The sequence below is a fragment of the Stenotrophomonas sp. YJH_SMC_122 genome, from assembly GCF_059369535.1.
In genome coordinates this window covers 1-57,322 of the sequence record NZ_JCAFST010000011.1, presented here as the reverse complement: position 1 = coordinate 57,322, position 57,322 = coordinate 1, and the positions used below count along the sequence as shown (strand labels likewise).

General features: G+C 66.8%; 50 protein-coding genes. 28 read left to right on the top strand and 22 right to left on the bottom strand.

All coding sequences use genetic code 11. The annotated features are described in order from the left end of the window. Positions 1 to 82: 82 nt before the first annotated feature. The 5 genes from mtnA to ligA all read right to left on the bottom strand — a co-directional run bounded on the left by mtnA (position 83) and on the right by ligA (position 6,022). Positions 83 to 1,147 carry an S-methyl-5-thioribose-1-phosphate isomerase gene (gene mtnA / locus AC5P66_RS14960; protein ID WP_134709517.1) on the bottom strand — a complete coding sequence of 355 codons (1,065 nt, stop codon included), beginning with the start codon at positions 1,145 to 1,147 and terminating at the stop codon, positions 83 to 85. 47 nt (positions 1,148 to 1,194) lie between these two features. Then, on the bottom strand, positions 1,195 to 1,923 hold the full coding sequence (locus AC5P66_RS14955) for a DUF3011 domain-containing protein (RefSeq protein ID WP_005417382.1): 729 nt from the start codon (positions 1,921 to 1,923) through the stop codon (positions 1,195 to 1,197). Between the two features lie 138 nt (positions 1,924 to 2,061). Beyond that, on the bottom strand, positions 2,062 to 3,018 hold the full coding sequence (epmA, locus tag AC5P66_RS14950) for an EF-P lysine aminoacylase EpmA (RefSeq protein WP_049414869.1): 957 nt from the start codon (positions 3,016 to 3,018) through the stop codon (positions 2,062 to 2,064). Next, complete coding sequence (locus tag AC5P66_RS14945) at positions 3,015 to 3,500, bottom strand: GNAT family N-acetyltransferase (protein WP_495216471.1); 486 nt, start codon at positions 3,498 to 3,500, stop codon at positions 3,015 to 3,017. Before AC5P66_RS14945 ends, epmA begins: the two co-directional genes overlap by 4 nt. Before the next feature lie 50 nt (positions 3,501 to 3,550). Further along, positions 3,551 to 6,022, bottom strand: coding sequence for an NAD-dependent DNA ligase LigA (gene ligA / locus AC5P66_RS14940; protein ID WP_192839731.1), 2,472 nt, complete (start codon positions 6,020 to 6,022; stop codon positions 3,551 to 3,553). 256 nt (positions 6,023 to 6,278) lie between these two features. Here ligA and AC5P66_RS14935 point away from each other — a divergent pair, with 256 nt between their 5' ends. After that, the gene (locus AC5P66_RS14935; RefSeq protein WP_495216470.1) at positions 6,279 to 7,403 is read left to right on the top strand and encodes a pyridoxal phosphate-dependent aminotransferase; all 1,125 of its coding nucleotides are present in this window, start codon (positions 6,279 to 6,281) and stop codon (positions 7,401 to 7,403) included. A gap of 65 nt (positions 7,404 to 7,468) precedes the next feature. Here AC5P66_RS14935 and zipA read toward each other — a convergent pair whose 3' ends face one another. The 6 genes from zipA to AC5P66_RS14905 all read right to left on the bottom strand — a co-directional run bounded on the left by zipA (position 7,469) and on the right by AC5P66_RS14905 (position 13,812). Further along, a complete protein-coding gene (zipA, locus tag AC5P66_RS14930) occupies positions 7,469 to 8,209 on the bottom strand; it encodes a cell division protein ZipA (RefSeq protein WP_049412849.1) in 741 nt (246 codons plus the stop codon). 46 nt (positions 8,210 to 8,255) lie between these two features. Next, positions 8,256 to 11,759 carry a chromosome segregation protein SMC gene (gene smc, locus AC5P66_RS14925; RefSeq protein ID WP_495216469.1) on the bottom strand — a complete coding sequence of 1,168 codons (3,504 nt, stop codon included), beginning with the start codon at positions 11,757 to 11,759 and terminating at the stop codon, positions 8,256 to 8,258. Positions 11,760 to 12,018: 259 nt separating this feature from the next. Then, on the bottom strand, positions 12,019 to 12,468 hold the full coding sequence (gene rplI / locus AC5P66_RS14920; RefSeq protein ID WP_043398478.1) for a 50S ribosomal protein L9: 450 nt from the start codon (positions 12,466 to 12,468) through the stop codon (positions 12,019 to 12,021). A 105-nt stretch (positions 12,469 to 12,573) separates the two neighbouring features. Further along, the gene (gene rpsR, locus AC5P66_RS14915) at positions 12,574 to 12,804 is read right to left on the bottom strand and encodes a 30S ribosomal protein S18 (RefSeq protein WP_002804494.1); all 231 of its coding nucleotides are present in this window, start codon (positions 12,802 to 12,804) and stop codon (positions 12,574 to 12,576) included. 11 nt (positions 12,805 to 12,815) lie between these two features. Then, entirely contained in the window at positions 12,816 to 13,253 is a 438-nt protein-coding gene (gene rpsF, locus AC5P66_RS14910) for a 30S ribosomal protein S6 (RefSeq protein ID WP_006452997.1), read from the bottom strand. Positions 13,254 to 13,473: 220 nt separating this feature from the next. Next, a complete protein-coding gene (locus AC5P66_RS14905) occupies positions 13,474 to 13,812 on the bottom strand; it encodes a HesB/IscA family protein (RefSeq protein WP_134968195.1) in 339 nt (112 codons plus the stop codon). 128 nt (positions 13,813 to 13,940) lie between these two features. On the opposite strand from AC5P66_RS14905, the gene asnS reads away from it, so the two are divergent. From asnS to AC5P66_RS14845, 12 genes are all read left to right on the top strand, one after another. Beyond that, the gene (gene asnS / locus AC5P66_RS14900; protein WP_049415614.1) at positions 13,941 to 15,335 is read left to right on the top strand and encodes an asparagine--tRNA ligase; all 1,395 of its coding nucleotides are present in this window, start codon (positions 13,941 to 13,943) and stop codon (positions 15,333 to 15,335) included. 30 nt (positions 15,336 to 15,365) lie between these two features. Continuing rightward, complete coding sequence (locus AC5P66_RS14895) at positions 15,366 to 15,665, top strand: hypothetical protein (protein ID WP_005417403.1); 300 nt, start codon at positions 15,366 to 15,368, stop codon at positions 15,663 to 15,665. Positions 15,666 to 15,670: 5 nt separating this feature from the next. After that, positions 15,671 to 15,985 carry a hypothetical protein gene (locus AC5P66_RS14890; RefSeq protein ID WP_005417404.1) on the top strand — a complete coding sequence of 105 codons (315 nt, stop codon included), beginning with the start codon at positions 15,671 to 15,673 and terminating at the stop codon, positions 15,983 to 15,985. A gap of 7 nt (positions 15,986 to 15,992) precedes the next feature. Continuing rightward, positions 15,993 to 16,631, top strand: a complete 639-nt coding sequence (locus AC5P66_RS14885) for an FMN-binding negative transcriptional regulator (protein ID WP_049439549.1) — start codon at positions 15,993 to 15,995, stop codon at positions 16,629 to 16,631. 72 nt (positions 16,632 to 16,703) lie between these two features. Further along, on the top strand, positions 16,704 to 17,366 hold the full coding sequence (gene can / locus AC5P66_RS14880; protein WP_005417406.1) for a carbonate dehydratase: 663 nt from the start codon (positions 16,704 to 16,706) through the stop codon (positions 17,364 to 17,366). A gap of 20 nt (positions 17,367 to 17,386) precedes the next feature. Continuing rightward, on the top strand, positions 17,387 to 17,908 hold the full coding sequence (locus AC5P66_RS14875) for a 3-hydroxyanthranilate 3,4-dioxygenase (RefSeq protein WP_032954300.1): 522 nt from the start codon (positions 17,387 to 17,389) through the stop codon (positions 17,906 to 17,908). 158 nt (positions 17,909 to 18,066) lie between these two features. Further along, the gene (kynU, locus tag AC5P66_RS14870) at positions 18,067 to 19,341 is read left to right on the top strand and encodes a kynureninase (protein WP_099495579.1); all 1,275 of its coding nucleotides are present in this window, start codon (positions 18,067 to 18,069) and stop codon (positions 19,339 to 19,341) included. A 31-nt stretch (positions 19,342 to 19,372) separates the two neighbouring features. After that, positions 19,373 to 20,740 carry an FAD-dependent oxidoreductase gene (locus tag AC5P66_RS14865; RefSeq protein ID WP_099495580.1) on the top strand — a complete coding sequence of 456 codons (1,368 nt, stop codon included), beginning with the start codon at positions 19,373 to 19,375 and terminating at the stop codon, positions 20,738 to 20,740. Continuing rightward, positions 20,740 to 22,179 carry an exodeoxyribonuclease I gene (gene sbcB / locus AC5P66_RS14860; RefSeq protein WP_099495581.1) on the top strand — a complete coding sequence of 480 codons (1,440 nt, stop codon included), beginning with the start codon at positions 20,740 to 20,742 and terminating at the stop codon, positions 22,177 to 22,179. The genes AC5P66_RS14865 and sbcB overlap by 1 nt, the downstream gene beginning before the upstream one ends. Next, on the top strand, positions 22,176 to 22,862 hold the full coding sequence (locus tag AC5P66_RS14855) for a DUF2461 domain-containing protein (protein ID WP_070489082.1): 687 nt from the start codon (positions 22,176 to 22,178) through the stop codon (positions 22,860 to 22,862). The genes sbcB and AC5P66_RS14855 overlap by 4 nt, the downstream gene beginning before the upstream one ends. Continuing rightward, on the top strand, positions 22,862 to 23,854 hold the full coding sequence (locus AC5P66_RS14850) for an aldo/keto reductase (RefSeq protein WP_180880921.1): 993 nt from the start codon (positions 22,862 to 22,864) through the stop codon (positions 23,852 to 23,854). Before AC5P66_RS14855 ends, AC5P66_RS14850 begins: the two co-directional genes overlap by 1 nt. Before the next feature lie 42 nt (positions 23,855 to 23,896). Further along, complete coding sequence (locus tag AC5P66_RS14845; RefSeq protein ID WP_049415630.1) at positions 23,897 to 24,448, top strand: DUF2939 domain-containing protein; 552 nt, start codon at positions 23,897 to 23,899, stop codon at positions 24,446 to 24,448. A gap of 61 nt (positions 24,449 to 24,509) precedes the next feature. Here AC5P66_RS14845 and AC5P66_RS14840 read toward each other — a convergent pair whose 3' ends face one another. The 3 genes from AC5P66_RS14840 to AC5P66_RS14830 all read right to left on the bottom strand — a co-directional run bounded on the left by AC5P66_RS14840 (position 24,510) and on the right by AC5P66_RS14830 (position 31,545). Beyond that, positions 24,510 to 25,454 (bottom strand): 5'-nucleotidase, encoded by a 945-nt coding sequence (locus tag AC5P66_RS14840; RefSeq protein ID WP_049415637.1) that lies wholly within the window; start codon positions 25,452 to 25,454, stop codon positions 24,510 to 24,512. A gap of 47 nt (positions 25,455 to 25,501) precedes the next feature. Further along, complete coding sequence (locus AC5P66_RS14835) at positions 25,502 to 26,275, bottom strand: NAD kinase (protein ID WP_049465824.1); 774 nt, start codon at positions 26,273 to 26,275, stop codon at positions 25,502 to 25,504. Positions 26,276 to 26,568: 293 nt separating this feature from the next. Continuing rightward, positions 26,569 to 31,545: an NAD-glutamate dehydrogenase gene (locus AC5P66_RS14830; protein WP_049415644.1), complete on the bottom strand. Its 4,977-nt coding sequence runs from the start codon at positions 31,543 to 31,545 to the stop codon at positions 26,569 to 26,571. A gap of 250 nt (positions 31,546 to 31,795) precedes the next feature. On the opposite strand from AC5P66_RS14830, the gene AC5P66_RS14825 reads away from it, so the two are divergent. Genes AC5P66_RS14825 through AC5P66_RS14815 form a run of 3 tightly spaced genes read left to right on the top strand, consistent with a single transcriptional unit; the run spans position 31,796 to position 36,909 of the window. After that, positions 31,796 to 32,452, top strand: coding sequence for a TetR/AcrR family transcriptional regulator (locus AC5P66_RS14825; RefSeq protein WP_049415647.1), 657 nt, complete (start codon positions 31,796 to 31,798; stop codon positions 32,450 to 32,452). Continuing rightward, on the top strand, positions 32,452 to 33,720 hold the full coding sequence (locus AC5P66_RS14820; RefSeq protein ID WP_099495584.1) for an efflux RND transporter periplasmic adaptor subunit: 1,269 nt from the start codon (positions 32,452 to 32,454) through the stop codon (positions 33,718 to 33,720). The genes AC5P66_RS14825 and AC5P66_RS14820 overlap by 1 nt, the downstream gene beginning before the upstream one ends. 15 nt (positions 33,721 to 33,735) lie before the next feature. Beyond that, entirely contained in the window at positions 33,736 to 36,909 is a 3,174-nt protein-coding gene (locus AC5P66_RS14815; RefSeq protein WP_049415653.1) for a multidrug efflux RND transporter permease subunit, read from the top strand. Between the two features lie 128 nt (positions 36,910 to 37,037). Here the strand turns inward: AC5P66_RS14815 and AC5P66_RS14810 are convergent, their stop codons facing one another. Next, positions 37,038 to 37,301, bottom strand: a complete 264-nt coding sequence (locus tag AC5P66_RS14810; protein ID WP_099495585.1) for a hypothetical protein — start codon at positions 37,299 to 37,301, stop codon at positions 37,038 to 37,040. Between the two features lie 168 nt (positions 37,302 to 37,469). Further along, a complete protein-coding gene (locus AC5P66_RS14805; protein WP_099495586.1) occupies positions 37,470 to 38,618 on the bottom strand; it encodes an acyl-CoA dehydrogenase family protein in 1,149 nt (382 codons plus the stop codon). A 153-nt stretch (positions 38,619 to 38,771) separates the two neighbouring features. Here AC5P66_RS14805 and AC5P66_RS14800 point away from each other — a divergent pair, with 153 nt between their 5' ends. The 4 genes from AC5P66_RS14800 (at position 38,772) to AC5P66_RS14785 (ending at position 44,822) form a co-directional block, all read left to right on the top strand. Continuing rightward, on the top strand, positions 38,772 to 39,701 hold the full coding sequence (locus AC5P66_RS14800; RefSeq protein WP_049412993.1) for an ArsR/SmtB family transcription factor: 930 nt from the start codon (positions 38,772 to 38,774) through the stop codon (positions 39,699 to 39,701). Between the two features lie 13 nt (positions 39,702 to 39,714). After that, the gene (locus AC5P66_RS14795) at positions 39,715 to 40,806 is read left to right on the top strand and encodes a homocysteine S-methyltransferase family protein (RefSeq protein WP_049412991.1); all 1,092 of its coding nucleotides are present in this window, start codon (positions 39,715 to 39,717) and stop codon (positions 40,804 to 40,806) included. Between the two features lie 57 nt (positions 40,807 to 40,863). Then, positions 40,864 to 43,548, top strand: coding sequence for a methionine synthase (metH, locus tag AC5P66_RS14790; protein ID WP_099495587.1), 2,685 nt, complete (start codon positions 40,864 to 40,866; stop codon positions 43,546 to 43,548). A gap of 86 nt (positions 43,549 to 43,634) precedes the next feature. Continuing rightward, positions 43,635 to 44,822 carry an MFS transporter gene (locus AC5P66_RS14785; RefSeq protein WP_099495588.1) on the top strand — a complete coding sequence of 396 codons (1,188 nt, stop codon included), beginning with the start codon at positions 43,635 to 43,637 and terminating at the stop codon, positions 44,820 to 44,822. Positions 44,823 to 44,868: 46 nt separating this feature from the next. Here AC5P66_RS14785 and AC5P66_RS14780 read toward each other — a convergent pair whose 3' ends face one another. The 5 genes from AC5P66_RS14780 to AC5P66_RS14760 form a co-directional block, all read right to left on the bottom strand. Beyond that, positions 44,869 to 45,549: a DUF2058 domain-containing protein gene (locus tag AC5P66_RS14780; RefSeq protein ID WP_049412985.1), complete on the bottom strand. Its 681-nt coding sequence runs from the start codon at positions 45,547 to 45,549 to the stop codon at positions 44,869 to 44,871. 10 nt (positions 45,550 to 45,559) lie between these two features. After that, on the bottom strand, positions 45,560 to 45,802 hold the full coding sequence (locus tag AC5P66_RS14775) for a SlyX family protein (protein ID WP_005410256.1): 243 nt from the start codon (positions 45,800 to 45,802) through the stop codon (positions 45,560 to 45,562). Then, a complete protein-coding gene (locus AC5P66_RS14770) occupies positions 45,795 to 47,144 on the bottom strand; it encodes a UDP-glucose dehydrogenase family protein (protein ID WP_495216468.1) in 1,350 nt (449 codons plus the stop codon). The genes AC5P66_RS14775 and AC5P66_RS14770 overlap by 8 nt, the downstream gene beginning before the upstream one ends. Before the next feature lie 23 nt (positions 47,145 to 47,167). Next, positions 47,168 to 48,145: an FKBP-type peptidyl-prolyl cis-trans isomerase gene (locus AC5P66_RS14765; protein ID WP_495216467.1), complete on the bottom strand. Its 978-nt coding sequence runs from the start codon at positions 48,143 to 48,145 to the stop codon at positions 47,168 to 47,170. Positions 48,146 to 48,241: 96 nt separating this feature from the next. Then, positions 48,242 to 48,829 carry a glutathione peroxidase gene (locus AC5P66_RS14760; protein ID WP_061480095.1) on the bottom strand — a complete coding sequence of 196 codons (588 nt, stop codon included), beginning with the start codon at positions 48,827 to 48,829 and terminating at the stop codon, positions 48,242 to 48,244. 366 nt (positions 48,830 to 49,195) lie between these two features. Here AC5P66_RS14760 and AC5P66_RS14755 point away from each other — a divergent pair, with 366 nt between their 5' ends. The 7 genes from AC5P66_RS14755 to AC5P66_RS14725 all read left to right on the top strand — a co-directional run bounded on the left by AC5P66_RS14755 (position 49,196) and on the right by AC5P66_RS14725 (position 53,775). After that, positions 49,196 to 49,432, top strand: coding sequence for a hypothetical protein (locus tag AC5P66_RS14755; RefSeq protein ID WP_049412978.1), 237 nt, complete (start codon positions 49,196 to 49,198; stop codon positions 49,430 to 49,432). Between the two features lie 2 nt (positions 49,433 to 49,434). Beyond that, positions 49,435 to 49,794, top strand: coding sequence for a GntR family transcriptional regulator (locus tag AC5P66_RS14750; protein WP_005417481.1), 360 nt, complete (start codon positions 49,435 to 49,437; stop codon positions 49,792 to 49,794). Continuing rightward, on the top strand, positions 49,794 to 50,669 hold the full coding sequence (locus AC5P66_RS14745; RefSeq protein WP_495216466.1) for an ABC transporter ATP-binding protein: 876 nt from the start codon (positions 49,794 to 49,796) through the stop codon (positions 50,667 to 50,669). Before AC5P66_RS14750 ends, AC5P66_RS14745 begins: the two co-directional genes overlap by 1 nt. Continuing rightward, positions 50,666 to 51,694: an ABC-2 transporter permease gene (locus tag AC5P66_RS14740; protein ID WP_049412974.1), complete on the top strand. Its 1,029-nt coding sequence runs from the start codon at positions 50,666 to 50,668 to the stop codon at positions 51,692 to 51,694. The genes AC5P66_RS14745 and AC5P66_RS14740 overlap by 4 nt, the downstream gene beginning before the upstream one ends. Positions 51,695 to 51,719: 25 nt before the next feature. Beyond that, the gene (locus AC5P66_RS14735) at positions 51,720 to 52,607 is read left to right on the top strand and encodes a GIN domain-containing protein (RefSeq protein ID WP_049412972.1); all 888 of its coding nucleotides are present in this window, start codon (positions 51,720 to 51,722) and stop codon (positions 52,605 to 52,607) included. Between the two features lie 29 nt (positions 52,608 to 52,636). Further along, positions 52,637 to 53,242, top strand: a complete 606-nt coding sequence (locus tag AC5P66_RS14730; protein ID WP_049412968.1) for a YggN family protein — start codon at positions 52,637 to 52,639, stop codon at positions 53,240 to 53,242. A 107-nt stretch (positions 53,243 to 53,349) separates the two neighbouring features. Then, on the top strand, positions 53,350 to 53,775 hold the full coding sequence (locus tag AC5P66_RS14725; protein ID WP_032953534.1) for a hypothetical protein: 426 nt from the start codon (positions 53,350 to 53,352) through the stop codon (positions 53,773 to 53,775). Between the two features lie 107 nt (positions 53,776 to 53,882). Here AC5P66_RS14725 and AC5P66_RS14720 read toward each other — a convergent pair whose 3' ends face one another. Beyond that, entirely contained in the window at positions 53,883 to 55,310 is a 1,428-nt protein-coding gene (locus tag AC5P66_RS14720) for a class II fumarate hydratase (protein ID WP_099486663.1), read from the bottom strand. 292 nt (positions 55,311 to 55,602) lie between these two features. Here AC5P66_RS14720 and purB point away from each other — a divergent pair, with 292 nt between their 5' ends. Beyond that, positions 55,603 to 56,970, top strand: a complete 1,368-nt coding sequence (gene purB, locus AC5P66_RS14715) for an adenylosuccinate lyase (protein WP_099494543.1) — start codon at positions 55,603 to 55,605, stop codon at positions 56,968 to 56,970. The last annotated feature ends 352 nt before the right edge of the window (positions 56,971 to 57,322 follow it).

The following is a 57,322-nucleotide window of genomic DNA, read 5'->3' as shown; positions in this document are numbered from 1 at the left end:
CGGCACAAATCAGGAACTTAGGGAGTTACCGGCCAGCGGCCGGCACTACCGGGGCGGCGGTCGCGCCGCCCTCCCCTGCGCCTCAGCCGCCGAAGGCGGCGCGCATGTTCTCGGCGGTCGGGTTCAGGATCACCCCGCGCTCGGTCACGATGGCGTCGATCAGCTCGCCCGGGGTGACGTCGAACACCGGGTTCCAGGCGGCGATCCCTTCGGCCACGGTGCGGGTACCGCCCACGCCATACAGCTCACCCGGGTCGCGCTGCTCGATCTCGATCTGGCTGCCGTCCACGGTTTCCATGTCCACGGTCGAGGACGGCGCCACCACCATGAACTTCACGCCGTGGTGGCGCGCGGCAATGGCCAGTTGGTAGGTGCCGATCTTGTTGGCGGTATCACCATTGGCGCAGATGCGGTCTGCGCCCACGATCACCCACTGCACGGCACCGGTCTTCATCAGGTGCGAGGCCGCCGAGTCGGCGATCAGGGTGGCATCGATACCGTCCTGCTGCAGCTCCCACACGGTCAGGCGTGCCCCCTGCAGCCACGGCCGGGTCTCGCCGGCGAACACGCGGGCGATGCGGTGCTGGGCCATGCCGGCGCGAATGACGCCCAGCGCGGTACCGAAGCCGGCGGTGGCCAGCGAGCCGGTATTGCAGTGGGTCAGCACACCGCTGCCGGCCTCGATCAGGCCAGCGCCCAGTGCGCCCATGTGGCGGTTGGCCGCCAGGTCTTCCTCGGCGATGGCCTGCGCTTCGGACTCCAGCAACGCCTTCCAGTCGGCGCCGGCAGCGTTCAGGCAACGGCGCATGCGTGCCAGCGCCCAGGCCAGATTGACCGCAGTGGGGCGCGATGCGTTCAGGCGCTGCAGTGCCGGTTCCAGCTGCTGCAGCGCGTGCGCACCGTCTGCGGCCTGCACCTCTCGCGCGGCCAGCACCACGCCCCAGGCGGCGGCAATGCCGATCGCCGGCGCGCCACGCACAGTCAGCGCGTGGATGGCGCTGGCAACCTCGTCACTGTCATGGCAGACCACGTGCTCGACCACGAACGGCAGCTTGCGCTGGTCCAGCAGTTGCAAGGCATCGCCGGTCCACAGGATCGGGCGGATGTGGTCGTAACGGGCGTAGTCGATGTCGGAGGCAGTGTTCATGGGCCCATTGTAGGGCCACGCCCCGCGTGGTTGGAGCCTGCCCCGGCTCAATTCACCGAGAATTCGGCGCGGCAGCCGCCGTCCACCCAGATCCCGTTGCGGTTCCAACCCCAGGTGCTGCCTTCCTCGCAGGGCGTGCTGGACAGCTGCTCGGAGACCACAGCACCCACCGAGATGCTCGCGCCGCAGAAGCGGCGCTTCTTCGACTTCGATTCGCAGGTCAGGCGGCGCGGCACATCGACGAAGCGGCCGTCCTCGTCGGCCACCTCGAAATCGCCCTGGCAGCCACGGCTGGTCCAGACTTCATTGCGCTTGTAGCCCCATCCCTGGCCTTCCCGGCACGGCAGCACCGACAACTGGCGAAGCAGGCGCACCGGCGCGCCATCCAGGCGTACCGGGCAACTCTGCGGACGGCCATTGGATTCGCAGCGCACCACGCGGCGCACCAGGCGCTTGCCTTCCGTTGCCGCAGGTGCCGCACCCTGCGCACGGCGCGCACGGAACTCGGCGCGGCAGCCCAGGGTGACCCACACGCCGCTGCGGTCGGTGCCCCACTCGCTGCCGCGGATGCAGCTGTTGCTGGACAGCTGGCGCACCAGATCGACGCCGTTGGCCACATCGATATCGCAGTGCACCCAGCCCATGTCGCGGGACTCGCAGGTCACCACTTCATCGTCGTAGCCCACCTGCTGGGCCGACGCCGGCGACGGCAGCCAGGCACCCCAGAGCGCAATGGAGTACATCGGTGCAGCGACAACCGCAAACCACTTGACCAAAGCCTTCCCCAGCAGGAATGGATGAACTGCATGCCAGTGTCCGGCATTGGCCGTGATAAAAGCATCATCCCGCTTACCGACGCAAGCGCGCAGAACCCGCGTTTCGTTCAGCCTGGGATGTTCAGCAACGCGTGATGGTCACGCGTGGGCGAAGTCGTAGGCCAACACATCTGCAATGCGCGGTGTGCGGTTCATCGCCATCAGCAGGCGGTCGACCCCCAGCGCCACGCCGGCACAGGCCGGCAACGCTGGCAACGCCGCCAGCAGCGCTTCATCCAGTGGCGGCTGCACCTGCCCACGTTCGTGGCGGCGCTGCTGGTCGCGCTGGAAGCGGGCACGCTGCTCGTCGGCGTCGTTCAGTTCGTGATAGCCGTTGGCCAGTTCCACTACACCCAGGTACAGCTCGAAACGCTCGGCCAGCGGCGGCGTGCCGGCGCGGATGCGTGCCAGCGCGGCCTGGCTGGCTGGCCAGTCATGCACCACGGTCATGACTGCGTCATCGAAATGCGGCTGGATACGATGGGTCATCAGCAGGTCGAGCCAGTCATCACGGGTCAATCCGACCGGGTCGATGTGCACCTCGCCCAACGCGGCACGCAGCGCGGACTCATCCGCCTCGAACGGATCCACGCCAAGGTGCTGCTGGAACAGCTCGCGGTAACTCAGCACGCGCAGGGTCGCACGGCGTCCCACCAGGGCCAGCGCCTGTCCGATCAGCTCGGCGGTTTCCTGTACCAGCCGATGGTGGTCCCAACCGACCCGATACCATTCCAGCATGGTGAATTCCGGGTTGTGGCGACCACCGGCCTCGCCATTGCGGAACACCCGGCCCAATTCGTAACAGTCGCCCACGCCGGCAGCGAGCAGGCGCTTGAGCGGATACTCCGGCGAGGTGCGCAGCCAGCGGCGGCGTCCGCCGGCATCGACATGCCCGGTGAAGTCGGTATGGAAGCTGTCGATGTTCGGCTCGGTGTTGCCCGCGACCGACAGGATCGGCGTCTCCACCTCGAGCACATCGCGCTCTGCAAAGAAGCGGCGCACCAGCGCATTGAGCGCGGCGCGCTGCTGCAGCGCGCGCAGCAGGGCCTCGCTCACAGGATGCCCTCCGGGCGCGGATGGTCGAGCGGCAGGGTCAGCAGATCGCGCGTATCGTCGATGTAGCCGCTGGCCAGGTACAGGCGGCGTGCCAGTTCGTTGTGGTGGTTCACTTCCAGGCGCAGGCGGCTGACGCCACGACCGCGAGCGCGCTGTTCGCAGATGGCCAGCGCCTGCTTGCCGCGGCCACGACCGCGCGCGCGATGGCTCAGGTACAGCTCGTCCAGCAGCATGAAGTGGCCGCCCTGCTCCAGGCTGAAGCCCATCGCGATCACCGCGTAGCCGACCACCTCGCCCGCCTCGTCCAGCCACAACAGCACTTCGCCATTGCGCGGATCGGCCAGCAGCGCGTCCACGCCGCGACGCACGCGCGCGTCATCGAAGTCGAGCCTGTCTTCGGCGTAGAACTCGCGCATCAGCGCGATCAACAACTCCTCGTCGGCACGGGTGGCCAAGCGGAAATCCAGCGGGGCGGTCTGCATCGGTGTTCCTTTGTGTTTCATGCCGGGCGCGGGGACACCCGGCGGGATCGTCACTCGTGTTCGGCCAGATAAGCCAGCAGGCGGTCTTCGTCCCATACCGGCACGCCCAGCGATTGCGCCTTGTCCAGCTTGGAGCCGGCCTCGGTACCGGCCACCACGAAGCTGGTCTTCTTCGAGACGCTGCCGGAGACCTTGGCACCCAGCGCTTCCAGGCGCTCCTTGGCGGCATCGCGGGTGAGCTGGGCCAGGGTGCCGGTCAGCACCACGGTCTGCCCATCCAGCGGGCCGGCCACGATCTCGGCCAGCGCCGGTGCCTTGGCCAGGATCTGCTGCATCGCCTTCTCGGCTGCCAGCAGCATCGCGCCATGGCCATCGGCATCGAGCCAGTCGGCCAGACCGCGCGCAGTGTCGTCCGGCAGGCCGGCGTTGACGAACTGCCCATGCTCGGCGTCGAGCACCGCCTGGGCACCGGGCAACGCGGCCACCAGTTTTTCCGCGCGCAGGCGGGTGATGCCGGGAATCTCTGATTCGACCAACAGCTGCGCCAGATCCAGCCCCTCGCGCAGCCTGGCGCTGGGCGCGTGCACATCGCTGATGCGGACCTGGCCGACCTGCAGCAGGTCATCGATGGCCTGCTGGTTGCCCTGCTGTTCGAAGAAGTGGCCGAGCGACCGCGCCACTTCGCCACCGATGTCCGGCACGCGCTTGAACAAGGGCCACGGCAGGTGGCGGATCAGTTCCAGGTCACCGAACCACTGCGCCAGTGCCTTGGCCGTGCTCTCGCCCACGTGCTCGATGCCCAGCGCGAACAGCAGCCGTTCCAGCGTGGCGGCACGACTGGCGTCGATGGCCGCGATCAGGTTGTCGGCCCACTTGGTGGCGATCTTCTTCGTGTTCCATTCGAACCGGGCCGGCTGCGCCAGCGCCTGCGCGCGCCAGCCCGGATCGTTGCCGTCCAGCCTGAGCACCGCATTGAGCACCGCGCCACTGCCTTCGGCCGGCAGGTGCAGCTTCAGTGCGGCGGCCAGCGCCGAGGGATCTTCAGCGTCCAGCACCAGCTTCAGGTGCAGCAGCTGGTCACGACTGAGCCGGTACAGGTCGGCCACGCTCTTGACGATGCCGGCGTCGACCAGGGTTTCAATGTACTTGTCGCCCAGGCCGTCGATGTCCATCGCGCGGCGCGAAGCGAAATGGGCAATGGCTTCCTTGCGCTGCGCCGGACAGGACAGCTCACCCGAGCAGCGCCATGCGGCCGCTCCTTCCTCGCGCACGATCTCCGAGCCGCACACCGGGCAGCGCGTCGGCATCTGCCAGGGCGTGGTGCCCTGCGGGCGCCGGTCGAGGATGACGCTGACCACTTCCGGGATCACGTCGCCGGCGCGGCGCACGATCACGCTGTCGCCGATGCGCACGTCGAGACGTGCGATCTGGTCGGCGTTGTGCAGCGTGGCGTTGGACACGATCACGCCGGCCACGGCCACCGGTGCCAGCCGCGCGACCGGTGTGGCCGCACCGGTGCGGCCGATCTGGATCTCGATCGCCTCCACCGTCGTGCTCTGCTCCTGCGCCGGGAACTTGTGCGCGATGGCCCAGCGCGGTGCGCGCGAGACGAAGCCCATCGCCTGCTGGCCGGCACGGTCATCGAGCTTGTAGACCACGCCGTCGATATCGAACGGCAGGCCGTCGCGACGCTCGCCGATATCGCGGTAGTAGCCGAGCAGACCATCCGTGCCTTCCACCACCTTGCACAGCGCACTGACCGGGAAACCCCAGGCGCCGAGCTGGGCCAGCGTGCCCGAATGGGTATCGGGCAGCTCGCCGCCCTGCACTTCACCGGTACCGTAGGCAAAGAAGCTCAACCTGCGCTGCGCACTGATCTTCGGGTCGAGCTGGCGCAGCGAACCGGCCGCCGCGTTGCGCGGATTGGCCAGCACCTTGCCGCCGTGCAGGCGCGCCCGTTCGTTGTAGGCCTCGAAATCGGCGCGGGCCATGTACACCTCGCCGCGCACCTCCAGCACGTCCGGCCAGTCCTTGCCGTGCAGGCGCTTGGGAATGTCGCTGATCTCGCGCAGATTGGCGGTCACGTCCTCGCCGGTGCTGCCATCACCGCGGGTCGCGCCGAGCACGAAATGACCATCCTCGTAACGCAGGCTGATCGCCAGGCCGTCCATCTTCGGCTCGGCCGAGAACTGCAGGCTGCGACGGCCCAGGCGTTCGTCAATGCGGCGCACGAAGTCAGCCACTTCCTCGTCGCTGAACGCATTGGACAGCGACAGCATCGGCACCGCATGGCGCACCTCGGCGAAGCGGCCGGAAGGACGCGCACCGACCTGCTGGGTCGGGCTGTCGGCCCGGGCCAGTTCCGGATGTTCGCGCTCCAGTGCTTCCAGCTCGCGCACCATCCGGTCGTAGTCGACGTCGGCGATCTCCGGCGCGTCCAGCTCGTGGTAGGCGCGGTTGGCCTGGGCGATCTGCCGGCGGAGATCTTCGGCGCGTTCGGCGGGGCTGGGGCTCATCGGAATCCGGTGGTTCTGGGATGGCCGGGGATTCTACCGCGCCCGGCCGTCAGGCCCTGTAACGCCCCGCCTTCGCAGCGCCAAGCCATGCTCGACGGGCGCTCCCCTGCCCTGGTGGATGCAAACCTTCTCCCCGCCCCGGTAGGTGCCAACCTTGGTTGGCACAGCTGTAGTCGAGCATGGCTCGACGCTACAAAAGGCAGCTTGCCGCGCGCCGCCACCAGCGCTAGCGTGCGACGGTCTGCCCTTCGGAATCCTGCCCGTGACCCTGCCCGCTTCCCGTCGACGCTTCCTGCAACTGGCCGGTGCTGGCCTCGCCGTCGCTGGCAGCGGGCTGCCGCAGCTTGGCCATACCCAACCCGCGACGGCCGCCGCTCCTGCCCCCGCCGAAGGTGCGGTGCTGCTGAATTTCAACGAATGCCCCTACGGCCCCTCGCCCGCAGCCCAGCAGGCGGCACGCGACAGCATCGCCGGTTGCGGCCGCTACCGTTTCGCACTGGCCGGACAGGTGCGCGACGCCTTCATCGAACAGGCACGCATTCCGGCTGATCACGTGCGGTTGTATCCGGGTTCCAGCGAACCGCTGAACCGTGCCGCCGTGCTATGGACCGGCCCGCAGGCGGGACTGGTAGTCGCCGACCCGACCTTCGAGACGCTGGGCGAGGTCGCCGCCGCACACGGTGCGCACGTGCAGAAAGTGCCGCTGCGCGACAACGGCGCACATGACCTGCGTGCAATGGTCGCCGCCGCGCACGCGCGCCCGACCGGGCTGCTGTACGTGTGCAATCCGAACAACCCGACCGGCTCGATCAGCCCACCGGATGAGCTCGCCTGGCTGCTGGCCCACAAGCCCGCCTCCACCCGCGTGCTGGTCGACGAGGCCTACCTGCAGTACAGCGAGCAGCCCAGCCTGATCACCCAGGTGACGCAGCGCGATGACCTGATCGTGCTGCGCACGTTTTCCAAACTGTACGGCATGGCCGGCCTGCGCCTGGGCGTGGCAGCCGCACATCCCGACCGCCTGCGCGAACTGGCCAGCCTGGGTGACAACCCCCTGCCCGTGCCGGCACTGGCCGCCGCACTGGCCAGCCTGCACGATACCCAGTTGATCGCGCAGCGCCGCCTGCAGAATGCCAGGGTGCGGCAGGCCACCATCGCGTGGCTGGGCAAGCGTGGTTTCAGCTGCGTGCCGTCGGAAGCGAACTGCTTCGTGGTGGATGTGCAGCGCGACGGTGCCGCCTTTGCCAGGGCGATGGCGGACAACGGCGTGATCATTGGCCGCAGCTGGCCGATCTGGCCACAGCGCGTGCGCGTGACCGTCGGCACCGAAGACGAGATGGCCGCATTCCGCCGTGCGTTCGCCAAGGTGGCCGGCGTACCGGCGTAGACCCGATCCACGCATGGCGTGGATCTACCGGGGTGGGTGCCGACCGTTGGCCGGCACAACAGGCTTTACCAGCGCGGGGTCTTGGTCAGCGGCGGTGCCTGGTGCTGGCGGTCGTAGGCACGCAGCTCGTCGCGGATGTGCGCGATGCGCTGGCGGCCCAGGGCATTGCGGCTGTCATCCAGCACCACGCCATCGAGCAGCTCGGCCATGCGCTGCACGGTCGGCAGCATCTTCTCCCAGGCATCAAGCGCGGTCAGCGGCGCCGGCAGGGTCAGGAAGAAGGCGATGGCCGGGGTTTCCATGGCACGGATGTTGGCCATGTCGAAGCTGCCTGGCTTCATGATGCTGGCCATCGAGAAGATCGGGCCGCGCTCGGGGTGGCCTTCCACCAGGCGGTGGAACACGTTCATGTGGCCGAATACCAGGCCGGTCTTCTCGGCCGCCACCACGATGTCTTCGCCGCGCAGCTGCTCGCCGGCACGGGCGGCCACGAACAGCGAGACGATCTTGTCGAAATCCTGGGTAGTGCGCTTGCCGAGGTCATTGGCCGCGCCCGGATCGGTGTCGGCCAGGCCAAGTTCGGCCTGCTCGCCTTCGCCACGCATGCCCGGTTCGACGCGGCCCTCAGCCACCACGACGCCGTCCTCGCCCAGGACCGGTTCGCGGCGCTCGCCACTGGTCGGTTCCGCGTTCTCCACGCGACGGCCCTGGGGCTTCTTCTTCGGACGGCCAAACAGGAAGATCGCGGCGATCAACAGCAGGCCGGCGGCCAGGATGCCGATGCGCAACAGTGCCGTGTCGGACATTCGATAGGTTCTCCGGCTAATTCATTCAGGTAACTAGGATGGCACGTCAGGCCGCGCCCGCCAATCGCGCCGCTTCTTCCAGGTCCACGCTGACCAGGCGGCTGACGCCCGGCTCACGCATGGTCACGCCCGACAGCTGGTGCGCGGCCTCCATCGTCGCCTTGTTATGGCTGACGAACAGGAACTGCACCTTCTCGCTCATTTCCTTGACCATGTTGGCCAGGCGGCCGACGTTGGCTTCGTCCAGCGGCGCGTCCACCTCGTCCAGCAGGCAGAACGGGGCGGGATTCAACTGGAAGATGGCGAACACCAGCGCCACCGCGGTCATCGCCTTCTCGCCGCCGGACAGCAGCGAGATGCTGGACACGCGCTTGCCCGGCGGGCGCGCCATGATGGTCACACCCGTGTCGAGCAGGTCTTCTCCGGTCAGTTCCAGGTAGGCGTGGCCACCACCGAACAGGCGCGGGTACAGGGACTGGACGCCGGCATTGACGCGGTCGAAGGTGTCCTTGAACCGGCCGCGGGTCTCGCGATCGATCTTGCGGATGGCATCCTCAAGCGTTTCCAGCGCCGTGGTCAGGTCGGCGTGCTGCGAATCCAGGTAGTCCGAACGCTGCGAAGCCTCGCCGTACTCGTGGATGGCGGCCAGGTTGACCGGCTCCAGCCGGCGCATGCGCGCGTCGATCTGGTGCACGGCCTGCTCCCAGTCGCCCAGGCGCGCGTCTTCGGGTAGTGCGTTGAGCACGTCCTGCAGCACGAATCCGGCCTTTTCCACCGCCGCCTGCAGGGTGTCGGCGCTGAGCACCAGGGCCTGCTGGTCGAGCTTGCGCTGCGAAATGCGCTCGCGCTGGGCCAACGCCTGCTCATCGCGCTGGTGGCGGGTCTGCTCGTAGTTGCGCAGCTCGGCGTCGATGCCGTCCAGCAGCGTGCGCGCCTCGGTCAGCACGCGATCGGCCCGCACGCGCTCTTCCAGCGCGTTCTGGTGTTCGGCCTGCAGCGATTCGACCGGCGAATCCCCTTCGTCCAGCTGCGAATGCAGCTCGCCCAGCCGCGCATCCAGCTGCCCGCGCTGGGTGCCCATGCGCTCCAGCGCCTGGCTCAACGAGGCCAGCTGCGCACGCTGCGATTCCAGGGTCAGGGCCAGCGAATGCGCGCGCTCGCGTACCGCACGGGCGGCATCGCGGGCCAGGTCGCGGGCCTCGGTCAACTGCCGACGTTCGCCCTCCAGCCGCTGCCGGGTCGATTCCAGGTCGCCCATGCTGCTGACCGCACTCTCCAGCCGCGAGCGCGCTTCACGCGCCTGCTCGTTGTTGGCTTCCAGCGTTTCCTGCAACTGCTTCAGCTCGCCCTCGATGCGGTCGATGCGGGTGCGTGCCGCTTCCACCTTGCCCTGCTGGCCCTGCAGCTGGCCGGCCAGTTCGGACACCGCGCGATGGGCCTGGTAGAGCGCGCGCTGCGCGTCCTCGCGCTGCTGTTCGGCCGCCTGCAGCTGCTCACGGAAACCGCTCAGCTGCTCTTCCAGCTCGGCCTCGCGGTCCTGCAGCTGCTCGATCTGCTCACGCAGTTCGTTGATCTCACGCTCGCGCAGCAGCGCGCCCTGCTCGGCGGCACCGGAGCGCGACACCCGCACCCAGCCCTGGCCCAGGCGCTCGCCGCCCTGGGTGATGATCGAATCGCCTTCCGGCAGGCTGGCCTGCAGGGCCTTCGCCTCGGACAGGTCCCTGGCACCGTGCAGGTGTGCCAGCAGGCGCCGGATCGCTGCCGGGCCGCGCACGCGTGCCGCCAGCGAGGTCGGCGCCACCTTCAGTTCAGCAGCATCGTCGGCGACCAGCGCAATGTGGCCTTCGCCAAGTTCGCCCAGCGCGCCGACCAGGCTGGCCGGGTCATCGACTAGCACGCCTTCGATCAGCTGGCCGAGCGCACTTTCCACCGCGTTTTCCCAGCCGGCATCCACGTCCAGGCGTTCGCCGACGCGCGCCGCCGAATCCAGGCCGCGCGCCTTCAGCCAGGCCACGGCTGCCCCCTGCTCCTGGCCCAGCGCGGCCTGCTGCAGGGTTTCCAGCGAGGCCAGGCGACCGCGCAGGCCGTTGGCCTGCTTGCGCAGTTCAGCCAGTTCGTTCTGGCCATTGCGCTGCTGTTCCTGCACCGCCGCCACCCCCTGCTTGCGCAGCTCGACGTCTTCACTCAATTCATCCAGCGCGGCCTTCTGCGTGTCGTGCTGCAGGTGCAGCTGCTCGAAGGCTTCTTCCAGCGCGTCCACGTCCAGGCCTGCGCGTTCGGCGGCCAGGGCCTCGCGACGCCGGTCGGCGTCGAGGATCTGCTTGTCCAGGTAGTCCACGCGCGTGCGCTCGACATCGCCGGCGCGCGAGGCTTCCGAACTCTGCGAGGTGTGCTGTTCCCAGCGCTGCTGCCAGCTGGCCAGCCGCTCTTCAGCCTCGCGCAGGCTTTCCTGCTTGATCTCGTTTTCTTCCTGCAGTTCTTCCAGCTGCGGAGTGGCGGCCTCCACCGCCTCGCGCAGCACCCTCAGTTTGGCCTCGTCGCCGCTGATGTGCTGGCCCAGTTCGGCCAGCGCCTGCTGGGTTTCATCGCGCGCCTTGTGCAGGCGCTGCGACAGCTCGCGCTGGTGCTGGATCTGCTGTTCCAGGCGCGCCAGCGTGCTGCCGACCTGGTAGACCGCAGCCTGCGCGGTGTTCAGAGCGTCGGCGGCCTCTTCGCGCCGCGCGCGCGCGGTCTCGATGCGGGCCTCGGCGTCGCGCTGGTCGGCGATCAGCTGCTGCAGCTTGGTCTCTTCCTGCGACAGGCCTTCGCGCAGCTTCGACAGGCGACCGTCCAGCCCGCGGAATTCCAGGGCCTTCCACTCGGCATCCTTGACCCGGCGCTCTTCCTGCAGGGCCTGGTACTGCTCGGCCTGCCTGGCCTGGCGCTTGAGGTGCTCCAGCTGCTTGCTGATCTCATCGCGCAGGTCGCCCAGCCGGTCCAGGTTCTCGCGGGTGTGGCGGATGCGGGTCTCGGTCTCCTTGCGGCGCTCCTTGTACTTGGAGATGCCGGCCGCCTCTTCCAGGTAGACGCGCAGGTCTTCCGGGCGCGCCTCGATGATCTGGCTGATCATGCCCTGCTCGATGATCGAGTAGCTGCGCGGCCCCAGGCCGGTGCCGAGGAACAGGTCGGTGATGTCGCGGCGACGGCACTTGGTGCCGTTGAGGTAGTAGTTGCTGGTGCCGTCGCGGCTGACCGTGCGCTTGACCGAGATTTCGTTGAACGAGGCGTACTCGCCGGAGATCGTGTGGTCGGAGTTGTCGAAGATCAGCTCGACCGTGGCCTGCGAGACCGGCTTGCGGGCATTGGACCCGGAGAAGATCACGTCGGTCAGCGAGTCGCCGCGCAGGCGGCTGGCCGAACTCTCGCCCATGACCCAGCGCACGGCGTCGATGATGTTCGACTTGCCGCAGCCATTGGGCCCCACCACGCCGGTCATGTTGGTCGGCAGGTGCAGGGTGGTCGGATCGACGAACGACTTGAAGCCGGACAGCTTGATCGTGGAAAGACGCATAGGGGTTCCGGACTGGGGCCGGCAAGCGGCCTGCGTTTACCCTCCAAGTCATTGATCCTGTTGGGATCGATGCCCGTGGAACGGGTGTGACGCCCTGAGTATACCGATGTGGCCGTGTTCTACGAATGGGCGTGGAACATTGTCCAGCCCTGCCCCGCCGGCCGGACGTGGCCCGACGCCACGAAACGGAGCCATAAAACAAAACGGGCACCCTTGCGGGCGCCCGTTCTGCGGTGATGCCAGGCCTTGCGGCGTGGGATCAGGCTTCGGCGACGACGACGACCTTGACGGTGGTCTCGACGTCGGCGTGCAGGTGGATCAGCACGTCGTACTCGCCGATGTTGCGGAAGGCGCCTTCGCCCAGGATGACTTCGCTCTTGCTGACCGGCAGGCCGGCAGCGGTGAAGGCATCGGCGATTTCGCGGGCGCCGACCGAGCCGTACAGCTTGCCTTCGGTCGAAGCGTTGGCCGGGATGGTCACGCTCGCACCGTCCAGCTTGGCCTTGCGGGCGTCAGCTTCGGCGTGGATGGCCTGGGCCTTGGCTTCGTATTCGGCGCGCTTGGCTTCGAACTCGGCCTTGTTGCTCTCGGTGGCCGGAACGGCCTTGCCCTGCGGCACGAGGAAGTTACGGCCGTAGCCCGGCTTCACGTCGACCAGGTCGCCCAGGTTGCCGAGGTTGGTGACTTTCTGCAGGAGGATCAGCTGCATGGTATTGCTCCAGATAAGTTATTCGTTAGCGAGGCGATGCCCCGCAACAAAGGCTGTCCGAATAGCTGGCACAGCGGGGGCGGCACCGGGCCGCCCCGCCGGGCATCAGACGTCGTGGTTGTCGGTGTACGGAATCAGGGCCAGGAAGCGGGCGCGCTTGACGGCGGTCGCCAGCTGGCGCTGGTACTTCGACTTGGTACCGGTGACGCGGCTCGGCACGATCTTGCCGTTCTCGGTCAGGTACTGGCGCAGGGTGTTGAGATCCTTGTAGTCGATCTCCTTCACACCTTCAGCCGTGAACTTGCAGAACTTGCGGCGACGGAAGAACTTGGACATGGGAAGGCTCCTTAGGCGGCGGAAGCGGCGTCGTCGCCGGCTTCGTTGTCAGCGGTGGTGGTGGACTCGCCTTCTTCGTCGTCACGACGACGGCGCTCACCGCGCTCCGGCTTGTCACCCTTCTCGTCCTTGCTCTTCATGATCAGCGACTGCTCGGTGTCAGCCTCGTCACGCTTGATGACCAGGTTGCGCAGCACGGCGTCGTTGAAGCGGAAGCTTTCGGTCAGTTCGTTCAGAACGGCCTGGTCGGCTTCGATGTTCATCAGCACGTAGTGGGCCTTCACCAGGTTCTGGATCGGGTACGCCAGCTGGCGGCGGCCCCAGTCTTCCAGACGGTGGATGGTACCGTTGCCGTTCTCGACCAGCGACTTGTAGCGCTCGATCATGGCCGGGACCTGCTCGCTCTGGTCCGGGTGGACCATGAACACGATTTCGTAATGACGACTCATGTTTTTTTCTACCTTTCGGATGTGGCCTTGCGGCCGGACAGCCCCCCGCCGTTGAGACCGCGGTGGGGCAAGGATTCCCGCCGGGGAGGCAGGAAGCCGCGCATTATGGCGCAGATGGGGTGGCCGGGCAACCGGTGGGCCACCTGGCGCCCTGAGCCGGGGCGAGCGCCCAGCCAACCCGGGTTGGGCGCCACCAGAACGATCAGGCCCCGGCCGGCCGTCAGGCCTTGTCGGCGTCGGTGGTGAAGCTCTCGCCGCAGCCGCACTCGGCGGTGGCATTCGGGTTGCTGAACGTGAAGGTCTCGCTCAGGCCGTGCTTGCCGAAGTCGATCACGGTGCCGTCCACCAGCGCCAGGCTCTTGGCATCGACGTAGATCTTCACGCCGTCCTGCTCGAACACGGTATCGCCCTCGCGCTCGTCGCGTGCCAGGTCGGTGATGTGGCCCCAGCCGGAGCAGCCGGTCCTGGTCACGCCGAAACGCAGGCCCAGCGCGCCGGGGGTCTGGGCGACAAAGCGCTGCACGCGCTCGAAGGCAATGGGGGTCAGGCTGACGGCCATGGGGCTACTCCAGAGGTACGGGAACATTATAAGGAGCCGTTGCCGCGAAAAATGCCTCGCAAGCAGAACGCTGCAAACGGTAAACTCCCGTGTTCACAGATCGAGTCGATCAGCAGAGGATTCAAGTCATGACGGTGGTCAGCGTTGAACATGCGCTTGCCGGGAAGATCCCGGAAGGCGGCGAAGTCACGGTACGCGGATGGGTGCGCACGGTGCGCGGTTCAGCGAATCTGGCCTTCGTGAATGTGAGCGACGGCTCCTGCTTCGCCCCGATCCAGGTCGTCGCCAACGACACCCTGGCCAACTTCGACGAGATCAAGCGCCTGACCAGCGGCTGCTCGGTCATCGGCACCGGCACCCTGGTGAAGTCGCAGGGCAAGGGCCAGTCGTTCGAGATCCAGGCCAGCGCCCTGGAAGTGGTCGGCTGGGTCGAAGACCCGCTCACCTACCCGATCCAGCCCAAGCCGATGTCGCCGGAGTTCCTGCGCGAAGTGGCGCACCTGCGCCCACGCACCAACCTGTTCGGCGCAGTCACCCGCATCCGCAACTGCCTGGCCCAGGCCGTGCACCGCTTCTTCCACGAGAACGGCTTCAACTGGATCAGCACCCCGATCATCACCACCTCCGACGCCGAAGGCGCCGGCCAGATGTTCCGCGTGTCCACCCTGGACATGGTGAACCTGCCCCGTGACGAGAAGGGCGCGATCGACTTCAGCCGCGACTTCTTCGGCAAGGAAACCTTCCTGACCGTGTCCGGCCAGCTGAACGTCGAGGCCTACTGCCTGGCGCTGAGCAAGGTCTACACCTTCGGCCCGACCTTCCGCGCCGAGAACAGCCACACCACCCGCCATCTGGCGGAGTTCTGGATGATCGAGCCGGAAATCGCCTTCGCCGACCTGGCCGAAGACGCACGCCTGGCCGAAGAGTTCCTGAAGTACCTGTTCCGCGCCGTGCTGAACGAGCGCAGCGACGACCTGGCCTTCATCGCCGAGCGCGTGGACAAGAACGCGATCACCAAGCTGGAAGACTTCATCAACGCACCGTTCGAGCGCATCGACTACACCGACGCGGTCAGCCTGCTGCAGAAGTCCGGCAGGAAGTTCGACTTCCCGGTGGAATGGGGCCTGGACCTGCAGACCGAGCACGAGCGCTGGCTGACCGAGGAACACGTCGGCCGCCCAGTGGTGGTGACCAACTATCCGGAGCACATCAAGGCCTTCTACATGCGCCTGAACGACGACGGCAAGACCGTTGCCGCGATGGACGTGCTGGCCCCGGGCATCGGCGAGATCATCGGTGGCAGCCAGCGCGAAGAGCGCCTGGACGTGCTGGACGCGCGCATGGCCCAGTTCGGCCTGGATCGCGAGCACTACAGCTGGTACCGCGACTTCCGCCGCTATGGCTCGGTGCCGCACGCCGGCTTCGGCCTGGGCTTCGAACGCCTGGTGGTGTACGTCTGCGGGCTGTCCAACATCCGCGACGCGATCCCCTACCCGCGCGCCCCGGGCAGCGCGGACTTCTAAGCCCCACACGACCACGGAGGTACGACTCCCATGACCCTGTTCTTCGCCCTGTGTTTCGTCGGCGTTGCAGTGGCCGGGTTCAGTGCCTTCGTGATCTTCTGGCCGCTGACCCTGGTGCACGTGCGCGACCGCCATCCGGCGCTCGCCGAGCGCTTCGGCAGCGGCGCCTTCCTCAAGCCCGATGCCCTGGCCTGGCTGCTGCGCCGCGACTATCGCCAGCAGCCGGACCGCTCGCTGTCCGGGTTGGCGACGCCGGCCTGGGTTTCGCTGCTGACCCTGCTGGCCGGACTGGGCATGGCCGCCCTGCTCTGGCTGGCCTCGCTCTGGTAACCCCCATGAATGACATTTCCGCCTCGCGCGACAGCTGGTGGCTGGCCAGCCTCGGCAACACCCTGATCTGGGCGCGCCTGCGCGTTCGCCCGGCCGGCACCGCTGAGGTGCTCGACAGCGATGGCAACACGCTGAGCTATGACAGCGAAGACACCGCCCGTTCGCAGCTGTTCGACGCCGAATTCGTCGAGTATGACGGCCTGGACGAGGAAGACGCGCTGGTGCGCGGCTTCAGCCTGCACGAAGTGCAGCCGCCACAGGCCGACAACGACGAGGGCCTGCGCGGCCGCATGATCCAGTCACTGGGCGCGCGCGCCTGATCCAGGCATGTTCACTCCACGCGCCTTCGCCGAAACCGACCTGCTCTGGCTGGACCGCCTGCTGGCGCGCGATCCATTCGTCACCGTGCTCACCGCCGGCAGCGATGGCCTGCCGGAGCTGACGCGGATGCCGGTGCTGTACCGGCGCGAGGGCGAGCGTATCGAACTGCGCGGCCACTGGGCCCGCGCCAACCCGCAGTCGCGCCACAGCGGTGCGGCCAAGGTGCTGGTCGACGGGCCACACGGTTACGTCTCGGCCAGCTGGTACCCGGACAAGGAGCCTGCGGCACGTGTTCCGACCTGGAACTATGCGGCCGCCGAGCTGCGCGGGCAGCTGCACACGTTCGACGATGCCGATGCGCTGGCCGGGCTGGTCGGTGCGATCAGCGACCACTTCGAAGCCAGCGTTGGCCAGGCCTGGCGGTTCGATGCCACGCGTGCCGAGCATGGCCCGGAACTGCGTGCCATCGTCGGCTTCCGTTTCCAGGTCGAACACGTGCAGCTGAAGCTGAAGCTGAGCCAGAACCATCCCGACGCCAACCAGCGCGCCGTGATTGCCGAACTGGAACAGCTGGGCACCCCTTCCTCCACCGAGTTGGCGCAGTGGATGCGCTGGCACCGCGAACAGGCCGCCCGCAGCGGCTGAACACCCCAGATTCCCGCGACGTCGCAGCCGGATGGCTGCGGTGCGCCCCCACCCGACGCCAGGGACCCGAACATGAAAGACATCCACAAGCTGCTGCAGAACAACCGCGACTGGGCCGACCGCATCGAGAAGGAGGACCCCGACTTCTTCCACCAGCTGGCCAAGCAGCAGCATCCCGAGTACCTGTGGATCGGCTGCTCCGATTCGCGTGTGCCGGCCAACCAGATCATCGGCATGGCGCCGGGCGAAGTGTTCGTGCACCGCAACGTCGCCAACGTGGTCGCCCACACCGACCTCAACTGCCTGAGCGTGGTGCAGTACGCAGTGGACCAGCTGAAGGTCAAGCACATCCTGATCGTCGGCCACTACGGCTGCGGCGGCGTGCATGCCTGCCTGCACAACACCCGCGTCGGCCTGGCCGACAACTGGCTGCGCCATGTCGGTGACGTGGTGCAGAAGCACCAGGGCATCCTCGACGCGATCGAAGACGACGAACTCAAGCACGCCCGGCTGTGCGAGCTGAACGTGATCGAGCAGGTCGCCAACCTCTGCCGCTCGACCATCGTGCTGGATGCCTGGGCCCGCGGCCAGAAGCTGATGGTGCACGGCTGGGTCTACAGCCTGAAGGACGGCCGCGTGCGTGAAATGGGCATCGACGTCGGTTCGCTGGAAGAGCTGCAGCCAGCGTATGAAAAAGCGCTGTCCTTCGTGCCGCGCAAGGGCCGTCGCGACTGATACCCACACGGATGACCACCATGCTCGCTCCGCCGATCAACCTGCACGCCTGGATCGAAGAGAACCGCCACCTGCTGAAGCCGCCGGTGGGCAACAAGATGATCGACAACGGCGATTTCATCGTGATGGTGGTCGGCGGGCCGAACTCGCGTACCGACTACCACTACGACGAAGGCCCCGAGTGGTTCTACCAGCTCGAAGGCGAGATGGTGCTGAAGGTGCAGGAGGACGGCGCGGTACGCGACATCCCGATCCGCGCCGGCGAGATCTTCCTGTTGCCGGGCAAGGTGCCGCACTCGCCGCGCCGCCCGCCCGGGGGCATCGGCCTGGTGGTCGAGCGCAAGCGGCTGCCGCATGAGATGGACGGCGTGATCTGGCACTGCGAGCGCTGCAACCACAAGCTGCACGAAGAGTATTTCCCGCTGCAGAACATCGAAACCGACCTGCCCAAGGTGTTTGCGCGCTACCACGCCAGCCTGGAACTGCGCACCTGCAGCCAGTGCGGGCACGTGGATCCGCTGCCGGTGCCGGCGGCGGGCTGACCACCCGCCCCTAGAGCCGAGCCCATGCTCGGCTGCCGGGCCACGAAGCCGAGCACGGGCTCGGCTCTACAGCTATAGCGGTACGCAGGCATTCCGGGCGTCGGTCCTGCCGTGCCAGGCGCTACACTGGCGGTCCCGTTGCAGCCTGTTGCCCGACCATGTCCGACCTGCTCAGCCGCACCCACGCCATCGCCCTGGACGCCGCCGATCCGCTGCGCCCGCTGCGCACTGAATTCCTGATTCCGCGCCATGGTGGCGGCGAGCAGACCTACTTCGTCGGCAACTCCCTGGGCCTGCAGCCGCGCGGCGCACAGGCCGCCGTGCAGGAAGTGATGAAGCAGTGGGGCGAGCTGGCGGTGGAAGGCCACTTCACCGGCCCGACGCAGTGGCTGTCGTACCACCGCCTGGTGAGCGCGCAGCTGGCCCGTGTGGTTGGCGCACTGCCCAGCGAGGTGGTGGCGATGAACACGCTGAGCGTGAACCTGCACCTGATGATGGTCAGCTTCTACCGGCCAACCACGCAGCGCCCGGTGATCCTGATGGAAGCCGGCGCATTCCCGACCGACCGCCACGCGGTGGAAGCACAGATCCGCTTCCATGGCTTCGACCCGGCCGAGTGCCTGGTGGAAGTGCAGCCGGACGAAGCCAACGGCACGATCTCGCTGACCGCGATCGAACGCGCCATCGCCGAGCACGGACCGCGCCTGGCGCTGGTGCTGTGGCCCGGCGTGCAGTACCGCACCGGCCAGGCCTTCGACCTCGATGCGATCACCCGCGCCGCACGCCTGCAGGGCGCACGCATCGGCTTCGACCTGGCGCACTCGGTCGGCAACTTGCCGCTGCGCCTGCATGACGTGGCGCCCGATTTCGCCGTGTGGTGCCACTACAAATACCTCAACAGCGGCCCGGGCGCGGTGGCCGGCGCGTTCGTGCACGAGCGTCATCACCGCGACACCACCCTGCCGCGCTTTGCCGGCTGGTGGGGCCATGAGGAATCGACCCGCTTCCAGATGGCGCCCCAGTTCACCCCCGCCATCGGTGCCGAGGGCTGGCAGCTCAGCAATCCACCGATCCTTGGCCTGGCACCACTGCGTGCCTCGTTGGACCTGTTCGAGCGTGCCGGCATGGAGGCGCTGCGCAGCAAATCGCTGGCGCTGACCGGCCTGCTCGAAGCACTGGTCCGCGCACGCCTGCCGCAGGTGCTGGACATCATTACCCCGGCCGATCCGCAGCGCCGCGGCTGCCAGTTGTCGCTGCGCGTGATCGGTGGCCGCGAGCGCGGCCGTGCACTGTTCGAGCACCTGCGCGGCATCGGCGTGCTCGGCGACTGGCGCGAGCCTGACGTGATCCGCATCTCGCCCACCCCGCTCTACAACCGCTACCTGGACGTGCACCATTTCGTCGAGGAAGTGGAAGCCTGGGCCGGCCTGTAAGCCAGCCCCTCCCCTGCTGCTGGACAGTTCGTTGATCGCACACGCCTCCCGCTCGTTGAGCATTATCGGTGCCGGCCTTGCCGGGTCTCTGCTCGCCATCCTGCTGTCACGGCAAGGCTGGCGCATCACCCTGTACGAACGCCGTGGCGATCCCCGCATTGCCGACTACGAGAGCGGTCGTTCGATCAACCTGGCGTTGGCCGAGCGCGGGCGCAATGCACTGCGCCAGGCCGGCGTGGAAGACGAGGTGATGGCGCGCGCGGTGATGATGCGCGGACGCATGGTGCATCCACGCGACGGCGAACCGCAGCTGCAGCGCTATGGCCGCGACGACAGCGAGGTGATCTGGTCGATCCACCGCCGTGACCTGAACATCACGCTGCTGGAGCTGGCCGAACGGGCCGGCGCCACCGTGCACTTCCACCGCCGCCTGCACACGGTCGATTTCGATGCCGGCCATGCGCGCTTCATCGATGACCGTGACGACAGCCCGCACGACATCCACTTCGATACCCTGATCGGTGCCGACGGCGCAGGGTCGGCGCTGCGCGCGGCGATGAACCGGCGCGCGCCGCTGGGCGAGGACATCGCCTTCCTCGACCACTCTTACAAGGAGCTGGAGATCCCGCCGGCCGCCGACGGCGGCTTCCGCATCGAGCGCAACGCACTGCATATCTGGCCCCGTGGCCACTACATGTGCATCGCCCTGCCCAACCACGAAGGCACCTTCACCGTCACCCTGTTCCTGCCCAACCAGGGCGATCCCAGCTTCGCGACGGTCAATACCGGTGCGCAGGCCGAGGCGTTGTTCGCGCGCGAATTCACCGATGCGCTGCCGCTGATCCCCAACCTGCGCGCCGACTGGGAGCAACACCCGCCGGGCCTGCTTGGCACGCTCACCCTGGAGCGCTGGCACCAGCAGGGGCGCGCCGTGCTGATCGGCGATGCCGCCCACGCGATGGTGCCGTTCCACGGCCAGGGCATGAACTGCGCATTCGAGGACTGCGTCGCACTGGCTCGCCAGCTGATGGAGGCCGATGACCTGGAGGGTGCGTTCGCCGCGTTCGAAGCCGAGCGCAAACCGAATGCACGTGCCATCCAGCAGATGGCGCTGGAAAACTACCTGGAGATGCGCGACCGCGTGGCCGACCCCGCATTCCTGCTGCAACGCGAACTGGAGCAGGAACTGCAGCGGCGTTGGCCGACCCGCTTCGTGCCGCACTACACGATGGTCACCTTCCTGCACACGCCGTACGCCGAGGCGCTGCGCCGCACCGAACTGCAGCGCGACATGCTGGTGGCCGCCACCACCGGCCATGATTCACTGGACAACATCGACTGGGCCGCGCTGGAAGCGCAGATCCACGCGCAGCTGCCGGTCCTGGAGGGCGCGCACTGATGGCCGACAGCTTCCTGTTCTACGACCTGGAAACCTTCGGCCAGGACCCGCGGCGCACCCGCATCTCGCAGTTCGCCGCGATCCGCACCGATGCCGATCTCAACGAGATCGACACGCCGGTCAGCTTCTTCGTGCGGCCGGCCGATGACCTGCTGCCCTCGCCGATGGCCACCCTGGTTACCGGCATCACCCCGCAGCAGGCGCTGGCCGAGGGCATCAGCGAGGCCGAGGCCTTCGACCGCATCAACGAGCAGCTGTCGCGCCCCGGCACCTGCGCACTGGGCTACAACACGCTGCGCTTCGATGATGAGTTCGTCCGCTACGGGTTGTTCCGCAACTTCCACGATCCCTATGAGCGCGAGTGGCGCAACGGCAATTCGCGCTGGGACCTGCTGGACATGCTGCGCCTGATGCGGGCGATGCGGCCCGAGGGCATCCAGTGGCCGCTGCGCGAGGACGGCGCGACGTCGTTCAAGCTCGAACACCTGGCCGAAGCCAACAAAGTGCGCGAAGGCGATGCGCACGAGGCGCTGTCGGACGTGCGCGCGACCATCGGCATGGCGCGGCTGTTCAAGCAATCGCAGCCGCGGCTGTGGGAGTACGCACTGAAGCTGCGCGACAAGCGCTTCGTCGGCGGCCTGCTGGACGTGGCCGCGATGAAGCCGGTGCTGCATGTTTCCATGCGCTATCCCGCCAGCCGCCTGTGCGCGGCGCCAGTGCTGCCGCTGGCCGTGCACCCGACCATCAACAACCGGGTGATCGTGTTCGACCTGGACGGTGACATCGACGATCTGCTGGCACTGCCGGCCGAGGTGATCGCACAGCGCCTGTACATGCGGGCCAGCGAGCTGCCCGAAGGCGTGGCACGCGTGCCGCTGAAGGAAGTGCACCTGAACAAGGTGCCGGCACTGATCGCATGGAACCACCTGCGCGCCGATGACCACGCGCGCCTCGGCCTGGACGTGGCCGCGATCGAGGCCAAGGTGGAACGGCTGCGCGCGTTTGCGCCGCAACTGGCCGAGAAGGCACGCCAGGTCTACAACCAGCCCCGCGTCGCGACCGTGGCCGATGTCGATGCCTCGCTGTACGACGGATTCCTCGGCAACGGCGACAAGCCGCTGCTCGCGCTGGCACGCACCACCGCGCCGGAGCAGCTGGCCGCGCTGGAAGGGCGCTTCCGCGACCCGCGCCTGCCCGAGCTGCTGTTCCGCTACCGCGCACGCAACCATCCCGGCAGCCTCGCGCCGGCTGAACACCAGCGTTGGCAGGATTACCGCCGCCAGCGCCTGCTCGGCGACGGCGGCCTGGGCGAACTCAACCTGCCCCAGTACCAGCAACAGCTTGATGCACTGGCCGCCGAGGCACCCGGCGACGCGCGGCGCCAGGCCCTGCTGCAATCGCTGCGCGACTGGGGCCAGCACCTGCAGGAGACGCTGTGAGCACCTATTTCTCGGACGCCAGTTTCAGATTCCTGCGCAGCCTGGCGCGGCACAACGACAAGACCTGGTTCAACGACCACCGCCAACAGTATGAAGACCACGTCCGGCAGCCGTTCCTGCGCCTGCTGGGTGACCTGCAGCCGGCATTGGCCGAGGTCAGCGAACACTTCCGCGCCGATACCCGCGGCGTCGGCGGCTCGCTGTTCCGCATCCACCGTGACGCGCGCTTTTCCAACGACAAGTCACCGTACAAGACCTGGCAGGGTGCGCGCCTGTTCCATGAGCGCCGCCGCGAGGTGGCCGCGCCGTCCTTCTATGTGCACCTGCAACCCGGCGAGAGCTTCGTCGGCGCCGGCCTGTGGCATCCGGAGCCGGAAACCCAGCGCCGCGTGCGCCACTTCATCCTCGACAACCCGGGCAGCTGGAAAGCCGCCGCGCATGCGCCGGCCCTGCGCAAGCGCTTCGATTTCGAGGAGAGCGAGAAGCTGGTGCGCCCCCCACGTGGCTTCCCGGCCGACTTCGAGTTCATCGACGACCTCAAGCACCGCAACTGGGTGATGTGGCGCTCGCTGGACGACGCCACCATGACCGGCCCACGCCTGCTGTCCACGCTGGGCAAGGACCTGGCCGCGCTCGGTCCGTTCGTCGATTACCTGTGCGCCGCGCTGGATCTGGAGTTCTGATGTCGCAGGATCTTCCGCTGGCCCGCCAGCGGCGCGTGCTCGGCCGCACCGGCCTGGCCGTTTCACCGATCGGCCTGGGCTGCTCCGGCTTCTGGGGCCATCGCCGCTTCCCGGAGCATGACGCGGCCGCCGTGGTCGAACATGCGCTCGCCCACGGCGTGAATCTGCTCGATACGGGTCACAACTATTCCGGCTTCCATGCCGAGCCGCGCCTAGGCCGCATCCTGCGCCCGTTGCTGAAGCAGTACCCGCGCGACGCGCTGGTGATCTCCAGCAAGGGCGGCACGCTGACCGGCCAGGCCGGCATCAGCGGTGCCGAGCAGCGCAACTTCTCGCCCGCGGCCATCACCGCCAGCTGCGAGGCGTCGCTGCGCAACCTCGGCCTGGATCACCTGGACATCTACCAGCTGCATGGCGCCAGCGAGCACGACATCAACGACGATCTGCTGGCCGCGCTGCAGCGCCTGCGCGAACGCGGATTGATCCGGCACACCGGCATCAACACCCATTCGGCCTCGACCCTGCGCTGGATGATCGCCCATCCGGATGCCTTCGATGTGGTGCTGCTGGACTACAACGCCCTGCAGCAGGACCGCGAACCGCTGATCGACCAGTTGCAGGCGGTGGGCATCGGCGTGCTGGCCGGGACCGTGCTGGCGCAGGGCCACCTGCTGCCCGCGCGCCCGCGCCTGCCACGGCTGGCCGATGGCTGGTACCTGGCGCGCGCCTGGCTGAAGCCCAGCAGCCGCCAGCTGATGCGCAGTGCCCGCCAGATGCGCCGGGCAGTGGCCGCGATCCGCAGCCAACGCCCGGCCCAGACCGCCTTCGCCTATGCGCTGGGCCATCCCGGCGTGGCCAGCGGCATCCTTGGCACCACCCGCATCGGCAGCCTGGACGAGGTGCTGGCAACACGCGTGGAGGCGCTGGGTCCGACCGAGCGCCGACAGCTGGTGGACGCCTTCGGCGACGGACAGGGTTCGCCCAGTCAGTAAGTCTTCACCCGGTACTGCCGCGGTTGCGGCAGTCTGGTCGCCATGAAGAAACTCTCCGCGCTTGTGGTGCTGCTGGTCCTGGCCTTGGTAGCCTGGTGGTTCGGCGGCCCGTACCTGACCGTCAACGGCCTGTCCAAGGCCATCGAACAGCGCGACACCGCGCGCCTGGAGCGTTACGTGGATTTCCCGCGCGTGCGCAGCAGCCTGCGTGCGCAGCTCAATGATTACCTGGTGCGCCAGGCGGGGCCGGACGTGGCGGCCAGCCCGTTCGGTGCCCTCCTCTACGGCCTCGGCGACCAGCTCGGGGGCGCCGCGGTGGAAACCATGGTGACCCCGACCGGGATCGGCGCGATGCTGCAGGGCCACGTGCTGTGGAAGCGTGGCCGTAATGAACTGCAGGGTGGCGACGCCTTCGGCGCGACTGAACCGGCGCGGCCGTTGAAGAATGCCGAACATCATTTCGAGTCATTCGACCGCTTCGTGATCGATGTCGATCGCGGCCCCGGCCAGCCGCCGTTGAAGGTGGTGCTGGAGCCGCAGGGCCTGCGCTGGAAGGTGGTGGACCTGCAGCTGGGAATGTCGGGCAGCCCTTGATCGGACCCGTGGCCTGACGGCAGCGCCAACCAACGGTTGGCACCTACCGGTCGAATCCGCCCTATCCCTCGTTGGCGACGCCGTGCGGTACGTGGCCGGCAGCCACGTGCGCGCGGGCGCTGTCGATGTTGTGCTGCGAATCATCGAAGAAGATGTCGGCACCGAAGGCCTGCAGGAACGGCCCCTTGTGGCGGCCGCCGAGGAACAGCGCTTCGTCCAGGCGCACGCCCCACTCCCGCAGGGTGCGGATCACCCGCTCGTGCGCCGGGGCCGAACGCGCGGTCACCAGTGCGGTACGGATCGGCGCGCTGTCGCCCGCCGGGAACACTTCCTGCAGCGTGTGCAGGGCCGACAGGAAGCCGCGGAAGGGGCCGCCACTGAGCGGCTCGCGGGCGCGTTCGCGTTCATGGCGGCCAAAGGCTTCCACGCCCTGCTCGCGCGAAATGCGCTCACTCTCGTCACCGAAGATCACTGCGTCACCGTCGAAGGCAATGCGCAACTGGCCGGCCGGGCGGCCGGTATCGATCTGGTCGGCCGCTGCCGCAGCGGTCTCACCCGGTGGCTTGGGCAGGATGGTCGCCGCCGCGATGCCATGGCGCAGCGCGCTGCGCACCGATTCCGGGTTGGCCGACAGGAACAGGTCGGTGCCGAACGGCTTCACATACGGCCAGGTCGGTTCGCCAGCGGTGAACGTCGCACGGATGATGCCCAGGCCGTAATGCTGGATCGAGTTGAAGATGCGCAGGCCGGTATCGGCCGAGTTGCGCGACAGCAGGATCACCTCGACCCGCGGGTTCTCCGGGCTGGCGCCCTGGTTCAGTGCCAGCAGCTTGCGCACCACGGGAAAGGCCACGCCGGGGCCGAGGATGTCGTCCTCATGCTGGCGCTGGAACTCGGCATAGGCCGCCACGCCATCGCTCTCGAACAGCGCATGGCTTTCCTCAAGGTCGAACAGCGCGCGCGAGGTCACCGCGACGGTCAGCAAACGGGGGGAGTTGTCGCCCATCGGTGGGGGTCCTTCAAGCGGTCGGCGGGGCCGGCCGCCCATTGTCCTCAAAAAACGAACTGTTCGCTCAGGATCCGGTCTTCCAGATTGTGCTCCGGGTCGAACAGCAGGGTCACACGACGGTCCCTCGACTCGCGGATGGTCACCTCGACCACATCGCGGGTCTCGTGCGAGTCAGCGGTGACGCTGACCGGACGCTTGTAGGGATCGAGCACGCGGAAGCGCACTTCCGTGTCGGCCTTGAGGATCGCCCCGCGCCAGCGTCGCGGCCGATACGGGGCCAGCGGCGTCAGCGCGATGGTATGCGACCCCAGCGGCAACACCGGGCCGTGCGCGGAATAATTGTAGGCGGTACTGCCGGCCGGGGTGGCCACCAGCACGCCGTCACCGATCAGCTCGGCCACCCGCTCCTGGCCGTTGAGGTCGATGCCGATATGGGCCGCCTGCCGGGTCTGCCGAAGCAGCGAGACATCGTTGTAGGCCAGCGACCCGGTGCTGGTGCCGGACTCGGTCAGCGCCACCATTTCCAGCGGGCGCAGGTTGGCCGGTTCGGCACGCGCAATGCGGGCCTGCACGTCATCGTCGCCGCGGTACTGGTTCATCAGGAAACCGACGGTGCCCAGCTTCATGCCGAACACGGGCTTGCCCAGGTGCCCGTGCCGGTGCAGGGTCTGCAGCATGAAACCGTCGCCACCCAGCGGGCACAGTACGTCGGCCTGCTCCGGCGTGTGATCGCCATAACGCGAAATCATCGCCGCGCGGGCCATCTGTGCAGGTTCGGTGGTGCTGGCCAGGAAAGCGATGCGGGGGGTGTCGCTCATCGGTGGATCCGGGTGGGTTTGATGGAGAGCATAACCGAGCGCCGGGAGTTGGACCCCGTGGGGCGGATGACCGGCATATCCGCCGGGACACGCCGTAAACCCATCCCTGGGGGCTCGATCGCGCCATCCATGGCGCTCACGGTCCCGGCGGATATGCCGGTCATCCACCTGGCAGGTTCACGGCCGGCGTCGGGTCAGGTGGTCGCAAAGATCAAGGGCAGAAACAGAACGGCCCCGCTTTCGCGGGGCCGTTCCGGTTCACGCATGCCAGGCGTGGCCCGGCACTACATCACTTACGCGCCGTGTGCCGCCAGCTGGCCCAGGCGCTGGACTGCGACCGAGACGGTCGGGTAGTCCAGGGTCTTCTGCTCGGCCAGTTCGGCCAGCATCGCCAGGGTGAAGCGCAGGCTGTTGTCGTCGCGGCCCATCCAGGCAGCGACCTTGGCCTCGGCACTGTTGCCCTTGGTGCCCAGCACCTGCCCGGCCAGGTTGCGGTGGTTGGCTGCCAGCTCGTCACGCAGCACGCCACGCGCCACCGCGTGCCAACGACCGTTGACCTCCAACGCGTCGACCTGCTCGAACAGCCACGGCAGCTGCAGGGCATCGCCCAGGCGGAAGTGGACCTTGGACACGTCCACCGGTTTCAGCTTGCGGGTGCGGGCCAGTTCGATGATGTCGAACGCCGGCTCCAGGAAGTGCAGTTCGGCCAGCTGCTGCGCCAGCGCGGACGGCAGGCCCTTTTCCTTCCACTCGGCCACCAGGGCTTCGTAGGTCGGACGCTGCGAATCCGGCAGCACGCCCGAGGCAACGCGGATGTCGTTGAACGGACCCTGGTAGCGGTTGACCGCTTCGGTGATGCCCGGCATCGCGCCCGGGCGCGACAGCAGCCAGCGCACGAACGAGCGCTGCAGCTTCCAGATCACTTCCAGCGCATCGATCTGCACCGACTCGGGCACCTTGCCGTCGAGCGCGTCGATCTGCGCCCACAACGCGCGCGCATCCAGCGTCTCGCGGCTGATGGTGTACGCCTTGGCAACCTCGGCGATGGAACGGCCGGTGTCTTCCTGCATGCGCATCAGGAAGGTGGCGCCCATGCGGTTGATGGTCTGGTTGGTCACAGCCGTGGCGATGATTTCGCGCTTCAGGCGGTGACGCTCCATCGCGTCGGCGTACTTCTTCTGCAGCGGGGTCGGGAAGTAGCGCTGCAGTTCCTTGGACAGGTACGGATCTTCCGGGATGTCCGAATCCAGCAGCTGGTTGAACGCCACCAGCTTGGAGTAGGACAGCAGCACCGACAGTTCCGGACGGGTCAGGCCCTGGCCGCGTGCCTTGCGCTGCGACAGCTCGGCGTCGGACGGCAGGAACTCGATCTGGCGGTCGAGCAGGCCCTGCTGTTCCAGGGTGCGGATGAAGTGCTGCTTGGACCCCAGGCGCTTGACCGCCATCCGCTCCATCAGGCTCAGCGCCTGGTTCTGGCGGTAGTTGTCGTTGAGCACCAGCTCGGCGACTTCATCGGTCATCGACGCCAGCAGCTTGTTGCGCTGCTCGACGGTCAGCTTCTTGGCCCGCACCACATCGTTGAGTAGGATCTTGATGTTGACTTCGTGGTCGGAGGTATCGACGCCGGCCGAGTTGTCGATGAAGTCGGTGTTGAGCAGCACGCCGGCCTGCGCGGCTTCGATGCGGCCCAGCTGGGTCATGCCCAGGTTGCCGCCCTCGCCCACCACCTTGCAGCGCAGCTCGCCACCGTTCACGCGCAGCGCGTTGTTGGCACGGTCGCCCACGTCGCTGTGCTGTTCGCTGGCGGCCTTGACGTAGGTACCGATGCCGCCGTTCCACAGCAGGTCGACCGGCGCCTTCAGGATCGCGCTCATCAGATCGTTCGGCGACAGCGCCTTGACGTTCTCGTCCAGGCCCAGCGCTTCACGCACCTGCGGGGTGATCTCGATCGACTTCAGGCTGCGCGGGTACACGCCGCCGCCCTTGCTGATCAGCTTGGTGTCGTAGTCCGCCCAGCTCGAACGCGGCAGGGTGAACAGGCGCTCACGCTCGATGAACGACGTGGCCGCATCCGGATTCGGGTCCAGGAAGATGTGGCGGTGGTCGAACGCAGCGACCAGGCGGATATGGCGCGACAGCAGCATGCCGTTGCCGAACACGTCGCCGGACATGTCGCCGACGCCGACCGCAGTGAAGTCCTGGCTCTGGCTGTCACGACCCAGCGCACGGAAGTGGCGCTTGACCGATTCCCACGCGCCGCGCGCGGTGATGCCCATGCCCTTGTGGTCGTAACCGACCGAACCACCGGAGGCGAACGCATCGCCCATCCAGAAGCCGTGCGCGATGGCCAGGCCGTTGGCGATGTCGGAGAAGGTCGCCGTGCCCTTGTCCGCGGCCACCACCAGGTACGGATCATCCATGTCGTGGCGCACGACATCCAGCGGCGGCACGATCTTGTTGTTGACGATGTTGTCGGTGATGTCCAGCAGGCCCTGGATGAACAGCTTGTAGCAGGCCACGCCATTGGCAAAGATCGCATCGCGATCGCCGTTCACCGGCGGGGTCTTGGCAAAGAAGCCGCCCTTCGCGCCGACCGGCACGATGACGGTGTTCTTGACCATCTGCGCCTTGACCAGGCCCAGCACTTCGGTGCGGAAGTCTTCGCGACGGTCCGACCAGCGCAGGCCGCCACGCGCAACCGCACCAAAGCGCAGGTGGGTACCTTCCACGCGCGGACCGTACACGAAGATCTCGCGGTACGGGCGCGGCTTCGGCAGGTCCGGCACCAGCGCCGAATCGAACTTGAAGCTGATGACATGGCCATGCTGGCCGTTGGCATCGGTCTGGTAGTAGCTGGTACGCAGGGTCGCGTCGATCACGCCCATGAACGAGCGCAGGATGCGGTCCTCGTCCAGGCTGGACACGCGATCCATCAGCTTCAGCAGCGCATCGCGCGCGGCCTGCATCTGCGCGTCGCGGTCGCCCTTGCGGGCATCGACCACGCTCTTGAGCACCTTCAGGGTGGCATCGTCGCCAGCGGCCAGCACATCGAAGTGGGCCTTCAGCTGGGCCTGCCCGGCCGCGATGTCGTCCTTGCTCTCATGGCCGGTGGCCGGATCGAAGCGGGCCTCGAACAGTTCGACCAGCAGGCGGGCCAGCAGCGGGTAACGCGCGAAAGTACCTTCCACGTAGGCCTGCGAGAACGGCACGCCGGTCTGCAGCAGGTACTTGCAGTAGCCACGCAGCATGGCGACCTGGCGCCAGTGCAGGCCGGCAGCCAGCACCAGGCGATTGAAGCCGTCGTTCTCGGCGTCGCCGTGCCAGACGCGGGCGAAGGTCTCGCCGAAGGCTTCATCGACACTGGCGGCATCGATCGCGCCAGCGGTCGACTCGACCTCGAAGTCCTGCACGTACACCGGCGCGTTGTCGACCGACAGCCGGTACGGACGCTCGGCGATCACGCGCAGGCCCATGTTTTCCATCATCGGCAGCGCGTCCGACAGCGGGATGTCGTCCAGCTGGCGATACAGCTTCAGGCGCAGGCCATCGCCGCCCTCGCGCGGCACGGCCTGCAGGCTCAGGCGCAGGTCGTCCGGGCCGGTCAGCGCGTCGAGCTGGCTGACATCATTGGCGGCAACGGCGGTGCTGTTGTCTTCGATGTAACCGGCCGGCAGCGCCTTGCCGATGCGGGCGGCAATGCGCAGGCCTTCGGTCTCGCCATGGCGGGCCACCAGCGCCTCGCGCAGGTCGTCCTGCCAGTTGCGCAGCACCTGGGCCAGCTTCTGCTCCAGTTCGGCGGTATCGACGTCGAGCATTTCACCCGGCTTCGGGCGCACGATCAGGTGCACCTGCGCCAGCGGCGATTCGCCCAGCACCACCGAGCTGTCGACGTACTCGCCGTGCAGGGCGTCCTTGAGCATCGCTTCGATGCGCAGGCGCACGTCGGTGTTGAAGCGCTCGCGCGGCAGGTAGACCAGCGCGGAGATGAAACGGCTGTACTTGTCGCGGCGCAGGAACAGACGGCTGCGCACGCGCTCCTGCAGGCCCAGCACGCCCATCGCGGTGCGGAACAGTTCGTCCTCGCTGGACTGGAACAGCTCTTCGCGCGGCAGGGTTTCCAGGATGTGGCGCAGGGCCTTGCCGCTGTGGCTGGCCGGGGCCAGGCCCGACTGCTTCATCACGTGCTCGTGGCGCTGGCGCACCAGCGGGATTTCCCACGGGCGGCGGTTGTAGGCGCTGGAGGTGAACAGGCCGAGGAAGCGCTGCTCGCCGATGATCTTGCCCTTGGCGTCGAATTCCAGCACGCCGATGTAGTCCATGTAACCGGCGCGGTGCACGCGCGAACGGGCGTTGGTCTTGGTCAGGATCAGCGCGTCCTTCAGCCCGGACGTGGTGTTCAGGCCCTGCGCGGCCAGGGTCTTGACCGGACGGGCGGCGGACTTGTCCTTGCCGCGCATCAGGCCCAGGCCGGTGTCGTTCAGCGGCGCCAGCACCTCTTCCTTGCCCTGCTTCTCGACGCGGTACTCGCGGTAGCCGAAGAAGGTGAAGTGGTTGTCAGCGGCCCAGCGCAGGAACTCCTGTGCTTCCTTGCGCGACGCGTCGTCGACCGGCAGCTGGCGGCTGCCCAGGTCGTCGGCCAGTGCCAGCGCCTTGTCCTTCATCGGCTGCCAGTCGCGCACGATCGCACGCACTTCATCCAGCGCCTTGTTGATGGCCTGCTCGATGGCAGCCATCGCATCGGCCGGCTGGCGGTCGATTTCCAGCAGCATCACCGACTCGGCATCACCCTCGCCGACCTTGACCAGCTTGCCGGCCTTGTCGCGGGTGAAGCGCAGCACCGGATGGCCCAGCACGTGGACACCCACGCCCTGTTCGGCCAGCGACATGGTGACGGTATCGACCAGGAACGGCATGTCGTCGTTGACGATCTGCAGCACGGTATGCGGCGATTCCCAACCGTTGGCCTTCGCGGTCGGATTGAACACGCGGACGTTGGCCTTGCCAGCCTTGCGGGCCCGGGCGAATTCCAGCGTCTCAGCCGCGAGAGCGGCCCACTCTTCAGCGCTGTGGTGCGGGAACTCGTCCGACTCCATGCGCTTGTAGAAGTCAGTGGCGAAAGCCACTGCTTCGGCCTGTGCGGCCGCGGGGTAGCGCTTGCGCAAGGCCGTGTACACCGGCTCCAGGGAGAAACCAGCGGTCACTGCGACCTCCGACTCTGCTGGTTTCGTCTTGTTTTTCACGGTCTTGGCTGCGGTTTTTTGCGGTTTCATGGCAGAGCGATGCGCTTGCTCAGTTGGGAAAATGAAATTGTAGCCCTACCGCACGAAAAGGCCTTGCTGCAGGACGGAATAAGCAGATTCGGGTTTGCTGCGGTTTAAACGCCTATTCAGTTCGCACCGGTATGGTGATGGCGCCTGTTTCAGCACTGCCGACAGGATCGGCAAAACGTGTTACCGGAAGACACACGCGGCGACGCCGATGCGATTCCACAATCCTGAACTGGACGGTATAGTCCACCGCGTGAACCCGGCCTACCTCCCCGTTGCCCTCGATGCACGCGATGAGCGTGTGTTCGACGCCGTACGCGAACTGCTGGCCCAGCAGGGCATGCAGATGAGCATGGACGCGGTGGCCCAGCATGCCGGCTGTTCCAAGCAGACCCTCTACTCGCGCTATGGCAGCAAGCAGCAACTGCTGCGCCGGGTAATGCAGCGCCACGTCGGCCACGCCACCGGGGCCATGGTTCGTGCACTCCGCAGTGACGACCTGCGTGCCAGCCTGCTCCAGTTCGCCACCGACTTCCTGGAGCACTTCAACCAACCGCACGTGGGCCAGGCCTGCCGGCTGATCGCCGCCGACGCGGCCCAGTTTCCCGAAGAGGCGCGTACGCTGTACCGGCATGGCGCCGGCGCACTGACGCTTCATCTTGCTGAATGGATTGAAACCGTTTGCATGCAGGGCCAGCTCCGGCATGACGACCCGCACTTCATGGCCGAACTGCTGCTGAGCATGATCGCCGGTCAGGATTTCGACAAACAGCGCTTCCATACCCCCCATCGTGATGACGCGGTCTTGCGTCGGCGCTGGGCAGAGTTCTCCGTCGACAGCTTCCTGCGCGCCTTCGCGCCTCAGCCGTCGCCGGCCCCGTCTACAAACCAACCCCGGAGTTCCTCCTGATGACCGCCCCACTCCGCACCCTTGCCTTGACGTGCGCCGTTGCTGTCGCGCTGGCTGCCTGCAAGAAGCCGGAACAGCAGACGCCCCCGCCGCCGGAGGTGGGCGTGATCGACGCCAAGCCGCAGACCCTGCCGCTGCAGCGCGAGCTGGTCGGCCGCCTGTCGCCGTTCCGCAGCGCCGACGTCCGCGCACGCGTGCCCGGCGTGCTGCTCAAGCGCGTCTACCAGGAAGGCTCGCAGGTCAAGCAGGGCCAGACCCTGTTCCTGATCGACCCGGCGCCGCTGCGTGCCTCGCTCAACGCCTCCGAGGCCCAGCTGGCCTCGGCCCGCGCGACCTACGCCAACGCCAAGGTCGCCGCCGACCGCGCACGCTCGCTGGCCCCGCAGCAGTTCGTCTCCAAGTCCGACCTGGACAACGCCGAATCGGCCGAGCGGACCGCGCTGGCCGCGGTCAAGCAGGCCGAAGCGGCAGTGACCTCCTCGCGGATCAACCTGGGCTATGCCGAAGTGACCGCGCCGATCAGTGGCGTGGCCAACAAGCAGCAGGTCACCGAGGGCGCGCTGGTGGGCCAGGGCGATGTGACCCTGCTGACCACCGTCGACCAGCTCGACCCGCTGTACGTCAACTTCTCGTTGAGCGTGGACGAGCTGACCCAGCTGCGTGCGCAGCAGGCCAAGGGCGCGCTGGCGCTGTCCGGCGACGGCAAGGCCACGGTGGCCGTGAAGCTGGCCGATGGCAGCACCTACAGCGAGCCGGGCACGCTGGACTTCTCCTCGACCACGGTCGACCCGGCCACCGGCGCCGTGTCGCTGCGCGCGCTGCTGCCGAACCCGCAGCAGATCCTGCTGCCGGGCGCCTTCGTCAGCTTCCAGGCCAACCTGGGCGAGCGCAACAACGCATTCCTGGTGCCGCAGCAGGCCCTGCTGCGCGATACCACCGGCGGCTACGTGATGGTGGTCGGCGCCGACGGCAAGGTCGTGCGCAAGAACGTGAAGACCGATGGCGCGCAGAACGGCAACTGGCTGGTCAGCGACGGCCTCGCCGCTGGCGACAAGGTGATCGTGGCCGGCGTGCAGAAGGTCAAGGAAGGTGCACCGGCGGTGGCCAAGCCGTGGACCCCGGGCCAGGACGCCAAGGGCAAGCCGGCCGCAGGCGGCGCCGCCCCGGCGGGCGCTGCACCGGCTGCAGGCAAGGCACCGGCCGACGCGGCCAAGCCCGAGCAGGCCGATGCGGCCAAGCCGGCCGCCACCGATTCGAACAAGCAGTAACGGGAACCTTCCGTCATGCCTAAATTTTTCATCGAGCATCCAGTCTTCGCCTGGGTGGTTGCGATCCTGATCTCGCTCAGCGGCGTGATCGCGATCCTCAACCTGGGCGTGGAGTCCTATCCCAACATCGCCCCGCCGCAGGTCACCGTCTCGGCCACCTACCCGGGCGCCAGCGCCGATACCACGGAAAAGTCGGTCACCCAGGTGATCGAGCAGCAGCTGACCGGCATCGATCACCTGCTGTACTTCAGCTCCTCGTCCGCCTCCAACGGCCGTGCACAGATCACCCTGACCTTCGAGACCGGTACCGATCCGGACATCGCCCAGGTGCAGGTGCAGAACAAGGTCTCGCTGGCCACGCCACGCCTGCCCTCGGAAGTGACCCAGCAGGGCGTGGTGGTGGCCAAGGCGAACGCCGGCTTCCTGATGGTGGTGGCGCTGCAGTCCGACACCCCGACCATCAACCGTGACGCCCTGAACGACATCGTCGGTTCGCGCGTGCTCGACCAGGTCTCGCGCATCCCCGGCGTCGGCAGCACGCAGCAGTTCGGTTCCGAGTACGCCATGAACATCTGGCTGAACCCGGAGAAGATGCAGGGCTACGGCCTGTCGGCCAGCCAGGTGCTGGCCGCGGTGCGTGCACAGAACGTGCAGTTCGCCGCCGGCGCACTGGGTTCGGACCCGTCGCCGGAAGGCCAGCACTTCACCGCCACGGTCTCGGCCGAAGGCCGCTTCAGCTCCCCGCAGGAGTTCGAGAACATCATCCTGCGCGCCAATGCTGACGGTTCGCGCGTGCTGCTGAAGGACATCGCCCGCGTTGCCTTCGGTGCCAACAACTACGGTTTCGACACCCAGTACAACGGCAAGCCGACCGGCGCCTTCGCCATCCAGCTGCTGCCGGGCGCCAACGCCCTGAACGTGGCCGAAGCGGTGCGCGCCAAGATGGACGAGCTGCAGCCCAGCTTCCCGGCCGGGGTTACCTGGTTCTCGCCGTACGACAGCACCACCTTCGTCAAGATCTCGATCCAGGAAGTGGTCAAGACCCTGTTTGAAGCGGTCTTGCTGGTGTTCCTGGTGATGCTGATCTTCCTGCAGAACTTCCGCGCGACCCTGATCCCGACCCTGGTCATCCCCGTCGCCCTGCTTGGTACCTTCCTGGGCATGTGGATGATCGGCTTCACGATCAACCAGCTGACCCTGTTCGCGATGGTGCTGGCCATCGGCATCGTGGTCGACGACGCGATCGTGGTGATCGAGAACGTCGAACGCATCATGACCGAGGAGGGCCTGGCGCCCAAGCCGGCCACGCAGAAGGCGATGACCCAGATCACCGGCGCGGTGGTGGCGATCACCGTCGTGCTGGCCGCGGTGTTCATCCCCTCCGCCCTGCAGGGCGGTGCCGCCGGCGAGATCTACAAGCAGTTCGCGCTGACCATCGCCATCTCGATGGCATTCTCGGCGTTCCTGGCGCTGGGCTTCACCCCGGCGCTGTGCGCGACCTTCCTCAAGCCGACGCACAACGACAACCCGAACATCGTCTACCGCACCTTCAACAAGTACTACGACAAGATCAGCCACACCTATGTGGGCCACATCACCTCTGCGGTGCGCCATGCGCCGCGCTGGATGATCCTGTTCGTGGTGCTGACCGCGCTGTGTGGATTCCTGTTCACCCGCATGCCGGGCAGCTTCCTGCCGGAAGAAGACCAGGGCTATGCCCTGGCGATCGTGCAGCTGCCGCCGGGCTCGACCAAGGGCCAGACCAACGAAGTGTTCGCGCAGATGCGTGGCATCCTGGAAAAGCAGGATGGCTATGAAGGCATGCTGCAGGTGGCCGGCTTCAGCTTCGTCGGTTCCGGCGAGAACGTGGGCATGGGCTTCATCCGCCTGAAGCCGTGGGAGGAACGCAAGTTCACCGCGCCCGAGTTCATCCAGAACATGAACGGCGCGTTCTACGGCATCAAGGAAGCGCAGATCTTCGTGGTCAACCTGCCCACCGTGCAGGGCCTCGGCCAGTTCGGTGGCTTTGACATGTGGCTGCAGGACCGTAGCGGTGCCGGCTACGAACAGTTGACCCAGGCCCGCAACATCCTGCTCGGCCAGGCCGCGCAGAAGCCGGACCACCTGGTTGGCGTGCGCCCCAACGGTCTGGAGAACGCGCCGCAGCTGCAGCTGCACGTGGACCGCGTGCAGGCGCAGTCGATGGGCATGTCGGTGTCGGACGTGTACAGCACCATCCAGCTGATGCTGGCCCCGGTGTACGTCAACGACTTCTTCTACGAGGGCCGCATCAAGCGCGTGACCATGCAGGCCGATGGCCCGTACCGCACCGGCCAGGAATCGCTGAAGAGCTTCTACAGCCCCTCCACCCTGACCCAGAACGCCGATGGCACCAACGCGATGATCCCGCTCAACACGGTGGTCAAGTCCGAATGGGTGTCGGCGCCGCCGTCACTGAGCCGCTACAACGGCTACTCGGCGATCAACATCGTCGGTTCGCAGGCACCGGGCACCAGCTCGGGTGAGGCGATGCAGACCATGGAAGGCATCGTCAACGACGACCTGCCGGCCGGCTTCGGCTACGACTGGTCGGGCATGTCCTACCAGGAAATCCTGGCCGGCAACGCTGCGACCCTGCTGCTGGTGCTGTCCATCGTGGTGGTGTTCCTGTGCCTGGCCGCCCTGTATGAAAGCTGGTCGATCCCGGTGGCGGTGCTGCTGGTGGTGCCGCTGGGCGTACTGGGTGCCCTCGGCCTGTCGATGCTGCGCGGCCTGCCCAACGATCTGTTCTTCAAGATCGGCCTGATCACCGTGATCGGCCTGGCGGCGAAGAACGCGATCCTGATCGTGGAATTCGCGGTGGAGCAGCGCGCAGCAGGCAAGAACCTGCGTGATGCCACCATCGAAGCGGCGCGCCTGCGTTTCCGCCCGATCCTGATGACGTCGTTCGCGTTCATCATGGGCGTGATCCCGATGGCGATCTCCACCGGTGCCGGCGCCAACTCCCGCCACGCCATCGGTACCGGCGTGATCGGCGGCATGCTGTTCGCCACCCTGCTCGGCCTGCTGATGATCCCGGTGTTCTTCGTCGTCGTGCGCCGCATGCTCGGCGACAAGCTGGACGAACCGTCCAAGGAGTTCATGGAACGCCAGCGCGACGCGGATGCCGCACACCGTCCGGATCGTTGATCCGGCGGTGCGCTGAGAACGAAAAGGCCCCGGAGCGATCCGGGGCCTTTTTCTTGCCACAGTCAAATTCATGCCAACCAAGGTTGGCATCTACCGGAACAACGGCATGGCCGAGTTCGAGTCACGTCTCAGCGCAACAGCGCGACCACCACGCACACTGCCACGATTACCAGTGCAGCCCACTGCATGGGCACAAAGAAGAAATGATGGGGCGCCACTTCGCCCTTCTGCCGGGGTGCCCGGTTGAGCCACAGGCCCAGCACCACGTTCACCGCCGCGCCAATGCCAGCACCCAGCAACACCTGCGAGAGCGGGATGTTGCCCTTGGGGCCTTCGTGCGGGAAGAAATACGCCAGCAGCAGGATCGCTGCAATCGGCGTCACCAGCGTCATGATTCCCCAACCGCGATAGATCACGTCGTCATCCTCGAAGAAACGGACTGCATTAGAGCAGCATGCGTCTCCGCAGGCCAACGGCAATGACGTCATCTGGATGACCATCATCCACGCATGGCGTGGACCTGCCGCCGCGCCGCCATTGTGGCGGCGCGGCCAGGCGACTCAGCGCAGCCCGGTTTCGTTGCGGGCGATCACCAGGCGCTGGATCTCCGAAGTACCTTCGTAGATCTCGGTGATCTTGGCATCACGGAAGTAGCGCTCCAGCGGCATCTCCTTCGAATACCCCATGCCGCCGTGGATCTGCACCGCCTGGTGGGTGATCCACATCGCCGCTTCCGAGGCGGTGAGCTTGGCGATGGCGGCTTCGTTGCTGAAGCGCTTGCCCTGGCCCTTCACCCACGCCGCGCGCAGGGTCAGCAGCAGCGCTGCGTCCAGCTTGCACTTCATGTCGGCAATCTTGGCCTGGGTCATCTGGAAGGTACCGATGGCCGCGCCGAATGCCTTGCGCTCCTTGACGTATTCGATCGTCGCTTCATAGGCGGCACGGGCGATGCCGATGGCCTGCGAAGCGATGCCGATGCGACCGGCATCGAGCACGCTCATGGCGATCTTGAAGCCCTCGCCTTCCTGGCCCAGCACGTCTTCGGCCTGCGCCACGTAATCGTTGAACTCGATCTCGCAGGTGGCCGAGGCGCGGATGCCCAGCTTGGGCTCGGTCTTGCCACGACCGAAACCGGCCTTGTCGGTATCGACGATGAAGGCGGTGATGCCGCGCGCGCCCTTGTCCGGCTCGCTCATCGCGAACAGCACGATGTACTTGGCCACCGGACCGGAGGTGATCCAGCTCTTCTTGCCATTGATGACGAAGGTGCCGTCGGCCTGCTTCACCGCGCGGCAGCGCATGGCGGTGGCATCGGAACCGGACTGCGGCTCGGTCAGCGCGAACGCGCCGATGGACGTACCTTCGGCGATGGCACGTACGTAGGTCTGCTTCTGATGCTCGGTACCGTGGGTCAGGATGCCGTTGCAGAACAGCGAATTGTTGACCGACATGATGGTCGAATGGGCTGCGTCGGCGGCGGCGACCTCCACCATCGCCAGTACGTACGCAACCGGGTCCATGCCCGCACCGCCGTATTCGGTCGACACTTCAATGCCCATCAGGCCGTTCTCGCCCAGCAGGCGGATGTTGTCCAGCGGGAACTCGCCGGTGCGGTCATGGTGCTCCGCACTGGGGGCGATCTTTTCCTGCGCGATGCGCCGCGCAACGTCCTGCAGCATCAACTGCTCTTCGGTAAAGCTGAAATCCACAACACCCTCCCGGGTACATGAAGTTATGGGCCGCATACGGCGCGCCCAGGTGCTGCGATTGTACCGGGGCCCGGCAGTTTCCGTACGCTGGCGACTTGACCGCGACAGGCCCCTTCAGCGAATATATCTCTATATCGCGATAGGTAGATGTTTATGGATCTGGAAGACTGGTCGACCCGCCTGAAGGTGTTCGCCGATGCCACTCGCGTGCGCCTGCTGGCGCTGCTGGAGCAGGAGGAACTGACCGTGGCCGAACTGTCGGCGATCACCCGGCTGGCGCAGCCGCGCGTGTCCACCCACCTGGCACGCCTGAAGGAAGCCGGGCTGGTCCGCGACCGCCGTGCCGGCGTGTCGGCCTATTACCGCTTCGACGAGGCCCAGCTGGACCCGGCGCAGCGTGCATTGTGGCATGCCTTGAGCAACGGAAGCGATGACCCGCTGCTGCGCCAGGACGCTGAACGCGTGGCCGCCGTGCTGGCCCACCGCGCCTCCGACCAGAACTGGGCCGACAGCGTGGCCGGCGACATGGAACGCCACTACTCTCCGGGCCGTACCTGGGAGGCGCTGGCACGCACCGCGCTGCCGCTGCTTGAGACCGGCGACGTGCTGGACATCGCCTCTGGTGATGGCGTGCTGGCCGAACTGGTTGCCCCGCATTCCAAGCGCTACATCTGCATCGATACCAGCGCGCGCGTGGTCGCCGCCGCCAGCGAGCGCCTGCGGCGGCTGCCCAATGTGGAAGTGCGCGAGGGCGACATGCATGCCCTGCCGTTCAAGGATGCCAGCTTCGACCTGGTGGTGCTGATGCATGCGCTGACCTACGCCAGCAAACCGGCGCAGGCGGTGACTGAAGCTGCACGCGTACTGCGCCCGGGCGGCCGCCTGCTGCTGTGCAGCCTGGCCCGCCACGAACACAAGGCCGCGGTGGAAGCCTACGGCCACGTCAACCTCGGCTTCAGCGACAAGGAGCTGCGCAGGTTCGTCGACAAGGCCGGCCTGCAGGTGTCCAGCCTGGAGACGGTCACGCGCGAGAAGCGTCCGCCGCACTTCGAAGTGATTTCGCTGATCGCCAACAAGCCCTGAGCCAGAGACCGCCATGCCCGCCCTGCCCTGGTTGCATCCTGATCGTGCCAACGCCCTGCTCGACGCCCTGCGCGAGCGGATCCTGATCATCGATGGCGCGATGGGCACGATGATCCAGCGCCACGGGCTGCAGGAGCAGGACTATCGCGGCGAGCGCTTCGCCGGTGGTTACGACCATGCCCATGGACCCGGCTGCGACCACGCCGCGCCCGAGGGTCACGACCTGAAGGGCAACAACGATCTGCTGCTGCTGACCCGCCCGCAGATCGTTGCCGACATCCATACCGCCTATCTGCTGGCCGGCGCCGACCTGGTGGAAACCAACACGTTCAACGCCACCTCGGTGAGCCAGGCCGATTACCACCTGGAACACCTGGTGTATGAGCTGAACAAGGCCGGCGCAGCCGTCGCGCGCGCCTGCTGCGATGCGGTCGAGGCCACCACGCCGGACAAACCGCGCTTCGTGATCGGGGTGATCGGCCCGACCAGCCGCACCGCTTCGATCAGCCCTGACGTCAACGATCCGGGCTTCCGCAACACCAGCTTCGACGAGCTGCGCGACACCTACCGCGAAGCCATCGAGGGCCTGATCGACGGCGGCGCCGATACCCTCATGGTCGAGACCATCTTCGACACGCTCAACGCCAAGGCCGCGCTGTATGCGCTGGAGGAAGCGTTCGATGCGCGCGGCGCGCGGCTGCCGGTGATGATCTCCGGCACCATCACCGACGCTTCCGGTCGCACCCTGTCCGGGCAGACCGCCGAGGCCTTCCATGCATCGCTCGCCCACGCCCGACCGTTGTCGATCGGATTGAACTGCGCGCTGGGCGCCGATGCGATGCGCCCACATGTGGAAACCCTCTCGCAGGTCGCCGACTGTCATGTCAGCGCCCACCCCAACGCCGGCCTGCCCAACGCGTTCGGCGAGTACGACGAAACCCCTGAAGAGATGGCCACCACCCTGCGCGGCTTCGCCGAGGATGGCCTGTTGAACCTGGTCGGCGGCTGCTGTGGCTCCACCCCCGAGCATATCCGTGCGATTGCCAATGCCGTGGCCGGACTGCCGCCGCGCGCACTGCCCGGCACCCGGGAGCAGGCCGCATGAACGTTGCCGCCACCGTCCCGCACTTCCCGCCCTACTGCTGTTGAGCCGACGCCTGCCATGACGCCTGTCCGCCCTACCCGCCTGTCCGGCCTGGAACCGCTGGTCATCACCCCGGACCTGCTGTTCATCAATGTCGGCGAACGCACCAACGTCACCGGCAGCGCGCAGTTCCGCAAGCTGATCAAGGAGGGCCGCTACGAGGAGGCGGTGGACGTGGCCCGCCAGCAGGTGGCCAGCGGCGCGCAGATCCTCGACGTCAACATGGACGAGGGCCTGATCGATTCGGAAGCGGCGATGACGCGCTACCTCAACCTGATCATGTCCGAGCCGGACATCGCGCGCATCCCGGTGATGGTCGACTCCTCCAAGTGGAGCGTGATCGAGGCCGGCCTGAAATGCCTGCAGGGCAAGAGCGTGGTCAACTCGATCTCGCTGAAGGAAGGCGAAGCGCTGTTCCGCGAGCACGCGCGCAAGGTGCTGCGCTATGGCGCCGCGGCAGTGGTGATGGCGTTCGACGAGGCCGGGCAGGCCGACACCTGTGCGCGCAAGGTCGAGATCTGCACCCGCGCCTACCGCATCCTGGTCGACGAGATCGGCTTCCCGCCGCAGGACATCATCTTCGACCCGAACATCTTCGCCGTCGCTACGGGCATCGAAGAGCACGACAACTACGCGGTGGACTTCATCGAAGCCACCCGCATCATCAAGCAGACCCTGCCCTACTGCCATGTCTCCGGTGGCGTCTCCAACGTCTCGTTCTCGTTCCGCGGCAACGAAACGGTGCGCCAGGCCATCCACTCGGTGTTCCTCTACCACGCCATTGCCGCCGGCATGGACATGGGCATCGTCAACGCCGGCGCGATGCCGATCTACGACGAACTGGAGCCTGACCTGCGCGAGCGCGTCGAGGACGTGATCCTCAACCGCCGAAGCGATGCGACCGAGCGCCTGCTGGAGATCGCCGAGCGCTACAAGGGCAAGAAGGGCGCGGCGAAGACCGAAGACCTGGCCTGGCGCGAAAAGCCGGTGGCCCAACGCCTGGCGCATGCCCTGGTACACGGCCTGGATGCCTTCGTCGAGGAAGACACCGAACTGGCCCGGCAGGCCTCCAGTCGCCCGTTGGACGTGATCGAAGGACCGCTCATGGACGGCATGAACATCGTCGGCGACCTGTTCGGCGCCGGCAAGATGTTCCTGCCACAGGTGGTGAAATCCGCGCGCGTGATGAAGAAGGCGGTGGCCTACCTGCTGCCCTACATCGAGGCCGAGAAGTCGCGCAGCGGTGACACCGCCAGGAGCAACGGCAAGATCATCATGGCCACGGTGAAGGGCGATGTGCATGACATCGGCAAGAACATCGTCGGCGTGGTCCTGGCCTGCAACAACTTCGACGTGGTCGACCTCGGCGTGATGGTGCCGGCGCAGAAGATCCTCGATGCCGCCCGCGAGCACAACGCCGACCTGATCGGCCTGTCCGGGCTGATCACCCCGTCCCTGGAGGAGATGAGCCACGTCGCCCGCGAGATGGAGCGCCAGGGCTTCGACCTGCCGCTGCTGATCGGGGGTGCGACCACTTCGCGTGCGCACACCGCGCTGAAGATCGACCCGCACTACAAGGCGCCGACGGTGTGGGTGAAGGATGCATCGCGCGCGGTTGGCGTGGCGCAGTCGCTGATCTCGCGTGATCTGCGCGAGGCCTTCGTTGCCGCCAACGAAGCCGACTATGCCGAAATCCGCGCACGCCACCGCAACCGGGGCGACGCCAAGCGGCTGGTCACGCTGGAACATGCGCGCGGGCAGAAATTCCAGGGCGGCTGGGACAACTACACTCCACCGGCACCGAATCAGCCCGGCCTGCACGTATTCGACGACTATCCCCTGGCCGAACTGGTCGACTACATCGACTGGACGCCGTTCTTCCAGGCCTGGGAGCTGGCCGGCAAGTTCCCGGCCATCCTCACCGACGAGATCGTCGGCACCCAGGCCAGCGAGCTGTACAAGGATGCCCGTGCGATGCTCGAGCGCATCGTCGGCGAGAAATGGCTGACGGCCAAGGCCGTGTTCGGCCTGTGGCCGGCCAACAGCATCGGCGACGATGTCCGCGTGCAGCACGCACAGGGCGAAACCACCCTGCACTTCCTGCGCCAGCAGGTGGACAAGCCAGCCGAACGCCCGGATTTCTGCCTGGCCGATTTCATTGCACCGGCCGACAGCGGAAAGCAGGACTGGATCGGCGCGTTCGCGGTCACCGCAGGCATCGGCATCGACGCCCACGTCGCGCGCTTCGAGGCCGAGCATGACGACTACAACGCGATCCTGCTGAAGGCCCTCGCCGACCGCTTCGCCGAGGCGCTGGCCGAGCGCCTGCACCAGCGCGTGCGTACCGAATTCTGGGGCTACGACCGCGCCGAGACGCTGGACAACGAAGCCCTGATCGACGAGCAGTACCGCGGCATCCGTCCGGCACCGGGCTACCCCGCCTGCCCCGAGCACAGCGAGAAGCGCCGCCTGTTCGACCTGCTGCAGGCTGAGAAGAACGCTGGCATGGAACTGACCGAGAGCTTCGCGATGCTGCCCACGGCCGCTGTCTCGGGCTACTACTTCAGCCATCCGCAGAGCCAGTACTTCGTTGTCGGGCGGCTCAGCCGCGAACAGGTCACCGACTATGCCCGGCGCAAGGGCGTGGACCGCGCCCAGGCCGAACGCTGGCTGGCCTCCAATCTCGACTACGACCCCGAATGACACAAAAAAGGGGACTGAGGGGATTAAGTCGCTTATGCATTCGCGACTTAATCCCCTCCGTCCCCTTTTTGCCTCATCATTCCACGATGACCGTTCCCGTTGCCCGCCTCTCAAGTTTCTACCTGTTCTACTACGCGGCGCTCGGCGCGTTCACGCCGTACTGGAGCCTGTTCCTGACCGCGCGCGGCATGAGCGTGACCGCGATCAGCGTGATGATGGGCCTGTGGTACGCCACCCGCGTGATCGCACCCAGTACCTGGACCTCGCTGGCGGCCGCCTCACCGCGACCGATCCGCCTGCTGCGCGTCGGCTGCGTGCTGACCCTGCTCAGCTTCGCTGCCTTCCTGCTGCCACTGCCGCAGCCGTGGATGTACCCGGCGATGATCGTGTTCTGCTTCTTCTACAACGCGGTGATGCCGCAGTTCGAGTCGATCACCCTCACCCACCTGGGCAACGACAGCCATCGTTACGGATTGATCCGGGTCTGGGGCTCGCTCGGCTTCATCGCCGTGGCCACCCTGTTCGGCTGGCTGATCGAAGGCGATGACGCCGGCAACCACGCCGGATTGTTGCCGTGGATGATGCTGCCCCTGTTCGTGCTGCTGGTTGCCTCGGCCTTCAGCAACCACTACGCGCGCGACATCGGCAAAACGGCGGGTGACGCCAGCGGCTTCTGGCAGATCGTGCGCCGACCGCCGGTGCTGGCCTTCTTCCTGGCCGCCTTCATGGAACAGCTGTCGTTCGGCCCGTACTACACGTTCTTTTCGGTCTACATGGACCATCACGGTTACCGCACCTCCACCCTCGGCCTGCTGTGGACCATCGGCGTGGTCTTCGAAGTGGGCGTGTTCTTCACCATCGGCCGCTTCTTCCGCCGCTACGACGCCAGCTGGATGCTGCTGATCGCGCTGGTCAGTTCCTGCCTGCGCTGGGCCGTGACCGCGCTGTTCCCGGAGAACCTGCCGGTGATGCTGCTGGCTCAGACCGCGCACGCGCTGGGCTTTGCGGCGTTCTTCGCTGCAGCGATGCAGATGCTGGCGACCTATTTCCCCGGTCGTCTCAACGGCCACGGCCAAGGATTGCTGTACGGCTTTTCGTCCGGTGTCGGCGGTGTGCTGGGCGCGCTCATTGCCGGCCAACTGTGGAAGATCGACGACGGCCGCACCGCGTTCCTGGCCGGCAGCGGCTTCGCCCTGATGGGCGCCCTGCTCTGTTTCTTCGCGCTGAGCCTGCCGCTGATACGCGCGCGCCGCTATTCCGTCCGTCCCAAATGAAGAACGCCGGGCAATGCCCGGCGTCGTGATCGTCCATAAGGTCGGTCTACCAGACCAGGTCGTCCGGCACCTGGTACTGCGGGTCCGCGTACGGATCTTCCTCGGCCGGCGCATTCGGATCGACCTTCAGCGCCACCGAAGCAGCGAACACCGCCTCGGACTGCGCCAGCACTTCGGCGGTCACCAGCAGGTAGCGGCCATTGAGCTGGACCACCCCAAGCTCGCCGGCATTGAGCGCGGTCAGCTGTTCGGCGGTCACATAGATGCGCTTGATCTTGCCGCCATACGGGAAGTGGCGGGCGATATCGGCCGCTTCCGAGTTCAGGCTCTTGTCCTTCAGCAGTTCTTCCAGCTTGGCCTTGGCCTCGCGGCGCACACGCGCCTCTTCCTGCTTCAGGCGCTCGGTCTCGATGCGCTCTTCCTTTTCCTTCTGCGCGCGGATGGCGTAGGCCTTGGCCAGGTCCATCTCTTCGGCGCTGCGCGGCTTGCGCGGGCCCTGCTGGCCCGGGCCACGTGACTGGCCGGGCTTGCCCGGGCCGCCATGGCCATGCCCACGACGCTCGCCGGGCTTGTGCTCGCCCTTGCCAGCGCCCTGCGGCTTTCCATTGCTGTTGCCACCCTTGCCCTGCGGGCGACCGTCACGGCGGGGGCCATCATTCTTGCGCTCGGGCTTGGGCGCAGGCTTGAAGCCCAGGCCCATCAGCTGGTCGCGGAGGGTATCGCTCATAGGATTCGGATCAGTAGTGCGGCGGCGGCGGTTCGCTCGCCGGATCGGAAGAATTCAGCGCGTTGCGGACCTTGCCCAGGTCTTCCAGCAGCACGCGCAGCACGTCGGCGTTGCGCATGCCCTGCATGCGGGCATCGGCCAGCGCATCGCTCAGTTCGGCCAGCGCCTGTTCCTGGAAGGACACGCGCATTTCCAGTTCGACCAGGCGCGCTTCCAGCGCCTGCTCGCGTTCGGTTGGCAGCAGATCAGACATGCAGCGAGCGCCCCCGGCCAATGCCGTAGTACGCCAGGCCCGCCGCTTCCACATCCGCCGGCTCGTACAGGTTGCGGCCGTCGAACACCACCGCGTCCTTCAACTGCTCGCGCAGCATCTGGAAATCGGGGCTGCGGAACTGCTTCCACTCGGTCACCACGACCAGTGCATCGGCCCCCTGCAGCGCCTCGTCGGCACTGCTGCAGAACACCAGGTCATCGCGTTCGCCGAAGATGCGCTGCGACTCGTGCATCGCTTCCGGATCGTAGGCACGTACCATCGCGCCGCCTTCCCACAGCTGCGCCAGCAGGCGACGGCTGGAGGCTTCGCGCATGTCATCGGTGTTCGGCTTGAATGCCAGGCCCCACACGGCAAAGGTCTTGCCACGCACACCTTCGTCTTCACCCTTGTCGTAATGACGCTGGATGAGGGTGAACAGATGGCCCTTCTGCGCATCGTTGACCGCTTCCACGGCGTTCAGCAGCTTCGGCTCCAGCCCGGCCTGCTGCGCGGTGCGGGCCAGTGCCTGCACATCCTTGGGGAAACACGAGCCGCCATAACCGGCGCCCGGGTAGATGAAATGCCAGCCGATGCGCGGATCCGAGCCGATGCCCTGCCGGACCTGCTCTACGTCGGCACCGACACGCTCGGCGATGTTGGCGATCTCGTTCATGAACGAGATCTTGGTCGCCAGCATCGCGTTGGCGGCGTACTTGGTCAACTCGGCCGAACGCACGTCCATTTCCACCACGCGGTCGTGGTTGCGGTTGAACGGCGCGTACAGGCGCCGCATCACCGCCACCGACTCGGCGCTGGTCGCGCCGATGATGATGCGATCCGGGCGCATGCAGTCGGCGACAGCGTCGCCTTCCTTCAGGAATTCAGGGTTGGACACCACATCGAAGGCGATGTCCGCGCCACGTACCGCCAACTCTGCGGCAATGGCGGCACGCACCTTGTCGGCGGTGCCCACCGGCACCGTCGACTTGTTGACCACCACGGTCGGCACGCTCATGTGCCGGCCGATGGTGCGGGCCACAGCCAGCACGTACTGCAGATCGGCACTGCCATCCTCGTCCGGCGGCGTGCCGACGGCGATGAACACGACCTGGCCGTGGCCGATCGCGGCCGCGGCATCGGTGGTGAACACCAGCCGCGACGCGGCGTGGTTGGCCTTCACCATCGGCTCCAGGCCCGGCTCATAGATCGGGATGATGCCCTGGTTGAGGCCATCGACCTTGGCCTGGTCGATATCGACGCAGACCACCTGGTGGCCGACGTCGGCCAGGCAGGTACCGGTCACCAGCCCTACATAACCGGTACCGAAAATCGCAACGCGCATGTCCGTGCAGGCTCCGTGGTCGCTTACGGCAGGACGCCCAGCAGCTCGACGTCGAAGGTCAGAGTCGCATTCGGGCCGATCGGGCCACCCGGGGTGCCGTTCTCACCGTAAGCCAGCTCACCCGGGATCCAGAAGCGATACTTCGACCCGACCGGCATCAGCGCGACGCCTTCGGTCCAGCCCTTGATCACCTGGTCCAGGCCGAACTCGGCCGGCTGGCGGCCATAGGAGCTGTCAAACACGGTGCCGTTGAGCAGCTTGCCTTCGTAGTTCACGCGCACCTTGCTGCTCGGCAGCGGGCGCTCGCCGCTACCCGGGCGGATGATCTGGTACTGCAGGCCAGACGGGGTGGTCACCACGCCCGGCTGGGTCTTGTTCTTGGCCAGGAACGCGTTGCCTTCCTCGCGGTTGGTCTGCGCGGCAGCGGCGGCCTTGGCCTGCATTTCGGCCTGCTTGCTGCCCATGAAGGCCTGGATGGTGGCGGTCGCGTCAGCTTCCGTCATCTTCGGCTGGCCCTTGCTCAGGCCGGTGCTGATCGCGTCAAACAGCGAGGCGACATCGATGTCGTCCTTCAGCTGTGCCAGCGACGGGCCGACCGAGTACGAACCGATCATCTGCGACACTTTGACGCGATCGACCTTCGGCGGCTGCGAACCCGGCGCCATGCCCGGCACCTGCTGGCCACTGCGGGCCATCACGACCTGGCGCAACGCGGTATCGGTGGCCTTGGCCTGTTCCTGGGTGATCTGCGGCTGCAGGCCTTCGAACGAACGCTCCACGGCGGTGCGCAGCGCGGCCACATCGATCTCATCGGCGATCGGGGTGAACGACTTGGCGACATCGAGGCCGATGGCGTAGCCGAGCTTCTGCTTGGGGGAATTCAAGGTTGCGGTCTCCTTGGCGGCTGCGGGGGCAGCCGGTTGTTGCGACAGAGCGACACCCGAAGTGCCCATCGCCAGAATCAGAACCGACGCCGCGGCGCCGCGCATTCCCATCTTCATTCGCTGCATTCCTGGAAGTGTCTGGGCGCCGACGTCGGCGCGAAAAGAAACATTGTCGCACGCATGCCGTCGATGTCGAGGCATCCGTGCCGGATATCAATGCGTGGCGGCTGCGGCCAGCGCCTTGTCGATGGCGGCGGTCAGCTGCGGATCGTCCGGCGTCACCTTGCTGGCGAACTGGGCGATGACCTTGCCATCGCGGCCGACCAGGTACTTGTGGAAGTTCCAGCCCGGCGCCACGCCGGTGGCCGCGGTCAGCCTCTGGTACAGCGGCGTGGCCTGTGCACCGACGACATGCACCTTCTCGAACATCGGGAACCTGACGCCGTAGGTGAGCGTGCAGAAATCCTGGATCTGCTTCTCGTCACCGGGCTCCTGGCCCTTGAAATCGTTGGACGGGAAACCGAGCACGGCAAAGCCGCGGCCGGCATAACGCTTCTGCAGCGCCTCCAGGCCTTCGTACTGAGGGGTATAGCCGCACTTGCTTGCGGTATTGACCACCAGCAGTACCTGCCCGTGGTAGCGCTGCTGCAGGTTGACCTGCTGCTTGCTGGCCAGTGGGCGGTACTCCAGGTCCAGCAGATCGGCCGCCAGCACATGGGCGGAACCGGCCAGGCCGGCCACCAGCAGGGTCAGCAGGGATAGGCCGCGCAGGCGGCGCGGGATAACGGTCGGCAGGGGCATCGAGAGCGGTCCGCGGTAGCCATTCACAGGGCCGGCCGGTAGCGGCCGGGAATCGGCCGAACTATAGCACCGCCCCTCGCCCCCCCTTGTTGCGGCAAGCGCCAGCGGCTTTGCGCGGCGTGGCGTCTTCCCGCTGGACCCACCAGCGACGGGGCAGTGATGACATAGCATGGACAACACTGAATGGCAGGCGGAACTGGGTCAGCCCGCGCATCAATCTTATTTCCCTTGCCAATCAAATGGATAAGTGGATATTTCAGCATTTTGACCACCCCTGCCATCAGTTGGGGACGGCAGGGGGTTGCACCCAGGCGTGCCGGTGTTATAGTTGCATACAACACCAGTCACCTGAGACAGGGGGAAGCCATGAACGCCCGCATCCGTCGCAACCTCACCGCACCCGCGGCCGCTGCCGTTTCGACCCTGATCGTGCTGGCCTGGCTGGCCACCCCCAGCGCCCCCGCTTCTCCCGACGGTGCGCAGGATGCAACCGCTGCACCGGCCGGGAACGCCGATTCCTCCCCCCCTCCCCCGCGTCGGCTGCACAGCTCCCTGTCCATGCCGTATTTCTCGTTCGCCCAGCCGCTGACCCCACGGAGCTGAATATGAGCGACATCCAGTGGAGCGACGGCGCTCCCATCTACCGTCAATTGAAGGAGCGCGTGATCGCCATGATGCTCGACGGAATCCTGAAGCCGGGCGATGCCCTGCCTTCGGTGCGCCAGGTGGCCGCCGACTATCAACTCAACCCCATCACCGTTTCGCGCGCCTACCAGGAACTGGCCGATGAAGGCCTGGTCGAGAAGCGCCGCGGCCTGGGCATGTTCATGACCGAGCAGGCGGCCACGCAGCTGCGCAGCAGCGAGCGCGAGCGCTTCCTCAACGAAGAATGGCCCGCGGTGCTGGAGCGCATCCAGCGCCTGGGCCTGAGCCTTGACGAATTGCTGCCCCAGGGGAACGTCTGATGAACAGCACTGCAAGCGAACCAGTCATCACCGCGCAAGGCCTGCGCAAGGCCTACAAGACCACGGTAGCCCTCGACAACGCCAGCTTCAGCATTCCGAGCGGGCGCATCGTCGGCCTGATCGGCCCCAACGGCGCCGGCAAGACCACCGCACTGAAGGCCATCCTCGGCCTCACCTCGGTGCAAGGCGACCTGAGCGTGCTCGGCCGGGATCCGCGACTGCATCGCGACGAGCTGATGAATGACATCTGCTTCATCGCCGACGTCGCCGTGCTGCCGCGCTGGCTGAAGGTGCGCGAGGCGATCGACTTCGTCGCCGGCGTCCACCCGCGCTTCGACCGCGCCCGCTGCGAGCGCTTCCTGGCCAATACCAAGCTGCAACCGAAGCAGCGCGTGCGCGAACTGTCCAAGGGCATGATCGTGCAGCTGCACCTGGCGCTGGTGATGGCCATCGACGCCCGCATCCTGGTGCTGGACGAGCCCACTCTCGGCCTGGACATCCTCTATCGCAAGGAGTTCTACCAGCGCCTGCTGGAGGACTATTTCGACGAACAGAAGACCATCATCGTCACCACCCATCAGGTGGAAGAGATCGAGCACATCCTCAGCGACGTCATGTTCATCCGTGATGGCCGCATCGTGCTCGACGCGGACATGGACGACGTCGGCCAGCGCTACACCGAGCTGCTGGTCAATGCCGACCAGCTGGAGACCGCGCGTGCGCTGAAGCCGATCGACGAGCGCAGCCTGGCGTTCGGCAAGACCGTGATGCTGTTCGACGGCGTGCCGCGTACCCAGCTCTCTACCCTTGGCGAGACCCGCAGCCCGGGCCTGGCCGATCTGTTCGTCGCCATCATGAAGGGGACCTACGCATGAATGCCGTCAACCACCCCGTCAGCCCGATGGGCACCCTGCGCTGGCTGCTCAAGCGCGAGTACTGGGAGAACCGTGGCGGTTTCCTGTATGCACCGCTGATCGCCGGCCTGATCTCGCTGGTGATGAGCACCGTCGGCATCGCCTTCGGCCTGTTCGCCCTGCACCGGGCCGCGCGTGATGGTGGCCTGCACATCGACGGCGAAGACGTGAACATCAACGGCCTGGACCTGGCCCTGCTGACCCGCGACATCAGTGCCAAGGACCTGGCTGACCTCGGCAACGGCCTCGACCTGACCCTGGTGCTCAGCTCGGCCTGGCCGTTCCTGGTACTGGCCTTCGTGGTGTTTTTCTACTGCCTGGGTGCCCTGTACGACGACCGCCGCGACCGCAGCATCCTGTTCTGGAAGTCACTGCCGCTGTCGGATACCCAGACCGTGCTGTCCAAGGTGATCAGCGCACTGGTCGTGGCCCCACTGATCGCGGTGATTGCCGGCATCATCACCATGTTCGGCTTCATGCTGGTGATCAGCATCGTTGCGCTGATGCACGGCGGCAGCCCGATGACCCTGATCTGGGGCCCGGCCAGCCCGCTGACCCTGGCCGCCGGCCACCTTGCCTGGATCCCGGTCTACGCCCTGTGGGCCCTGCCCACCGCCGGCTGGCTGCTGCTGTGCTCGGCCTGGGCCCGCAGCAAGCCGTTCCTGTGGGCGGTGATGCTGCCGCTGTTCGCCGGCGTCATCGTCAGCACCACCAAGGTGATGCCGCTGATCGGCCTGACCACGGGCTGGTTCTGGCAGAACATCGTTGGCCGGCTGCTGCTGGGCGGCGTACCGGGCACGGACCTGGTGTATCGCCTCAGCGCCGAGGAAGGCACGCGTCGCGACCTCGAATCGGTGGTCAGCCTGATGTCGCCGGCCTCGCAGCTGAAGTCACTGGCGATGCCGGAACTGTGGATCGGTGCTGCCGTCGGCGCCGTGTTCATCGTCCTTGCCATCCGCCTGCGCAAGCGCGCCGGCGAGATCTGATTCCATCCACCCGGAGGCACCACCCATGCGTTCCCTGCTCGCCTGTTCTGCGTTGTTGCTGTTGCCGCTGTCGGCGCTGGCCGCCGATGCTCCGAACTGCAAGTTCACCGCTGCCCGCGCGCTGAAGCTGGACGTGGCCGGTGCCAAAGCGGTGGTATTCGAGGTCAACCAGCATGACCTGAAGGTGGTCGCCAGCGCCGGCGGCGGCCAGTTGGACGGCCGCGCCTGCGCGTCCAGCCAGGAATGGCTGGAGCAGCTGGTACTGGACCAGCGCAAGGTGGGCGACAAGCTGGTGGTGAGCCTGCGCCGCGACGGCCGCCAGAGCGGCATCAGCCTGGGCAACAGCTACGCCTGGCTGGACATCCGTGGCAGTGTGCCGGACAACCTGCCGCTGCAGTTCAAGGTCGGCTCCGGCGATGCCAGCGTGGACAATGCACAATCGCTGAGCGTGGACGTCGGATCTGGTGATGCCATCGTGCGTGGTACCCGCGGCAGCATCCACGCAGCGGTGGGTTCGGGCGACCTGGACATTGATGGCGGCAGTTCGCTGAACCTGCTTTCGCTGGGTTCCGGCGACGTCAAGGTGCGCAACATCGGTGGCGATGCGGTCACCGGCACTGTCGGTTCGGGTGACCTGAAGATCAGCGATGTCCGCGGCAACGCACGACTGGACACGGTCGGTTCCGGCGACATCGGGTTCAAGCGCGTGCAGGGCAACGTCGAGGTCGGTGTGGTCGGCTCGGGCGATGTTGATCTGTCCGACATCGGCGGCAATGTGCATGTACGCAGCCACGGCTCGGGGGACATCCAGGTCGATGGCGTGCGCGGCAGCCTGACCGTCGACCACAGCGGCAGCGGCGATGTCGGCCACCGCAACGTCAGCGGCACCGTCACCCTGCCCCGTAAGAAGTAACCACTACCTGACCGATCGAGGGAACTGCCATGAATCTGCTGCGCGTGCTGCCTGCCGCCCTGCTGTGCCTGCCGCTGATCGCCTGCGGCGGCACGTCCTCCACGCCTGATACCACCGTCGGCAAAAGCGTGGCCGACGCGACCAGCGGGGTCGGCCAGACGGTCAAGGAGGCCATGGACGATGCCCGCAAGGACATCACCCAGGGCAACATCAAGATCTCGGCCGACAAGCAGCCGCGTGCGGAGATCACGCCGGACGGGCGGCTGCTGATCGGCGGCAAGGAAGTGGCCGCCAACGAAACCCAGCGCCGCCAACTGCAGGAGTACCGCGGCCACGTGGTCGCCATTGCAATGGACGGCATGGATGTCGGCCTGGCCGGTGCCAAGCTCGGCGCCAGTGCTGCCGGAGAGGCCCTGAAGGGCATCTTCAGCGGCGACAGCGAGGGCATCGAGAAGCGGATCAATGCCGAGGCGGAGAAGATCGAAGCCCAGGCCAAGCGCATCTGCAACCGCATGCCGGCGATGCTGGCCAGCCAGCAGGCGCTGGCCGCATCGCTGCCCGCCTTCAAGCCCTACGCCACGATGGACCAGAGTGACGTCGACGACTGCGGCAAGGACACCGTGGTCCAGCGCTAGGCCTGTGACAGATCAGCGCACCCGGCCGGCAGCGGCGCCCCGCTGCCGGCCGTCACGTGCCGACCGGCTTACAATGTCGGCCCCGGACGCCCCCCGAACCGAATGCCATGAAGAAGTTGTTCCTGCTGCTGGCCGCCCTGCTCTGCCTGGGCCTGGTCGGCTGTGACAAGGATTACCGCAACCACCGCGCCGAGCGCGGCAAGCCCAAGATTTCCGTCAGCGAAGGCATGGTGACCGTGCGTCGCCCGCCGGCACCGAACATCATCATCCTCGGCGATGGCACGATGAAGGTGGACGAGATCCAGATCCCGCTGGACGAAGGGCAGAAGCAGATGCTGCAGACGATGTTCGGCAGGCTGCAGGTGCTGCGCCAGAACACCCTGGTCGCCGCCCCGGCCGATCCCAACATGCAACCGGTGAAGATCCAGCCGCCGGAGGGCATGGAAGTGATCCCGGCGGACCTGGTCCAGCGCATCCCCGAGTTCAAGGATTACACCGACACGTTCGGCAACATCGTCGCCGACCGTCGCTGAAGCAGAAACGCCGCCCCTGGGCGGCGTTTCCTCTTGTAGAGCCGACCCCATGCTCGGCTCAGGTCCAGGAAGCAGCCGAGCACGGGCTCGGCCCTACGACCGGCGCATCAACCGCCGCCCCCACCGCCCCCAGCGTGGATGCCACCGGCAGTCAGTGCGGTCGGATCCAGCAGGCGCCGCAATTCGGCCTCCTCCAGCCCGCTGTCTTCCAGCGCCACGTCCAGCACCGGGCGCTGTTCCTTGTAGGCACGCTTGGCAATGGCCGCGGCCTTCTCGTAGCCGATGATCGGATTCAATGCCGTGACCAGGATCGGATTGCGCGCCAGCGCTTCGGCCACACGGTCCTCGCGCACCTTCAGCCCGGCGATCGCGCTGTCGGCCAGCAGCCGCGACACATTGGCCAGCAGGCCGATGCCATCGAGCAGGTTCACCGCAATCAGCGGCAGGGTGACGTTGAGCTGGAAGTTGCCGGTCTGCCCGGCCACGGTGATTGCCGTGTGGTGGCCGATCACCTGCGCGCAGGCCATCACGGTCGCTTCCGGAATCACCGGGTTGACCTTGCCCGGCATGATCGAGCTGCCCGGCTGCAGTGCCGGCAGTTCGATCTCGCCCAGCCCGGCCAGCGGACCGGCGTTCATCCAGCGAAGATCATTGGCGATCTTGATCAGCGCCACGGCCAGTGCATTGAGCTGGCCGGACAGCTCCACCGCATCATCCTGCGCGGCCAGGCCTTCGAACTTGTTCTCGGCGCTGTCGAACTTGAAACCGGTCTGTTGCTTCAGTGCCTTGGCTACCTGCGCGCCAAAACGCGGGTCGGCGTTGATGCCGGTGCCGATGGCGGTGCCACCCAGCGGCAGGCGGCGCACGCGCTTGAGGCTGTCTTCGATGCGCTCCTGCGCCGAAGCCAGCTGTGCCGACCATGCGCCGAACTCCTGCTCGAAGGTCAGTGGCATCGCGTCCATCAGGTGGGTACGGCCGGTCTTGACCACCTTGCGCAGGCTGCGGCCCTTCTTGTCGAGGGTCTTGCGCAGGTGCACCAGCGCCGGCAGCAGCTGTTCGTGCGTGGCCAGCACCGCCGACACGCGCAATGCGGTCGGAATCACGTCGTTGGAGCTCTGCCCCTGGTTGACGTGGTCATTGGGATGCACGGTGGTCTTGCCCGCCTTGCCGGCACGGTTGGCCAGGGTGGCGATGACCTCATTGGCATTCATGTTCGACGACGTGCCCGAACCCGTCTGGTAGACATCGATCGGGAAGTGCGCGTCCCAGTTGCCGGCAGCCACTTCGGCGGCAGCGGTCTGGATGGCCTTGGCCACGGTCTTCGGCAGGTGTCCCAGCTCCGCGTTGACGCCCGCGGCCGCGCCCTTGACCAGGCCCAGCGCGCGGATGAAACCGCGCGGCATGCGCTGGCCCGACACCGGGAAGTTCTGCACGGCACGCTGGGTCTGGGCGCCCCACAGGGCGTCCGCAGGCACCTGCAGCTCGCCCATGCTGTCGTGTTCGATTCTGAAACCCTTGCTTGCAGCTTTGCTCATTGCATCAACTCCGCACTACTTCAGTTGGGGAAAGGGAAGCGGCGGCTGGCAGGGTGTCGCTTCCCGGGCTGGCGGCTGCGCCAACGATACTCCCTTGCCCGCAGCGTGGGATGACGAGGACGGGCCAGAACGTTCCGTCCGCACGGCCGTTGTGCGCGCGCAAGGTAGTGCCGGCCGCCGGCCGGCAAGCCATGGCGGAGTGGGCCGGGCGTGGTTGCCGGCCAGCGGGCGGCACTAGCTGACCGGCACGTCGTAGAATATCGGCCCCGCCGCTCGTCCCAGCCCTGCCGACATGTCCGATTCCGCCCTGCTCGCCCTGTCCCCGCTCGATGGCCGCTACGCCGGCAAGGTCGACGCGCTGCGCCCGATCTTCTCCGAATACGGCCTGATCAAGGCCCGCATCACGGTCGAGGTGGAATGGCTGCTGGCGCTGGCCGCCGAACCGGGCATCGTCGAACTGGCGCCGTTCTCCGACGCCGCCGTCGCCCGCCTGCGCGACCTGGCCGCCCGCTTCAGCCCGGCCCAGGCCGCGCGCGTGAAGGAGATCGAGCGCACCACCAACCATGACGTCAAGGCGGTGGAGTACTTCATCAAGGAACAGCTGAAGGACGACGCCGAACTGGCCCCGGCACTGGAATTCGTGCATTTCGCCTGCACCAGCGAAGACATCAACAACCTCAGCTACGGCCTGATGCTGGAACAGGCCCGCCGTGAAGTGCTGCTGCCGACCCTGGACGGCATCGCCAGCACCCTGCGCAGCCTGGCCCACGCCCAGGCCGGCCAGCCGATGCTGTCGCGCACCCACGGCCAGACCGCCTCGCCGACCACTCTGGGCAAGGAACTGGCCAACGTGGTCGCTCGCCTGGAACGCCAGCGCCGGCAGATCGCCGCGGTCGAACTGACCGGCAAGATCAACGGTGCCGTCGGCAACTACAACGCCCACGTGGCCAGCTACCCGGACATGGACTGGCCGGCCTTCGCCGAGCGCTTCGTGACCGGCCTGGGCCTGGTGTTCAACCCGTACACCACGCAGATCGAGCCGCACGACAACGTGGCCGAGATCGGCGATGCCGCACGCCGCGCCAACATCATCCTGATCGATCTGGCCCGCGACATCTGGGGCTACATCTCGCTGGGCTACTTCAAGCAGCGCCTGAAGGAAGGTGAAGTCGGCTCGTCGACGATGCCGCACAAGGTCAACCCGATCGACTTCGAGAATGCGGAAGGCAATTTCGGCATCGCCAACGCCTTGTTCGAGCACTTCAGCGCCAAGCTGCCGATCAGCCGCTGGCAGCGTGACCTGACCGATTCCACCGTGCTGCGTGCGCTGGGCACCGCGTTTGGCCACAGCCAGGTGGCGCTGGATTCGCTGGCCAAGGGCCTGGGCAAGCTGGAGGTGAACCCGCAGCGCCTGGATGCGGATCTGGACGCGGCCTGGGAAGTGCTGGCCGAGGCCGTGCAGACGGTGATGCGCCGCCATGGCCTGCCGAACCCGTACGAGCAGCTGAAGGCGCTGACCCGTGGTCAGGGCATCACGGCCGAGTCGATGCGTGCGTTCGTGCAGGAGCTGGAGCTGCCGGCGGATGCGAAGCAGCGTCTGCTGGAGATGACCCCGGGCAGCTACACCGGTCTGGCCGAGTCGCTGGCGAAGAAGATTTAAGGGGTTTCCTTTGCGGCGGCGGCCGCGGGCGCTGCCTGCGGCAGGCTACGGCAACGGCAACAGCAACAGCAACAGCAACGGCAACGGCAACGGCAACAGCAACGTCAAGAGCGGCTCTGGATTGCTGCTAGCTGGGTGGGGCGGGAGGGGCCAGCGGGACACGCCGTGAACCCATCCATGGGGGCTCGATGGCGCCATCCATGGCGCCAACTGATCTGGCCCCCTGAAAACGGACGCCATGAAGCCGTTTCAGGCGGCAGCCCGGAGCTGCCGGGCATAGTTGTTAGGCGAGTGGTAGCCCAGCGCCGAGTGTAGCCGGGCTGGATTATAGAAGCCGTGGATGTAAGCAGCG

Coding starts and splice junctions, on each gene's coding strand:
- mtnA (WP_134709517.1), bottom strand. CDS start 1,147: ATGAACACTGCCTCCGACATCGACTACGCCCGTTACGACCACATCCGC.
- AC5P66_RS14945 (WP_495216471.1), bottom strand. CDS start 3,500: ATGCAGACCGCCCCGCTGGATTTCCGCTTGGCCACCCGTGCCGACGAG.
- zipA (WP_049412849.1), bottom strand. CDS start 8,209: ATGTCCGACACGGCACTGTTGCGCATCGGCATCCTGGCCGCCGGCCTG.
- smc (WP_495216469.1), bottom strand. CDS start 11,759: ATGCGTCTTTCCACGATCAAGCTGTCCGGCTTCAAGTCGTTCGTCGAT.
- rplI (WP_043398478.1), bottom strand. CDS start 12,468: ATGCAGCTGATCCTCCTGCAGAAAGTCACCAACCTCGGCAACCTGGGC.
- rpsR (WP_002804494.1), bottom strand. CDS start 12,804: ATGTCCAAGTTCTTCCGTCGCCGCAAGTTCTGCAAGTTCACGGCTGAA.
- rpsF (WP_006452997.1), bottom strand. CDS start 13,253: ATGAGTCGTCATTACGAAATCGTGTTCATGGTCCACCCGGACCAGAGC.
- AC5P66_RS14905 (WP_134968195.1), bottom strand. CDS start 13,812: ATGGCCGTCAGCCTGACCCCCATTGCCTTCGAGCGCGTGCAGCGCTTT.
- asnS (WP_049415614.1), top strand. CDS start 13,941: ATGACGGTGGTCAGCGTTGAACATGCGCTTGCCGGGAAGATCCCGGAA.
- AC5P66_RS14895 (WP_005417403.1), top strand. CDS start 15,366: ATGACCCTGTTCTTCGCCCTGTGTTTCGTCGGCGTTGCAGTGGCCGGG.
- AC5P66_RS14890 (WP_005417404.1), top strand. CDS start 15,671: ATGAATGACATTTCCGCCTCGCGCGACAGCTGGTGGCTGGCCAGCCTC.
- AC5P66_RS14885 (WP_049439549.1), top strand. CDS start 15,993: ATGTTCACTCCACGCGCCTTCGCCGAAACCGACCTGCTCTGGCTGGAC.
- can (WP_005417406.1), top strand. CDS start 16,704: ATGAAAGACATCCACAAGCTGCTGCAGAACAACCGCGACTGGGCCGAC.
- AC5P66_RS14875 (WP_032954300.1), top strand. CDS start 17,387: ATGCTCGCTCCGCCGATCAACCTGCACGCCTGGATCGAAGAGAACCGC.
- kynU (WP_099495579.1), top strand. CDS start 18,067: ATGTCCGACCTGCTCAGCCGCACCCACGCCATCGCCCTGGACGCCGCC.
- sbcB (WP_099495581.1), top strand. CDS start 20,740: ATGGCCGACAGCTTCCTGTTCTACGACCTGGAAACCTTCGGCCAGGAC.
- AC5P66_RS14850 (WP_180880921.1), top strand. CDS start 22,862: ATGTCGCAGGATCTTCCGCTGGCCCGCCAGCGGCGCGTGCTCGGCCGC.
- AC5P66_RS14845 (WP_049415630.1), top strand. CDS start 23,897: ATGAAGAAACTCTCCGCGCTTGTGGTGCTGCTGGTCCTGGCCTTGGTA.
- AC5P66_RS14840 (WP_049415637.1), bottom strand. CDS start 25,454: ATGGGCGACAACTCCCCCCGTTTGCTGACCGTCGCGGTGACCTCGCGC.
- AC5P66_RS14835 (WP_049465824.1), bottom strand. CDS start 26,275: ATGAGCGACACCCCCCGCATCGCTTTCCTGGCCAGCACCACCGAACCT.
- AC5P66_RS14830 (WP_049415644.1), bottom strand. CDS start 31,545: ATGAAACCGCAAAAAACCGCAGCCAAGACCGTGAAAAACAAGACGAAA.
- AC5P66_RS14820 (WP_099495584.1), top strand. CDS start 32,452: ATGACCGCCCCACTCCGCACCCTTGCCTTGACGTGCGCCGTTGCTGTC.
- AC5P66_RS14815 (WP_049415653.1), top strand. CDS start 33,736: ATGCCTAAATTTTTCATCGAGCATCCAGTCTTCGCCTGGGTGGTTGCG.
- AC5P66_RS14810 (WP_099495585.1), bottom strand. CDS start 37,301: ATGACGCTGGTGACGCCGATTGCAGCGATCCTGCTGCTGGCGTATTTC.
- AC5P66_RS14800 (WP_049412993.1), top strand. CDS start 38,772: ATGGATCTGGAAGACTGGTCGACCCGCCTGAAGGTGTTCGCCGATGCC.
- AC5P66_RS14795 (WP_049412991.1), top strand. CDS start 39,715: ATGCCCGCCCTGCCCTGGTTGCATCCTGATCGTGCCAACGCCCTGCTC.
- metH (WP_099495587.1), top strand. CDS start 40,864: ATGACGCCTGTCCGCCCTACCCGCCTGTCCGGCCTGGAACCGCTGGTC.
- AC5P66_RS14785 (WP_099495588.1), top strand. CDS start 43,635: ATGACCGTTCCCGTTGCCCGCCTCTCAAGTTTCTACCTGTTCTACTAC.
- AC5P66_RS14780 (WP_049412985.1), bottom strand. CDS start 45,549: ATGAGCGATACCCTCCGCGACCAGCTGATGGGCCTGGGCTTCAAGCCT.
- AC5P66_RS14775 (WP_005410256.1), bottom strand. CDS start 45,802: ATGTCTGATCTGCTGCCAACCGAACGCGAGCAGGCGCTGGAAGCGCGC.
- AC5P66_RS14770 (WP_495216468.1), bottom strand. CDS start 47,144: ATGCGCGTTGCGATTTTCGGTACCGGTTATGTAGGGCTGGTGACCGGT.
- AC5P66_RS14765 (WP_495216467.1), bottom strand. CDS start 48,145: ATGAAGATGGGAATGCGCGGCGCCGCGGCGTCGGTTCTGATTCTGGCG.
- AC5P66_RS14760 (WP_061480095.1), bottom strand. CDS start 48,829: ATGCCCCTGCCGACCGTTATCCCGCGCCGCCTGCGCGGCCTATCCCTG.
- AC5P66_RS14755 (WP_049412978.1), top strand. CDS start 49,196: ATGAACGCCCGCATCCGTCGCAACCTCACCGCACCCGCGGCCGCTGCC.
- AC5P66_RS14750 (WP_005417481.1), top strand. CDS start 49,435: ATGAGCGACATCCAGTGGAGCGACGGCGCTCCCATCTACCGTCAATTG.
- AC5P66_RS14745 (WP_495216466.1), top strand. CDS start 49,794: ATGAACAGCACTGCAAGCGAACCAGTCATCACCGCGCAAGGCCTGCGC.
- AC5P66_RS14740 (WP_049412974.1), top strand. CDS start 50,666: ATGAATGCCGTCAACCACCCCGTCAGCCCGATGGGCACCCTGCGCTGG.
- AC5P66_RS14735 (WP_049412972.1), top strand. CDS start 51,720: ATGCGTTCCCTGCTCGCCTGTTCTGCGTTGTTGCTGTTGCCGCTGTCG.
- AC5P66_RS14730 (WP_049412968.1), top strand. CDS start 52,637: ATGAATCTGCTGCGCGTGCTGCCTGCCGCCCTGCTGTGCCTGCCGCTG.
- AC5P66_RS14725 (WP_032953534.1), top strand. CDS start 53,350: ATGAAGAAGTTGTTCCTGCTGCTGGCCGCCCTGCTCTGCCTGGGCCTG.
- AC5P66_RS14720 (WP_099486663.1), bottom strand. CDS start 55,310: ATGAGCAAAGCTGCAAGCAAGGGTTTCAGAATCGAACACGACAGCATG.
- purB (WP_099494543.1), top strand. CDS start 55,603: ATGTCCGATTCCGCCCTGCTCGCCCTGTCCCCGCTCGATGGCCGCTAC.